The sequence below is a fragment of the Leptospira vanthielii serovar Holland str. Waz Holland = ATCC 700522 genome (assembly GCF_000332455.1).
Classification (GTDB): Bacteria; Spirochaetota; Leptospiria; order Leptospirales; family Leptospiraceae; genus Leptospira_A; species Leptospira_A vanthielii.
The window spans coordinates 1-57,671 of sequence record NZ_AOGY02000028.1 but is presented as its reverse complement, the minus strand read 5'-3'; the positions used below and the strand labels follow the sequence as shown (position 1 = coordinate 57,671).

Here is a 57,671-nt window from a genome sequence, read left to right as displayed (position 1 = left end):
CCAACTCCACATCATCCGAGCAATGGCTGGGTATTCATTTTTTGGATACGGAATTTCGCCAGATTCAAAACCAATACGCACCGTTTCTAAAAAGAAACGATAACTTTTTGGCAATTGTGGGAAGGCCTTTCTATGTACTCCGCCGTAGTCGGTCACAAACATTACTTTATGTAGTTCGCGGTTGTTGCTTGCAAAGTTAAAATAGGAACGGGCAATGGCAGCTAATTGTTGGAAGGCCGAACCGGTTTCCACATCGGCACTTCCTTTTTTCAACATAGAAAGAAGTTCATCTTCCCCCGATTTGATTAAATCTTGGACTAAGTCAATTTGGCTTTCGTAATAGGAATAGGGACTGGCAACGCTGCAACCGAGCCTGTTGGCTATCTTTCGCATAGATAGACCGTCCAATCCTTCTTCTTTTAAAATCAGGAGGGAAACGTTTCTAATTTCCTCACGAGAGAGGCTGTTGCGAATCCGTCTTTGTTTGTTTGAAGCTTCCAACATGGATTTGAATCAATCTGACCTCCATTGTATTCAAATCCATACAAAAATCGAACGTTTTTCTTAAAAAGCAGCGTTGATTTGGGCATAAGCCATATAAGCATCCCGAGCCAGTTGGTTTTTGCCTTGTAAGTAGTTTTGGTTCCATTCGAAGGATTGTGTGGTTGTGTTGTATTGGATTTTGTTATTTCGATAGTTGCGGATGGAGTCTCCTGCGTTCAAATACCCAAATCCCATCCATAGAGAAACAAAATCATTGATTTGTCCGTGCCAAGTTACATCCACTTCCGTATAAATCCGTTTTCCTAATGCATAGGGTGACGAATAAGAATTGTTGGAATAATTTTCTGTACTACCTTTGTCAGCCGATACGGGATAAGGATTTTTTTCACCGAGAGAACTTGTGGAATTGGCGACACCACTGATGGCATACCATGCGTCTTGTTTTTCTGCTTTATCGTTTTGAAAATAAGTAACTTGGAATTCACCAAAGGATTCCGTTTGGTAAGTGATACTTACCGATTTAGAATATAGGTTCTGTGCGTTGATATTTTCTGAAATTCCTGCCACACTATTAAAATAAGGAATCACTCCGAATCTTGGATTGGCTAAAGTTTGGAATGTGGATATAGATGCATCGGCCCTATTTTTATCGCCGGATGCGTACAACACTTGACCACCTAATCTTAGTTTTTTGAAAAAAGTATATCCCGTTTGGAACACATGCATTTGGCCTGTATACTTTTCTCTTTCGGTTCTTGTGTTGTCATATTCATTGGGAAGGTATTCTTTTAGATAAGGGTCTTGGATTCGTCGTCCGCTAGTTCCTGTTTGGAAAGCAGATTCCCATGTGAAATCCCAAGATTTTCCTTCGGGAAGGAAGTTTCCTTTAGTTCTGTTGGTAAGGCGAAATCCGGTGGTGATTAAGTTTTGGTTTTGTCTACTTCTGTTGGCTGCGAGTGGATCATCAATAGAAGATGTGGGCAGGCCTGTGATAGGATTGTATGAATTTTTTTTCCATTTCCGAACTACTCCCAAACTGTAAAGATCCAAGGTAACCCAGTCAGGAATGGTAAAACTATTGTAGGTTCCGATTAAGGTTGTGTCCGTTCCTGTGGCGGCGGAATTGAGTTTTGGATCATTGGCTGACACCACACCATTGGTTCCACTTTGGGTCCAGTAGGGTCTTGCCATTAAAAAGTGGATCTTAAAATTGTCATAGTTAAACATAAGCCTAATCCCATCAAAGGAAAGTCCATTGACAGTCCAGTTCCCACCACCTATCATTCGTTGGTCGCCGTAAGCCCAAATTTGTCGTCCTACTTGTAATTTAGAATGAAGGGGGAGTTGGTTTAGTGTTAAAAACGCTTCCCTTACGCCTGTTTGGTTTAGGGATACTGCATTCGTTTGGTTTTTAGAATAAATATCTGCGGTGTTGTTAAAGAAGTTGGCCCGGATATCGCCAGAGGAAGCGGGGGATTCCCCTCCCCAAACACGAGCATCTTGGAGAGTTACTTTTGCTTGTATATAGGGACTGGGATCAAAGATAAAATAAATCGATGATGTTTGAATGGTTCTGTCAATATAACCTTTGTCAGAGGCATTAAAATCTAGATTGTATCTGGATTCTTGTCTGGGTCGTAAATACAAACCAAACCGCAATACATCGTTTAACCAGAACTGCTGTGAGTTCGATGAATGTTTTGATAACTCGGGTTCTACAAACATGTGACGGTTGTATTCAGGATCAATTCCCTTCTCTTTCATGGAAGAAACATAGGGTTTGGAAACTGTTGTGGTTCCATCCGAGTTTTGTGTTTCTGCGGGAGTGGTTTTTATGATGATTGACTCTTCCGTTTTTGGCTCAGATGCTAAAGGTGGATTGAATAGAAATAAAAATTGCGATATCAAAACAATACTAAGGATCTTTTTGGTTTTGAATTTGCTCTTGTATTCTTGAAAAAAGAACGATTTTATATAAATATTTTTTTTAGGTTTATTCATGATAAGCTCCATTTGGTTCTCCTGAATTCGGAAGGGACAATTTCCATCTCTGAAATTAGACAAAAATATAGGAAGAATAATTTACGAAAAACATTTCGTATTATGAAAACTAGTTCCATTCACTGAACCCATTGGCAGTTTGGTATTAAGCAGCTTTCGGCTGGTAGCGAGGGATTATTATGGTTCCAAAAGATTGGTTACCCGGATTAAAGGAAAATTGGCGATCGGACATAGTGTCCGGTTTTATTGTGTTTCTGATTGCGTTGCCCCTTTGTTTGGGGATCTCACTCGCTTCTGGAGCGCCCCCTATGGCCGGAATTTTTTCCGGTATCGTTGGTGGAATCATAGCTTCTTTGTTAAGTGGATCTCATCTTACGATCAATGGTCCTGCGGCCGGCCTAATTGCTGTTGTTTTGAACTCGATCATGGTGTTAGGTGGTGGGGATGCAAAACTTGGTTTTGAACTTACACTTGCGGCTATTGTGATTGCAGGAGCCATTCAAGTGGTTTTGGGTTTGGTTAAAGCAGGAAATCTTACCGTTTATTTTCCCATATCTGTAGTCCATGGAATGATGGCGGCCATTGGGATTATCATTATTTCTAAACAGTTTTATGTAGCTCTTGGAATTACTCCCAAAGCCAAAACGATCGGGGGATTACTTTTAGAAATTCCTTTTAGTTTTTCTTTCGTGAATCCGGAAGTGGCAATCATTGGAATCTCAGCCATTGTGATCATTGCCGTTTTAGCTAAAATCAAAAATCCTATCGTGAAAAAACTACCGGCACCACTCGTTGCAGTGTTAGTTGGGATTGCCCTTGGTGTGGTATTTGATTTAGCAGATGAACATTCTTATACTTTGCTTGACCAAACTTATAAAATTGGACCGGAAAAGTTAGTAAACTTACCAGATCATATTTCTGACGGAATTACCTTTCCAGATTTTTCGAGATGGAAGGATGGAATCTTTTGGGTGATGGTAATTACGATTGCTCTTATTGCAAGCATTGAATCATTGTTAACTGCGACTGCCGTTGATAATACAGATCCGTATCGACGTCAATCAAATATGGATCGTGAGTTGCTCGCAAAAGGGGCAGGTAACTTCCTTTTAGGTTGGATTGGAGGATTGCCAATCATTGCCGAGGTGGTTCGGTCCTCAGCCAATATGGACAATGGTGCAAAAACACGTTGGTCCAATTTTTTCCATGGACTCTTTTTACTTTTTTTCATTTTGCTTTTACCAGGTCTGATCCATAAGATTCCTCTAGCATCGCTTGCAGGGATTTTGATTATGGTAGGATTCCGATTGGCTTCCCCTCATGTTTTCAAAGAAACTTACGAAAAGGGATGGGATCAAATTGTCATTTTTACAGTGACAGTAGTGCTTACCATAGTAGAGGATTTGTTAGTTGGTGTATTCTGTGGTATTATAACTGCTATTTTGATTCAAATATATTTCGGAGTCCCTCTTCGTTATATCTTTGTGGCTGACATCACTGTTAAATCAGAAAATAAGGTTCATGTATTGGATGTAAAACATGCGTTGTTATTTTCTAACATGATTTCGTTAAAACTTTTGTTTAGAAAAATTACACCTGGTGAACGAGTGGATCTTAAGTTTGATAAGAATGTAAAAATGATTGGTTTTTCGGCCATTGAATTTTTGCAAAGTTTCAAACGAGACTACGAACTTAGAGGTGGGCAAGTGAATTTGATTGGTTTTGAGGACCTAAAACCAATCTCTGCTTATTATGGAGCCACTCGAATCCATAAGTAGTCGATAAAAAATTCTTGTAACCGAATGTTTTAAAATCAATATCCTTGTATGCAGAGGATATTGTTTTTTTCCCTTCTTTTCGTTTTCCCCATTCTTGTCCAAGCAAAAGATGTTCCCACTTTAAAAACTAGAGTGATGGACGAAACTTGGACTTTAGATCCTGGGTTTGTATCTGCTTTAGAAAGACAACTCAAAGACCAAGAAAGTAAAACAAGTAATCAAATTGCCGTTCTTGTAATCCCTTCCCTAGATGGAGAGGTTTTAGAAGAATATTCAATCAAAGTTGCTGAAGAATGGAAACTCGGACAAAAGAAAAAGGACAATGGAGTTTTATTGTTAATCGCCCTAAATGACCGCAAATTAAGAATTGAAGTCGGATATGGATTGGAAGGAAGTTTAACGGATGTTTTATGTCATCAAATCATTGAAAAAGAGATTAAACCTTATTTTAAAAAGGGTGATTTTGAATCAGGAATTCAAAATGGTGTGAATGCGATTATTGACGCCATTGATGGTTCTTATACAGCTTCGTCTCCCGAAGATTATTCACATCTAGGTCCTCTATCTTTTTTGGGTAAACTATCGGAGGGACAAGATGAAATTCCTTATCAAGTAAAAATTTTTGTCTCCGTTTTTGTTTTGTTAATTTTAGGAATTTTTACTTATGTAGCAGCTAACGCACCCTATATTGGTTGGTTTATCTATTTCTTTTTATTTCCTTTTTGGAGTTTGTTTCCCACTGCCATTCATGGTGCCAATATTGGTGCTTCCGTATTTTTAACTTATGCCATTGGAATCGGTTTGTATAAACTCTATCATCTTTTGACTCCACACGGTCGTATGCGAATGAAAAAGGGAATCTTCGGTGGATCTTATCGCAGTTCAGGCAGTAGTGGCAGAGGTTGGTCAAGCAGTAGTGGGGGTAGCTCTAGGTCCGGCGGTTTTAGTGGTGGTGGTGGAAGTTTTGGAGGAGGAGGTAGTTCCGGAAGTTGGTAAATTTTTTTAAAATTTCAAATCTGCGGAACTTTTCCCATCAAACTTGGGTTTATTACATGGTGAAGTTGAGTCGATTTATATTTGTTATTTTGGGAGTACCTGGATTGGTCACTTTGTCTGCAAAACCGGTCCAGGTGAAAGAACTCTGGCAAACAGCCCTACAATCCAATCCAGAATTTTTATCTGCCAAGGCTGATTATGACAAAGCTTTTTTTGAAAACGAAAAAAGTTATGCTGCCTACTTACCAACAGTCAATGTATTGGCTTCCGCAAGACAATCTTCTGCAAACTTTAGTGGATCGGGTACTGTCAATGATCCTTTGATCAATGGGGCAAACACGGGTTCAAATACAACACAAACATCAAGTTCGGGGGAGTCCAGACCAACAGCAGTCAATCGGTATTCGGTGGGACTGAGTACAAACCAAAACCTGTTTGCTGGATTCCGAGATAAAAGTGGAATCGATAAAACAGAAGCATTACTTCAGGCAGCCAAACAAACATTACACGATTCAAGGCTAAAAATTTGTTTTGAATTGAAGTCGGGTTATGCACAAATGTTGTATGCAAAAGAACTTCATCAACTTTCTGAAAAAATTAGAGATAGACGCACAAAAAATCGAGATTTGGTAAAACTTCGTTATGAAGTGGGTCGGGAACACAAGGGAAGTTTTTTACTCAGCGAATCCTTTGTGAAACAATCCGAATTTGAAGTATCCTCAGCTTTCCGTTTATTTGAAAGTAATTTGAATGAAGTAGAGAGAGTGATTGCCAATCGATTGGATATTAATATCAATTCTGAATTTATTTATGAACCAATTTTTGAGAAAAAGTACTCAGAAAAAGATAAGGAATCATTATTAGAATCACATCCGTCCGTTATGGCTGAACAATCGAAAGTGCGAGCAGCTCAGGCCAATATTGGTGTTGCGGAAGCTGGTTTTTATCCTGATCTCAATTTAAGCGCCACAGTGACGAGGCAAGATGATGTTTGGTTACCCAAACCAAGAAACTATAGTTTTGGATTAAATTTAACCTATCCCTTGTTTAATGGTGGGAGGGATTATTATAATGTAAAAATTGCCAAAACGGAATATGAAAAATCCATTCATATAAGAGATTCGAAAAGGAATACACTTTCGTTTTCTTTGGAACAGTCCCACCTGAATTTTAAAAATACTTCGGAACAATTATTAGTGTTAACAGAATTTTATAAAGCATCCGAGATTCGTGCGATGATTGCTAGATCCCAATATTCCAATGGACTGATTAGTTTTGAAAATTGGGATATTATCGAAAACGATTTAATCAATCGTGAAAAAAACCTTTTGTTAGGGAAGAGGGATCTCAGTTTGGCTGAGGCTACTTACTTACGAAATTTAGGAAAATGTTTTGATGAAGATTAAATTTATATTCATTTCCATCGTTGTAATCATTATCACTGCGATAATTTATCTATTTGCTTTTGGCAAAGAAAAATCCAATACAAAATTAGAATCTTCGAAAGTGTTTCGAGGCGATTTGATTGTTACGGTTCGAGCCACAGGAACCGCCATTCCGAAAAACAGGTTAGAAATCAAACCACCCATTGCGGGACGAGTGGAATCTATTCTAGTCAATGAAGGAAACCATGTCGGCCGTGGCAAAATTATTGCTTGGATGAGCTCTACAGAAAGGGCAGCCCTTCTCGATGCGGCCAGAGCGAAAGGAGAAGAGGAGTTAAAAAAATGGGAAGATTTTTATAAACCAACTCCGGTGATATCACCTTTACGTGGTTTGGTGATTGCTTCTAATATTAGTCCAGGTCAAACCGTCACCCAACAAGATATACTTTATGTTCTTTCTGATAATTTAATGGTACAGGCAAAAGTGGACGAAACGGACCTATCAAAAATTAAAATTGATCAGACCGCCAATGTCACAGTAGATTCTTATTCCAATTCTTCTATCCAAGCTAAGGTAATCCATATTGGTTACGAAGCTGTGACGGAAAATAATGTCACAATGTACAATGTGGATTTGGAATTAAAAACCATTCCAGAATTTTTGAGAAGTGGGATGTCGATTACTATCGACTTTATCGTTTCAGAAGAGAGAGATGTATTACTGCTTCCAAATGAATTTGTAAAAGTTGGGTCCGGCAAAACGAAAGTCACCAAAAAGGTTGAGGGGGAACTTGTGGAAACAATGGTAACCATTGGAAATTCCGATGAACAAAATACCGCGATTCTTTCAGGCCTTACGGAGAACGAAATCGTATATCGAAAGAAAAAAATTCGAGAGAAAAAAAAGTCGAATTCTGGCGGCCCATTCTCTTCACCTAAATTGCCAAAGAGATAACATTTGTTAGCTATTGAAATCCATAATTTAAATAAATCCTATTCCATTGGAAATTCAAAATTCCCCGTTCTTTCCGGGATCAATTTAAAAATCTCCGAAGGTGAGTTTGTTGCCATTATGGGACCTTCTGGTTCTGGTAAATCTACATTATTGCAAGTGATGGGACTTTTGGATCATGTAGATTCGGGCACCTATACTTTGTTTGGTCGTAAAGTAGATGGCGAATCTTCAAATACATTGTCCGATATGCGAGGAAACCTGATTGGATTTGTATTCCAACAATTCCATTTATTATCCAAATCCAATGCAATACAAAATGTTAGTTTACCATCCTTATATACAGATGTGGATGATACCAATGAAAGAGCTGTTGAACAGTTACAGAAAGTTGGATTGGAAAATAGAATCCACCACACTCCTAATGAATTATCCGGAGGACAACAACAACGAGTGGCCATCGCTCGTGCGTTGCTTGTCGATCCACCGATCATCTTTGCGGATGAACCCACAGGGAACCTAGATTCCAAAAGTAAAATTGAAATCATGTTGGAATTACAACGCCTCCATAGAGAAGGAAAGACCATAGTCATGGTGACCCATGAGCCGGAGATGGCAGGATACTGTGATCGGATCATCCATGTGAGTGATGGAAAAATTGTATCGGATGAAGGAAAAAAGAAAAATTTTGGAAAGGTTCAAAATCTTTTTCCAAACACAAATCTAAAACGAAAATCAGGATGGCCTCTAGTCCAAGGTATCTTTTTACAATCTCTATTTTCCTTATCTTCTAATCGTTTGCGCACTTTTTTATCTGCACTTGGAATTCTTTTTGGTGTTGTTTGTGTCATCTCTGTGATGGCTCTCGGAGAAGGTGCTAAAAAATCAGTAGAAGAACAATTCTCTTCGTTAGGTGCCAACTTGGTCATTGTTCGTACAGGAGGAATGAGAAGTGGGGGAGTGTCCTTAGAGGCAGGAACCGTCAATCGGTTAGATGTTTTTGATGTCGTCGCTGTAGCCAAAAAATTTCCGGAAGTAAAACAAATCTCTGCTGTTGTGAATGGACGAGGCCAACTAGTTTATGGAAATCGAAATTGGAATAGTTATATCACGGGTGCGAGTCCCAACTATGAAACTCTTCGGAACTTAGAACCAATAGAAGGTAGGTTTTTTACAGAAGAAGAAAACCAAAAGAGAGCACTCGTATGTCTCGTGGGAAACACCGTTGTGAAAGAACTTTATGAAGGAAAAAATCCCGTTGGAACCTATTTAAAAGTAAATCGTATATTGTTTCGAGTCATTGGTCTTCTGCCCGAAAAAGGGAGCGGTGGATTTCGTGATCAGGACGATGTAGTTTTAATTCCACTAAACACTGCTATGCGGAGATTGTTAAATAAAGATGCAGTGGATAGTTTGGAAATGGAATTAGAAAAAATCGAATCTTCCGAAGAATTTACAACATCTTTGAAACGATATTTGCATGAAAGACATGGAACTAATGAATCGATGGGAAATCTCTATCAAGTAATGAATATGGCTGATATCCAATCCGCTGTCTCTGAAACTAACCAAACTATGACAACTCTTCTGATCGCTCTGGCAACAGTATCCCTTATGGTGGGTGGGATTGGAATTATGAATATTATGTTGGTCTCAGTAAAAGAAAGAACCAAAGAAATTGGACTTAGAAAAGCACTTGGAGCTCGTGAGTCAGACATTCGGATACAATTTTTAATTGAATCTACTTTGACAAGTTTGACTGGCGGGATTGTGGGACTTGTTTTTGGAATCCTATCCGTTTTATTTTTACAAGAATACTTTGGTTGGAGTATTGTTTTGTCCTTTCCTTCTATCGGATTTGCATTTCTATTTTCCATATCGATCGGAATTCTTTTTGGCTGGTGGCCTTCTGAGTATGCGGCCAAACTGAGTCCTATCGTGGCATTACGATCGGAATGAATATAAAACTAAATCCAAGAAAAATCCCCCAGCAAAAACGTTCTATAGAAAGGTATCAAAAAATTGTAAATACCGCAATTGAATTGTTAGGTGAGGTTGGATATGATGATTTAACGACAGATTTGATTGCCGAAAGGAGTGGAATCTCTGTTGGTTCTATTTATCAATTTTTTCCGAATAAGGAATCTATTATCTATTCCCATGCGGAATCGTGTTATTTTATCCTTCACGATCATTTTTTTAAACTTTTAGATGAAGAATTAAAAAAGAAAAAAAAGTTCTCTCCGGATTTCATTGAATTTACACTGCAATCGTTTGAGCGTGCACTAAATGAAGTTAAGGGATATCGTTTGATCAATTCGATACTCTATACGAACCAAGCATTGTTGCAATTGGATATTGAGAGTAATGAAAGATTTGCAAAGTCATTAGCAAAAAAAGTAATCTTACATTTGTTTCCTAAAGTAGATAAAAAACGCGCTTACTATAGTTCCTTAATGATTGTGGAAACGGTGGATGCTGTGTTCAAAATTGCCCAAAGAAAGGGAAAAGCGACCGAAAAAAAGGCAGTGATCGCGGAACTTAGGAATCTTTTGTTCGTATATTTTTCCTCCTTCCTTTGATTTAACATTGACAAAGTTTTAACACAGATGTAAAATTCTCAAAATGTGAGGGAGTCCTCATATTCTGGGAAAGACCGATGAAACAGACCAAAAAGATTTTATTAGGAATCTCAATTGCCGTATTCATAACACTTGGTATGAATCATTGCAGTTCAGAAGATCCTGCCAATTCGGCGTTTGTCCATGTTACGATGATGGACAATGCCTTTCACCCGCCAGTCATTCGAACTTTTAAAGGCGGAAAAATTCGATTTGTGAACGAAGGAAACAACCCTCACAATGCTATCTCTATTACCAAAGATTGGTCTACAGAGAAAACATTTGGTAATTTGGCTATGTTTCGTGGTGCACATACGGATGTGTTCTTTCCAGAAGAAGGTGTTTTTCCTTATTTCTGTTCCTTTCATGCCTCACCCGATGGTAAAATCGGAATGACCGGTGTTGCTGTAATTGGAGATACAACTTACAATCCGCAGACGAACATAACAAAATCAAAGATATCAAAAAAATGGTCAGGGGTCACTCGCAAGGTTCCTTCGCAGTACAAAACCATTCAGAATGCAGTGGATGCCGCCTTACCTGGTGACTTAGTCCTTGTTGCAAAAGGTGTCTATAAAGAAGAAGTGACTGTCACTACTCCTTCGATTGTGATTCGTGGAGAAGACCGCAATGAAACCATTATCGATGGTGAATTCCTTCGAGGGAACGGAATCATGGTTGTGGGAGCTGATGGTGTTGCGGTAGAAAACCTAACAACAAGAAACGCCACACTCAATGGTGTGTATTGGACGGGAGTAAAAGGATACCGCGGGTCGTATTTAACTGCTTATAATAACGGAGACTACGGAGTTTATGCATTTGATTCAGTTGATGGACTTATGGAACATTCTTATGCTTCTGGATCTCCTGACTCTGGTTTTTATATTGGGCAGTGTAATCCATGTAATGCGATTATCAATGATGTGATTTCTGAGAATAATGCCCTTGGATATTCTGGAACCAACTCAAGCGGAAACTTATATCTTTTATCTTCTATTTGGAGAAAAAACCAATTGGGTATCGGTCCAAATACTTTGGATAGGGAATTACTTCCTCCTCAGAAACAAATTGTTGTGAAGAAAAATATTGTTTATGATAATAATAATACCAATGCTCCTTCTAAAAAGTTAGAATATCCATCGATTGGAAACGGTATCGCTTTACTTGGGGCCTTAGAAAACGTTGTGGAAGACAATTTAGTTTTTAATCATAACAACTACGGAATTTTAGTTACTATGAATATCGACGAGAACATTTGGATCTCCAATAACAACGTCATAAAAAACAATAAGGTATACCATTCTGGTAGGGGAGATATTGCTCTCAGCGGACCTGTGAATGTGGGAAACTGCTTTGAAGGAAACTCTTATGGAGTGTCGAGCCCACCACTACTCGAAACCCTACAATCTTGTACAGGCATTCGTTATCCTCACACGGGAGATATGTCCTCTAGCATTGGATTGTTAGCTTTATTTGTTCAGGCAAATCTTAAGGAGTTTGTACTCGGTTCTTATCAAAACCAACCAATCCCACCTTCTCAGATGAATATGCCTAAAGAAAGTTTGGCAAATGTTTTACCTGCACATGATGTTTTTGAAACAAACAAAGGTTTGATAACAACTGCGGAACTACCGAAACTTAGCCAGACTGAGTTTGATTCTGCAACGAACAAAATGTACACATCGGGATGGAGAGTTCATTTCCCTGGCACTTTAAAAACATGGTATTTCCATCTTATGGGATATTTGTTGCCATTTGCTATTTTTGCAGCTTGGACTGGTCTTGCCATTTTGGATCGATTCTCTGCCAAAGGTTCCAAGTTAGATTATTACTTTTGGATAATTTTGCTGGTTCCGTTTATTGGATCTTTGATTTATTTATATTCCAAAGAATCAAAAATTTCGAAAGCCGTTCGAAACACAGTAGTTTTCGGTGGCATTTTTCTTTTCCTTACCATTCTGGCTTATGCCGGTTATGCGATGACGGCGGTAACAGAACCGTCTGTAACTTAATATTGGAGTTTATTTATGGAAACAACTTTTGCAAACCCAGGTTTTTGGACATACTTTATCGGATCTTACGCGTATTACCTTCCTTTTGTTCTAACAATGGTTTGGGCACCGCTGGCACTCTTTGGTTTATCCAAACAAAAAGGAATGGATACAACAAAACAAATCATTTGGTCTCTTGTGATTTTGGTGATTCCGGTCATTGGGCCTGCGGTTTATTTGTTAGTCGCTGATACCGAATACGAAAAAAAATTCAAACAAATCGCTGTCGGTGGCGGTCTTGGAGTTTTAGTTCTTGTTTGGGTTCTCAGTTTAATTTCTCACGTCTAAGATATAAGAGAGTTTTATTATGGATCGGAAGAGTTTTTTAACAACAATCGGATTTGGTGTTATGGGATTTGTGGGATCGCTTTTTGGGTCTATCAAATTCAATTCGCGAAACTCTGAGGAAATTTGTGGCCCTTCTGATCCTACAACTTCGGTAGCGGCTAACTTTGGAGTGGTGACCACTCCTACTGTTAGTGATAATTACCAAAACTCGATTGGAGCTGGTGGGAGTTTACGGGGGACAAACACTTATGGGAGTATGGCCCACCCACCTTTTTTTATTAAAGAGGAGTATACCGAAAGGTTTTACTACCCACCTAACTATAAAAATACGAATCAAAAGGTAAAAGATTTTAATTTAAATCTTTTTCCCTTGAGTATGAACATAGCGCATAATGTAAACTATCCAGCATGGACCTTTGATGGACTGGTTCCCGGCCCTGTTCTTCGTGCCAATTTGGGTGATACTCTTCGTATTCATGTCAAAAATTCTAGCCCGGATCCTCATTCTTTGCACTTTCACGGTACCCATGATCCTCTAGAGGATGGATGGGAGCCAATTCCGGCCTTCGGCGAGAGGACTTATCAGATTGAAGCAGGTCCTATTGGACTTCATCCTTACCATTGCCATGTTCCTCCACTTATGGTACATACCGCCAAAGGGTTGTATGGTGCATTACTTGTGGATCCACCCACCAAAAGGAAACCTGCCCATGAATTTGTTCTGACATTTTCTGGATGGGATACCAAAGGCAAAGGTAAAAACGATTATTATACTTGGAATGGAATAGCAGGGATATATGATCGTTATCCTATGAAAGTTCCCGTAGGGGAAAGGGTTCGATTCTACATTCAAAATATGATGGAAAGAGAACCCATCATTACCTTCCATTTACATGCTCAGACTTTTGATATCATACGAAGTTTAGGAAGTATTGTTCCCGATGGACATTCTGATGTTGTGACTATTGGGCAAACAGAACGAGTTGTGATTGAATTTGTACTGAAGAAAAAAGGTCGGTATATGTTTCATCCTCACCAAACTCATATGGCTGAAAATGGGGGAATGGGTTGGATCGTAGCCGTATAACATTAGTTTGTATTTTTTTGATGTTCGGTTTTTTGTCTTTTTGTAAATCGAAAGAAGATAAAATCAAAGAAGAGTGGAAACATCTATCTTTTGTGAATCCAGATGGAAGTTTATTAGAACCTAATTTTTGGTCTGAAAAAAAATCTGTTTTGTACTTTGGGTTCTCTCATTGTCCTGATATGTGCCCGTTAGCATTAACCAATTTTGGTCGGGCTTCGCTGATACTCGGTGAAAAATCGAATCGATTTCGATTTATTTTTGTAACGCTGGACCCAGAGAGGGATTCTCCTGCGACTTTGAAAAACTATGTTCAGAATTTTCCTGGAAAGAATTTAACAGCACTTTCTCCCAATGCAGAGTCTCTAATCAAACTCACTGACCTATTTGGAATTGTCAGAGAAAAAGTGGGCGAGGGAAATAATTATAGGATAAATCATTCCAATTTTATTTATGTATTGGATGAAAATCTGAATACACTTACAAGTTTTCCTGGTGGAGTTTCTGGTAATGCTCTAGCGACAAAACTTAGAGAACTTGCGGAACTCTAGATGTGAGGATGATTTCGATTTCAGTCCTTGCACCTTCTGGATAATTTCTAGTGACTTCGAAATTAAACTCTGAATAAAGGTTCTTCAATCGTTCTTTTATATTTCCTAAAGATCTTTCTAATAGTTTTCCTTTATCCGCAAGTAGTTCTTCTGGAATGCCAATCCCATTGTCGTAGACAACAAAACTAAAAACAGAATCACGAATCATTTTTGCATGAATGAACAACTGGAACTGTTCCTCCGCCGATCCACGAAATCCATGTTTAAAAGAATTTTCTATGATGGGTTGCAGGAGGAGTGGCGGAAGGATCACCGAAGAAAAGTCTCCAGATTTTTTGAAATCAATTTGGATTGTATCGTAAAATCTTAGTTTTTGTAAATGCAGGTAATCCTCTAAAAAATTCCATTCTTCTTCAAAGGGAATCCAATCTCTATCGGTTCTGTCTGAAATGAATCTATAATTATTGGCAAGACTGAGGATTGCGTCCCCAATTAACTCTGGTTTAATTTTATGAAGTGCATGAATCGTATTTAGAGAATTAAATAAATAATGTGGACTCATCTTTGTTTGTAGAGTTTTGAGTTGGCTTTCTTTTAGTGATTTTTCTGCTTTTAATAGATCTTCTTTGTACAATTGTGCTTTCTGTCTGTTGGCAAATATCGTACGTTCTAAAGCAAAACCTTGAGAAATAACACCAAATAAAACACCCCAAAGAACTACTTTATTTGTAGAGTTATCATTAGATTTGATTGCTAGGAAAATTTCTAAAATTACAAGGAAAAGTGTAACACTAAAACCTATAAAATGTCCAAAAGCCTCGGGATTTCCTTTTTTCCAAGCTTCAAAGGTAATGTATATTGGTCCAAGTATGTTGATGAGATTGAATAGAATAAAAAAACTTCTGCTACTAATAAGCAATGTATGGGAAACGTCAAAGAAAGGTAAGGAAAAAACTAAAATGGTAGTCAACGTACAAATTAATACATCTGTATAAATTAGTATATCGAGAACTCTATATCTTCCACTTCCGAAAAGGCGCCGCACTCCTGATAACATAGGAATAAAAACAAAATTGGAAGATATAGTAGTGAGTATAAATAATGTTTCTGAATTTGTAAAAAGGTATCGAATGAGTATATTGGAGGTTAGGCCGAGTAGTCCGAAACACAAAGAAAAAGCAGAAAAATCCAGAAGGATATTGTATTGTTTTTTAAATTCAATGAAATAGACTAGTGCGCATATAATTCCAATCATTAGGAAGAAGGAATGAAAGAAGATAGGCGTTAGATTTTTTAAAGCGACTTCGCGGTACAAGGCAGTTTGTTTCCCGACTAAATTTTCTACGATCGAGATTATAAAGAGAATTCCTTTTTTGTGATATAATCTCAAGTAGTAGTATTCTGAATCATCATTGGGAATTTTAATCCATGCAAATTTTGATTGGAATATATTGGGTAACTTCTCCTGTTCAAAAAAATCCCCAAACTTAAATATAGAATCACCATACCCATTAAATATTTCTAAATTCAGTCCACCGTGTTCTAATAAAAAAAATAAGTCCTCGTTTTCTTTGTGATTCGGAAATGCTTTGGATCGTAACCAGATAAATTCTGAATCGGTAATCCGTTGGAGTTCGGTATCATTGATCCAACCCGAAGTTGACTCCCAATATACTTTGTGCATTTTCTGAAAATCAATTTTGCCACTATCATCTGTCGGTATGTCGCCAACAAAGTATTCTGTATTCTCTGTTAGATAGTATTCGGATAAAGAACTGTCAGTTGGTTTTAGTATGGAATAGGCATACGAAGTTAATGAGACTGTGATGACTAGAGAGAGGAGGCAGATGGATAGAGTTGGTTTTTCTAAAAATCTGCTCCAATAGGTTTCCATTGAATTTATGTTAATCTTCGAGTGAAAACAAAATAGGTAATCGATGTGCCATTTTTTTCGGGTGTCCCTGCACATAACCTGGACTAAAGCGGACTCGTTTGATGAGTTTCATTGCAGCTTCTTCAAACCCGTATCCAGCTCTGCCAGAAACAATTTTTGCTGATTGTAAACTCCCATCTTCATTCACTTGTACAAGCAGTACAACTTGTTTTTCCACAATATTGGCAGCCTTTGCTTGCGGAGGAAAGTATTCTTTCAAATCAAAGTCAATGATGGCAGTTGGCATTTTGTCTCCGTTAAAAGAGAAAAGATATCCATCTTTGTCCGTTCCATTACCTGAAAGTTGGTTCGGATTGATGTCTGAGTTGTCAGGTTCATCGGCTTTGTCTTTGTTACTTCCTTCCACCCATTCTTGTTTTTCTATTGGTGCCGGAGAAGAAGTACCACCAATGAGTTCGGGAGGAATTTCTTCAAAACTGACATCCACATCTTCGAAGTTTGATTCTTCGATCACTTCATCACCGCGTAATTGGCTAATCTTATAACCAGCGTAAGTTGCGGTATGGACAAACAAACTTCCAATTAAACAAATGTGGAACAAACGTTCTTTGTTCTGTTTGATCGATTTTTTGAATGATTCCAATAATTCCGCAAAACGATTCATTTTTTTACACTGAGGGCAATTTTAGTGACACCCGCTTTTCGGATGATCCCCATCAGCTCCGTAATTTTTCCATAAGGAAGACTTTCGTCTGCAGATAACGTTAAACGCATATTAGGTCTAATTTTTGCTTCTCTTTCGAGATTTCGCACTAAACCAGAAACGTCTGTATCTTTCCCTTCCAAAAGAATGGCACCTGTTTTGGTGATTGCTACTTGCACTGATTCCGCAACGTTCGGATCAGCAGCCTGAACTTTTGGTAAATTGATATTCAAACTTTCTTTTTTGAGAAAGTTTGCTGTTACCATAAAAATTACTAGAAGAACTAAAATCACATCCACCATGGGAGTGATATTGATACTTCCAATTTCTTCGTCTTGAGAACCTGATGCTCCAGCCATAATTATACCTTTGTCTTATTCATTTGATAAGAGAGTAGTTCTTTTTTGAGGATTTCCATATTCTGTAAAATGACTTTAGATTTTCTAGAAAAATAATTGTTTGCCATAACCACAGGAATGGCAACTGCAAGACCTGCTGCCGTCGCAAGAAGAGCTGTTGAGATGGACCGCATGACTACTTCGGCACCCGAACTTCCCAATGTCCCTAAACCATAAAATGCTTTGATGACTCCGAGAACTGTTCCTAGTAGCCCAATAAACGGGGCATTATTACCCAATGTATTTAAGATAGGTAAACGTTTTTCTAGTTCCAATTTTTCTGATAGAATTTGGCCATCTAAACTTTCATCTAATCCTTTTCTTCCTAATTTTAATTGTTTAAGAGCAAATTGCACAAATCTAGTATAAATGGATTCTTCACCTGCATCTGTTTTCCAATGGATTTCAGGTTCTTCTTGTAAGGAAGTTCTAATTTCGCTTAAGTAATCTTCGTTTTTTTTACCTAATGTTTTTCTATAATAAATTAACCTTTCCGCAAAAACTGCCAATGCGATCACACTTGCAAATGCCATCGCAATAAAGATTAATTCTTCGCCTATTTCTACATACTCTTGCATACTATTCTCCCTTTTGAATGTTATTAAATAATAAATATAATGGAATCTGATCTGTACTTATTTGATTGTTAGTCGATGCAAAACAAGATCGCAAACATGAAATTGCAGTACTAGAAGTTAGACTAGATTCTATCAGTGCAGAGATTGTCGATTGAGAACAAATTCCAGAATTGGTTTTTGATTTCCAGTCAGTTACTTGACAATTGAATGCACATGTTTGTGCAATACCCGACATATCTTTATAAGCAGAATTTGAAATCAATCCTTGGCAAGTCAGTGTTTTTACATTTGATGTAGTTTCTGTAAAAGTTACCCCGACCGATTGAGCATAAGCTTTGAAACATAAATCTTTATTTGTAATCATTGACTCACATGTCTCTTGTGGAGCATTCTGCGTGAGAAGATATTGTAGTAAAATTGTCTCTTTATAGGAATCTTCAAATTTTTTAGATTCAGCACAAGAGAAGGTCACTGTAACACAAAGAAGAAAGATCCAATACTTCATTAGAAATGTACCTCCATACCAATATTGAAGAATGGAATTACTGTTCCACCTGGCAGTTCTAAGGTTCCAAAAGTATCGTTTTGTTTTGGGTTTGTTGCTGAAAATGGTCTTGAATTATCAAAGTCATATCCGTTTTTATTTTTTCTCATATAAACGTTTACGATTTCTAAATACCAGTTCATATATCCCCAAGAATAATTTTCAAAAATATCGAAACGAATGTCAAATCTGTGAAAATCGGTTCCGCGTTTCACGTAACCATATTCGGATGTGTAAGGATTATTCGAATACTGTGGGTTCCAGTAGGTGAGGCCATTGAGTGGATTTGAAAATTTACCGCCGTCATCACCAACAACTGGGCGTGATGGTACTGATGTTAAATAACTCCAACGACCACCGATTTGAAAACCTTCACTCATTCTCCAACCATAAATAAAGTTTGCGACATGGGTTCTGTCCCATGGTGCTAGTTGTTCTTTTGAATTTGGAAAATATGCTGCTAGGATTTTTCTTTCTATTCCACCAATTTGAGAATTATCTCCCTCGTATATTTGGTATAAATTTGTGTTTTGAAAAGACTGTGACCAGGTATAGGAAATCCAACCAAACCAATCCCTCGTTCCAGGACGTGCATTTTTACGAATTAGAAGTTCATATCCATGCGACCATCCAGTAGCACGATTTGAATAGTTTAACGGTCGATTGGCGACGATAGGTTGTGTTAACCATTGACCTTTGTCTGGATTTAAGCCAACAGGAGATGATACATAAGGATCATCAATGATGGTATCAGTGAACTGATTTTTAAACATTTCCACTTTTACTTGCCAAACTTGATCAATTTTTTGATCGATACCAGCACTGACTTTTCTTGCTCTTTCGAATCGTAAATCAGGGTTTCCTGTTTCTGAATTGAAGTTCGTAGTAAGTGGAAATCTAGAAACATCTCCGCCACTTCCATAAACAGTCATTCCCTTCCCAACTTCAGGGAATGTGTAGGATGCAGTAGCCCTTGGTGTTAAGGCACCATTACCTGTGACTTGAATATAATCATAACGAGCACCCGGTTCAAAAAGAAAGTTTCCGAACTTAAAGTGAAGTGTCGTATATGCATTGTAGTAAGGAGAATTTCCTTGGATACTAATAGGTCTGCCAACAAAATCTGGACTTGCCGAGTTGTATGGGTTAGGTGATGGATTGGTTGGATCACGTAATGCCACTTCAGTTCCATAATCTCTAAAAGAAAATTTTCTAACTTCAGTTCCAAAATCAACTTTTAAAAACCTTGCAGCTGTCCAATACGCATCTTGACGTACACCAACGTAACTGCCCCTTTGGTATTGTTTTCCTTGGATGGATCCAAAACCAACATTGTATTCACCAATTGGGTCAAAGTTAATTAATGTTATACGATTTTGAAACTTATCACCTGGAATCCAAGTATAGCGAAGGGCTGTAGTACGAAAACTTTGACCAAAACTTGCTTTTGCTCCACTTAGAAGGGCCAGTGCCGAAGATGTTGGGTCATTGGCTGGTTTGTTCGGCACATCAATGGCAAAGTTGTCTTGCGCAGTTAGGTTATAAAAAGAGATTTGGTGTTCCGGTGTAAAGTTATGAACGTATTTGATTTGAGAGTCGTTATAACGCGGAAGACGAATCCCTTCCGGTAGAAGTCCAGTCGCACCTAATGTTTTATCCAAATATCCAAGTTTGCCAGCAATTGCAAGATATCCTTTACCACCTGAAGTGGGTGTCGCCGCATACGCAGTTGTATTCCATAAAGAAACTTGAAAAGCACCTTTCGTTTTTTGAACAGAGTCAACAGTTTCAATTTCAATGATACCACCTGTCGCATTATTAAAGTTTGCTGGATAAGCACCTGAATATAAGTCGATAGATTTGATTAAATCGTTATGGATCACAGATGTTAGGCCATCTAAATGGAAGGGATACAAAATTGGAAGGTCATCATAAAGATATGTATTGGCATTGGGGTTGGCACCACGAACGATGATACCATTAGCACCACCACCAAAACCTATATTGGGAATGACACCAGGAAGGGTTTCTAAAGCACGAAGAGCTTCCCCAAAAGTTCCTGGCATCCGTTTGATTTCTTCATAACGAACCTTGGTACGAGAGGACACAGTTTTTTCTCGTTCTCCTTCAACTACGATTCCTGTTTTTGGAGCACTTGTTTTCTTTTCGGTGTAGATGGTTCTCGATTCATCTTCGGATCCCACAGAGATTTTTATTTCTTGTATCCCAGTGTCACGTAACAAACGCAAGGTGTAGTCACCTGCAGATGGAAAATCTAATGTAACATTTCCTTCTGCATCAGTTTGAGCAAATTTTTTCGTTTCAAAAATTAGAACCGATAAGTTCTTTTCTGCAATTTCCTTTTTCGGATTGATCAATTTAGCTCGGATACTCACTGCAAAGAGTGGGGATCCAAAACAAAAAAGAAAAATCCCAAATAAGATACGGTTATTTAATTTGAGTTTTGCTGATTTCATTGAAGTTTAAATACCAAGGGATATCTCCCGTTTCTTGTTCGAGATAAATGAGCGTACAGGGTAAAGGATATCCAAGAAAAGGACATTCTGTACGTGTAATCGCAATCGTACACAAATCCAAATTTCTTTGGATTGGTTTATTCAGGACTAACAAAGGTGGATTGGGAATGGGATTCCCACATTTTTCGGAAGCAAATTTCGCAGCAGCATACACTTGGCTTTGTGCATCGTTCGTATCTATTCGATCAATACCTGGTCCACAATTGATAGTAAGTGCGATGAAGAATAAACTGATACCTGTTAAGCGTTTCATTTCGTACCTTTGGTTCCAGGTGTTTCCGTCTCTTCTGGTTGGCCAACTACATCCGCAGTTACGTTTACCACGGTTACTAGTCCAAGCGGAAAATAAGCTTTATCTTCTCTCTGGATTTTTATATTGATTAAAGTTTTTCCAGTGGGATATTTCTCTAAAATTTGACTCATCGCCAATTCTACATTAGGTGCTTTTGTGACGGGAAACATTCCGAGTAAATAGAAAGCAGAGTCTTGTCCTTTACCTTTGCCGAGAATTTTATATTCTGTGGAACGGACAACTGTCGCCGAATCAAATAAATGAATTTCTTTAGGGACATGGGATCCGATACAGCCCACCGCCATGATTAAGGCCGACATGAAACTTATAAAGAATTTGAGAATAGAGGTTTTCATTCTTGATACTATTTTTTGCTTTTAATCGTTGATTGTGATGGAAAACGAACTAAGTCACCTTTGATAGTGAATCGATAACGTGTTAATGGACCAAAAATAGATTTGTCGTTCCAGTAACGAATGTTAACGAGTGCGTCTCCAGCATCCTCTTCCATAACTCTTTCGTATAAATCAGTAATAGGTGGCTCTGTGAATGGCAGACCAAAGATGATAAAGTCTAGCGCATACCATGTAAAGGTTTTCTCTACAGTTTTCACTGTTTCGTAAGGTGTGTTTGGGATCGGTTTGTTGCTTGTAGCGATTCCAACGGAAGAAGAGGCACAATTGACTAAACCTAAAAACAAAAGAAAGATACTGATAGTGGCAAAAAAATGTTTCATAAAAAGACTCCGTCTGTGTCCAAATCCCATTTTTATGGGTTTGGTCAACGGAATAATTATACTAACGATGATTAACTACTTAACTCGGAATGAACGCTACATATTCCGGAGTGAAATCTGAATTAATTACAATTTAAGTGCTTCTTTTAGATTTTGAGCAAAAGAACGGCCAACAGGGAGGGTGGTTTCATCCTCGTTTTTTAGTTGGATGGTATAGGATCCACCCTTGTCATAACGAAGACTTGTCACATAATCCAAATTAACTAAAAAACCTTTATGGATTCGAATGAATTGTGTGGATGGTAACTTTTCTTCAATTTCCTTAAGTAATTTTGCAGTTTCGTAGTCCTTTTGTGATGTATGGATCACGCAACTTTTGTTATTTGCAGAAATGAATTGGATGTCTTGAAAAGGCAAAAGAAACACAGCAGAATCTGACTGGATTTTGAGATTGGTTAACTTTTCCTTAGAAGAGTTTTTGATTTGTTTTGATTCCTGCAGAAAACGTAAGGCTTTATCAACAGACTTTCGAAATCTTTCAAAGGAAAAGGGTTTAAGTAAATAGTCGGTCGCATCTAAATCAAAGGCTTCGACAGCATGTTCGCTATAAGCAGTGGTGATTATAAAAAAAGTGGATTTGTTATGTTCTTTTCTTAAAATATCCATTCCATTGACAGCAGGAAGGTTGATGTCCATAAAAACTAAATCAAATTGTTTTTCTTGGAGAAGGTGCAGTGCTTTGTCACCGCTTTCCGCTATCCCTGCAAGTTTTAACTCGGAACAGTTCATAATGTAATCCATCATGAGCATCCTTGCAGGATATTCATCTTCGATGATCAGAACTGAATAGGTGGAGGAGTCCATGGGTTTAATTTATGTTACATCAATAAAGAAAAAAGTGACATCGTCTTTGAGTTCTTCTTCTGAAAATTTCGATATTTGAACAATGATATCTTGAGACAATGTTTTTATATCCTTGTCTTTTCCTCTCTCTAGTAGATCAAGTATTTTGCTTTCACCAAACAATTTATTTTCTGCACGAGCTTCTGTCACTCCATCTGTGAAAAAGAAATACCGATCACCGATTTCCATTTTATGAGTCCATTCTCCATAAGTAAAGGACTCTCGCCATCCAATGATTGGCCCTCTTATATGCATAAATTCGAATTTTCCTGCGACTCGATTGTAAATGAGGGGATTGGGATGTCCTGCCGACGAGAAAGTGATGGTTTTTTCATTTGTATCAATGAGTGCACAACAAGCCGTAATAAAATATCTACTGACAAGTGATGTCAAGGCTTGGTTCATGTGCTCTAAAACATCTTTGGGTGAGTTGATGTTTTTTGTTGATTCTCTAAATTGTACCTTTACCATGGAAGATACAAAGGCAGCGGGAACACCGTGTCCGGCTACGTCAGCAATTAACAAAAGCAGGCGATGGTCATCAAGTTCTACCCAGTCGTACAAATCCCCTCCCACTTGTTTCATAGGAAGGTAGGTGGTATGGATTCGAATCCCGATTGTATTGGGATGTTCTTTCGGTAAAAGATAACTTTGGAGTTGAGAAGCAAAGAATAAGTCTTGTTCTAAATCCTGATTTTTTTCTCTAAGTTCGATGGTTCTTTCGCGGACACGAATCTCCAAATCCTTTGTTAGTATCGAAAGTTCTTTTTCATTTTTTGCATGTCGGTAAGAGATGGCAACTCCTGAAAGAATCATCAGAATTAAAAAACCATATTGTGTTAAATAGATATTTTTTCCTGAAGTTACATCGATGATGATATCAATAGTGGCACCAATACAGATAGAAATAAATCCGACAGCTAAAAAGTAAGCTTCTGCTTTTTTTGCTTTCGCAGCTCGAATGACCCCTCGGATGATAAAGAAGACAACTAACAACAAAGAAAATTCCCAAATTCGGAGTAGTAAAATCCTCGTAGGAATTTGGATTTCCCAAGTTTGCACAAAGGCCAGACAGAGAAGGAAAAACACTAACAACCTTTCTTTTAGGTGGAATTTGGTTTGGAATAAAGAATAACTAAATAAAAAGATGGAAACAGGAAGTAAAGTTTGAGCTGTAAAAAAAACCTTTAACCAAAAGAAAAAAGAAAAATTTGTATATGTATAACTAATGTTTAATAAAGGAAGTCTCCACATAACAAATATTAGTGTAGACAATAAAAGGTAAAAATTGGCTTTTACCTGTCTTTTTAATACTATGGAGAAAATTTGGTAAGCTCCAATTCCAAAAAACAACATGATAAAACAAAAATCTCTCCCATCTTCTTTGATAATGAATTCTTGTAATTGTTCGTAGTTTCCCATAACGGGAATTTTTCGGAATAGTCCCCCTTGAAAGGTTTTGTTCCGAAAATGAATTTCTAGTTCTAGTTCGTTGACTTCGTTTACTTTAAGAACAGAACTAGGTATAAAATACAAACGTTTGTAATACCAGTTGGGAGAATACAATCCATCCGCAGAGACACTACCGGTTTCTCCTAACAAAACACCATTGACAAAAAGTTTGTCGACCTCTTGGACCCGGTCTAAGTAGATACCAAGTGGTTTGTTGTTTGGTTCGTAGTAAAAATTGGTTTTGTAAGACCCGTGAACTGGCGGGTTCATTCCTTGCAAAGAGAGACCTTTTCCGACTTGGATTGGTTTTGTTTCGCCTTGGGACGTAAATGTCCAGCCTTGCGACAGGGTCGTTAGGTAATCTGAACTTACTTTTAGTGGTTCCGAAGAAAGCGAAAAAACCGCGGTAAGCAAAATGGGGAAAATAAATGAGAGGGATCTCATCACTATCGGCTAAAGATAGTTGTATAAAGAGAGAATGCAAGTTGATTTTCAATCTCTCACATAGTTTAGTAAATTTTTTGGAGAGAAGCTAAATGACAATCACTCAACTTCGATACATCGTTGCTTTGGATCAGTTCAAAAGTTTTGCAAAAGCCGCCGAACATTGTTTAGTTGCACAACCTACGTTGAGTTTACAAATTCAAAAAGTGGAACAGGAACTTGGTTTTGAATTGTTCGATCGAAAGAAAAATCCAGTCATTACAACCAAATTAGGGAAAGCCGTTGTCGATCAGGCCAAAAATACTTTAAAAGAGGCTGACAAACTCTATGAAATTGCCGGTCAGTGGAAGGATGAACCAGCTGGAAGTATTTCTATTGGAATCATTCCAACTGTAAGTAATTATTTGATTCCGTCTATTTACCAGAGTTTACAGACCGAATTTTCTAAAGTAAACTTTCGAATTTCGGAATTACCTACTCTAACAATTCTTGAAAAATTGGAATCAGAGGAAATTGATTTAGGGATTCTCGCAACCCCACTTAAAATTCCAAATATCGTCGAACACCCGCTATATTATGAACCCTTTGTAGTATACTATCCAAAAAATACCAAAGAAAAATCTGCATCTGTTTCCATGAAACATATCGAAAAGTATCCTTTACTCGTGCTTGGAGAAGAGCATTGTTTTCGCCACCAGTCCCTAAAAATATGTAACCGTAACTCGCTTGCAAAAATTGAAAGTGGAAGCGTGGAAACCCTGAAACGTATGGTGGATATGGGGATAGGTGTTACCCTTTTGCCCAAACTCTCTGTCGAAAAAACCTCGGATCGGATTGTTCCTTTTGATTCCCCAGAGCCTGCGCGGGAGATCAGTTTGGTATATAAAAAGGGATTTTACAAAACCAAAATTTTAAAAAAACTAACAAGTCTTATTCTTGGTGTGATTCCCAAAGAATACTATTCTAGAGAAAAATTTAAAATCATCGGTGTGTCTTTAAACCAAGATTAGATTAAAATCTTTCGATAGCTTTTATAAATCTGATCATTTATAGTATTTATTTTACAAATGATCTATTTTCGAGTATATTCTTCTTAACAACAAAGGAGGATATTCAATGTCCAATATCAACACTCAAATTCCTGACTTTACCACGGAAGCTTTCCATAACGGTGCTTTCAAAAAAATTAGCAAAAAAGATGTCCTCGGAAAATGGTCCGTTTTTGTCTTTTACCCGGCGGATTTTACCTTCGTTTGTCCAACGGAACTTGGCGACGTAGCAGACTATTATGCTGAACTCCAAAAAATGGGAGTGGAAGTGTATTCCGTTTCTACTGACACACACTTTGTTCACAAAGCTTGGCACGAAGCAAGTGATACTATCAAAAAAATAAAATTCCCAATGTTAGGTGATGCTTCCGGAAAGATCACTAGAGGATTTGGAATTATGATTGAAGAAGATGGTCAAGCACTTCGAGGAACATTTGTGGTGAACCCAGAAGGTGTGATCAAAACTGCTGAGATCCATGATCTTGGGATTGGACGTTCCGCAGAAGAACTCGTTCGTAAGGTACAAGCAGCCCAGTACGTTGCAAACAATGACGGCGAAGTTTGTCCTGCAAAATGGAAACCAGGTAATTCCACTTTGAAACCAGGCCTTGACTTGGTAGGAAAAATCTAAACTAAGTTAGGCGGGATAAAACCCGCCTAAATCGGGAGGTTATTATGTTAGATGAATCAACAAAAGAACAAGTAAAACAATACTTCGAAAGAATAAAAAATCCAGTGAACATACGATTGTTTTCGGGAGATCATGAAAAACGAGAGGAGCTGATTGAGTTTTTAGATGATATCGTCTCTTTAAGTTCTCAGATTTCTTTAGAACATTCTGCGGATAAAAATGATGGTCTTCTTTTTTCCATTCTATCAGAAGGAAAACCAACAGGAATTGAATTTTCAGGAATTCCTATGGGCCATGAATTTACATCATTGATTTTAGCAATTCTTCAGTCCGGTGGAAACCCGATCAAATTGGAAGAAGGTATTCTTTCTGCTGTATCTAAACTAAAAGAAAACTTACACTTTGAAACTTTTATTTCTCTTGATTGTCATAACTGTCCCGAAGTGGTTCAAACACTTAATAGTTTTGCCCTCGTGAATCCTTTCATTTCGCATAACATGATCGACGGGGCCATGTATCCAGATCTTGTAAAAGAAAAAAATATCCAAGGAGTTCCCGCAGTTTTTCTAAATGGAAAACGATTCCTTTCAGGAAAAGCAGAAGCATCCGTTATCTTCGATAAACTTTTGGAATTGTATTCTGTTCCTGAAACAAAAGAAAAAAATTCCAATACCACCAATCCATCCGATATTTATGACGTAACGGTGATTGGTGGAGGTCCCTCTGGTGTAACAGCAGCAGTGTATTCTGCACGGAAAGGATTAAAAACCCTCGTCATTGCTGATAGGTTAGGTGGTCAAGTGAAGGACACTTTAGGGATAGAAAATATTATATCCATTCCTTATACAACAGGACCAGAACTCACCCATGTATTGTCAGAACAATTGGAGAAAAACCAAATTCGAAAAAAAGAAAATGTCCGCGTTTTAAAAATTGAATCTGGGGATTTAAAAACTATTCATTTGAATACCGGAGAACGTATTGTTACAAAAACAGTAATTCTATCTACCGGTGCAAAATGGCGTGAACTCAATGTTCCTGGTGAAAAAGATTTTATTGGGAAAGGGGTTGCCTATTGTCCACATTGTGATGGTCCGTTTTTTAAAGATAAGGATGTGGCAGTGGTTGGTGGAGGAAACTCCGGTGTAGAAGCAGCACTGGATCTCAGTGGAATCGTGAAATCAGTCACCTTGATTGAGTTTGGTGATAGGTTGAATGCCGACCAAGTGTTACTCGACAAAGTGGCTCAGTCTTCGAATATCAAAACTTTGGTCAAAGCACAAACTATGGAAATTCAAAACAATACAGAGAAGGTCACTGGGCTTACTTATAAAGATAGAAGTTCAGAAAAGTCAGAAACCATTCCCCTTGATGGAGTTTTTGTTCAGATCGGACTTGTACCAAACAGTAGTTTTGTGAAGGATTTAGTGGCTACCAATCGGTTTGGCGAAATACTCGTCGATGAAAAATGTAAAACTAATGTAGATGGAGTTTTTGCTTGTGGAGATGTGACAAACACTCCTTACAAACAAATTATCATCGCCATGGGTGAGGGAGCAAAAGCTGCCATCAGTGCTTTTGAGTATCTTTTACATGCGGCCTGAGGATAACCATTTTTCAATAGTAGAGTAAAGATCGGCGGCGGAAATTGGTTTGGTGAGAAAGTCATTCATTCCTGATTCCATCGCCGTATCTTTTACGGAAAAAAAAGCTCCAGCAGTTAGTGCGATGATTGGAGTTTTTTTGTTAGATCCTTTTTCAAGTTTTCTAATTTCTATCGTTGCCGTATAACCATCCATAATTGGCATTTGTAAGTCCATAAAAATCAAATCGGGTATCTTTTGTTGGAACTGATTAACTGCGTCTGCACCGTCGATTGCATATCTTAGTTTTATATTCGGATATCTTTTTAATAACATTTTAGATAATAGTTTTTTGTTTAAATCATTATCTTCCACAATCAAAATGTCGTTTTGAATTAGATTGTTTTCAACGATCACCGATTCATCAGGAGATGTTTGTTTTTCTTCGAATAAGTTGGATGATACTGATCCAGTTGCATTTACTTGTAATGACAAAACAAAACTAAATACACTCCCCTTCCCAAGTTCACTGTCGAAACGCAAGTGGGAATTCATTTTCTGGATAAGTTGACTTGTGATTGTGAGACCAAGTCCAGTACCACCATACTTCCTAGTAATCGATGTGTCTGCTTGTGAAAATGAATCAAATAATTTTGTTTGTGAATTTACATCGATTCCAATTCCAGTATCCGAAACTGAAAACTCGATATCAATGATGTCGTCAATTTGTTTGATTGTTTTTACCGAAACTTCTACTTTTCCCTCGTGAGTAAACTTGATTGCATTCCCAATCAAATTGGAGAGTACTTGCCGAACTCGTAATGGGTCCAAGGAAACAAATCGAGGTAAGTGCGAATCTAAATGGAGTTCTAAAGGGATTGCTTTGGATGCAGCAGAAATTTTGAAAAGATCTACAGTGGATTGGACTAAGTCTGTCAAATCTGTGCTTATCAATTCAAGTTCCATCTTTCCCGAATCAATTTTTGAAAAATCAAGAATTTGATTTACTAAAGATAATAAACTTTTTCCAGAAAGATGGATATTTCGTAAGGATTCTTTTTGTTCGTCACTTAACGAAGAGTGTAGTAGTAGTTCTGTGAATCCTATGATTCCGTTAAGTGGAGTTCTAATTTCGTGGCTCATGTTGGCTAAAAAATTACCTTTAGCCATGTTTGCTGCTTCTGCCATTTCTTTTGCTTTTCGCAAAGTATATTCTATTTTTTTGGTTTCTGTAAGATCGGAATTTGACCCAACCATTCTAATTCTATTTCCAGAAGAATCTCTTTGAATATAACATCGCGACAAAACATGAGCATAATTCCCTTTTCTTTTTTTCATTTGGAAACTGAATTCAAAAGTTTCTCTTTGTGAGAGTAGAATGTTCTCTAAAAATTCAGTTACCCAATCCACATCATCGGGATGGATCAAACTTTTCCAATAACTGATGGGTGTATTATCTGGTGATTCATCATTGCCAAATTCTAACCACCAGCGACGTGAGTAAATGACCGTATCATTAACTAAGTCCCAATCAAACCAACCATCGGAACTAACTTCTAAAATTAAAGCATAACGTTCATTAGATTCTTTTAAAGCATTTTCCGCACGTTTTTGTTCTGTAATGTCTTTACTGGCACCGACAATAAATTTGAATTTTCCATCCACTTCAATCGGAGTGAGAGCAGTAGTCCAAATTTTTGTACCTGCAGGCATGGGAATACTTTCTTCATAAGAGATTGTAGTTTTCGCTTTTAGTGCATTCCGGTAATTCCTGATTATCGGTGTACCTAAATTTTCACCTAACAAATCAATAGGAGTTTTTCCTTGTATGAACGATTGAGTAACCCCAGTGGATTTTTCGTATGCGGTATTAACTCGACGGATTACAAAATCTCCATCCTCCATTACTTCTACAAGGAACATAGAATCCTGGCTTCCATTAAAAAGAATGTTATTTTCGAGTAACAGTTCTTTGATTTCTACGGATTCGTTTTTAAAAACATCTTGTATAGATAATAACTCAGAAATATCTGAGATGATTCCATCAAAGCGAAGAATTTCTCCTGACTCGTTTCGAATTAATCTACCTTGGCATTGAACAAATTTAGTCTGTTTGTCTTTTGTATGGATGCGATAACGAACTCGAATTTTACCTTCAACATTTAGAGAGGTTAATGCAAGTTCTACGATCGATCGATCATCTAGATGGATTAAATCTCGCCAAACATCGCGTTCATTTGTGAAGTATTCAACCGGATACCCGGTGAGGGTTTCCGTAGAAGGGCTTATATAAAGAATTCGTAAATCAGGATAACTTGCTGAAAAGATTACCTCCTCCATTGCAGAGAGAATTTGCATTTCCAATGAAGGGGGAGGTGGGTGCATACCCTCCATTGGACGAATCTTTTTTATGGATCTAACAGGTTAGATTAGGATTTTCTAATGAGAAAAGGGAGCGCCAGTTGGGGTGTTAATTTGCTGTAGTTCATTCCGAGTAAATCCGTTTCATTCAAAACTCGAAATTCGTCAACGAAATAGGGCCAAGGAAATGGAGCATTTTTTGTGTATTCCAGAATTAGGCTTGGGTTACCGTCAAGCCGCGACTTCCCAATGGACAAATTCATGGGATGACGCATTTGGAATTCGGGATTTTGTGGTGGTAAAAATAAATTATAGGCGATGTCTGAACCATCAAAAGATTTTCCCCACCAATGACGAAAGGACATAAAATTCAAACTGAAACTAGCGCCGACCTGGAACCATTTGGGGCCAAGCCATTCAGCCTTGTAATTCCCGATGGGAAAAGAACTGGGTGCCTTTAATTCGAAAAACTGCTTTTTAATCTGAGACAGGGACATCGTCATTAATCAAATTTCAAAAAGATAAAAGCATAGCGAAAATTCTGATCCCATTAAAAAAAATATAGAAAGATTTCCTATTTCATTCAGGAAAGAGTTGGCAATAACTCGTGTCCATCGTAGAACAGGGAACATTCGAATTTCGGAGTTCTCATGCGTAAGTTGGTATTGGCTTTTGGTTTTCTTTTTTTCCTTGGATCTTGTAATTCTATCAGTGGTTTTTTTCGGTCCATCAAACGAACCATCTTTCCAAGTAGCTGCCGTATCGAAGTCAAACTAGACACTACAGACCTAAAATATTTAGAAGACCTTTGGGATTATCGCATCACAGTTACAGAAGATACCAATCTACAAGAGTTCGCATCCGCAGTTCAAATTTCTCCAAAACCATCCAACCCTCGCACTGAATTTTCTGACTACGTAAGTCGGGAATTTTCTCTTGATTCTTGGAATTTTGATCCAGGCATAGAATATGAAATCAAAATTGGAAAGTTTTATGCGGAGAACGACTGTTTTTTAGAAACACCTGTTAGTTTCAAACTTCCAGTGATGACAAATAAACCCTCGTTTTATTTATCTCGTGAGAATATCTTTGAATCCAACTTAAACAAAGTACTTCCTATTTCTATTTCGAATGTTCCTGAATTTCAAATCAGATCTGCAGAATTATCGATTCCGGTACTTGTGAATGCAATCGCAACATTGGGTGACAAGTATTATGAATATGAAAATCAATTGATTTGGAAAAAATCAGTATGGAAGTCTGGTCTGAAAATCAATTTTTTTGGTAATCAAGGGATGGACATTGACAATTATTTCGGAACCAAACCCAATACAAAGGCTTGGATCGCACTCCAGTTAGGTGCAAATGTCATTGGTGAAAATAACAAAGAAGAGTTTAAAAGAGAATCCGTTTTTTTACAATCCACAAACTTGGGAATCACAACCAAATTAGATCCAAATACACTCCATGTTTGGGTGCACAGTCTTTCCAAAGCAGAACCCGTTGCCAATACCAATATAAGTTTGTATGAAAAAGGAAACTTACGCGGAACTTGTAAAACCGATAAGGATGGACATTGTACTCTGCCGTCCCTCAGTGATACAAAGTCATTCGACAAATCTGTGTTAATTGCCGAGGATTTTTCTGGTGATAAAGCCTTCCTTCATTTTAATGAAACACATATTGAAGGTTATAGTGATTATTATACGGAAAATCATGTAAAAGGTAAAGTTTACTTTGATAGAAAGTTGTACAGACCCGGTGATCGAGTAGAGATCAAAGCAGTCCTTGCAGACAGAAAAAATGGAGTGTTGGTTCCTTATTCTTCTAAATCTGTAAACTTACAAATTCGAGATTCTCGTGGAAAGGATGTAACCAATACAAACCTCACTTCCACGGCACAAGGGGGAGTGGCCACAAGTTATATCGTTCCATCTGATGCACCCCTCGGACATTATTCCGTTTCAGTTTACCTACCTGGTAAAGATGGTTCGATCACCTATGATACCTTTCAAGTAGAAGAATTTCGTCCTGTAAACTTTATGGTGAATGTAAATTTAGCGAATGCGGTAAACAAAGATCAAAACGTGAAAGGAACTGTAGAAGGTAAATACATGTTTGGTGCTCCGATGGGAGGAGCTAAGGTTAGTTATTCGGTCTTAAAAAGAAAACGATACATAGCCTTCGATGTTTTTTCGAGTTATGACTTTTCCGATACTTGGTATGATTACGAAGACGAATATTCTGGTGGTAATTCGGATTATATAACTGGTTCCGAAGGTGTTTTGGATAGTAAAGGTCTTTTTCAATTGGACATACCGGTGCAAGAACTGACCCGCAAATTTGTTACCGATGGTGAAGATATTGAAATCGCGGATCCATTTAACTTAGTAGTTGAATCGTCTGTATTTGATGTAGATGGAAAGTCTGTTACAAAATCTTCCAGTATACCTTACAATCCTTCAGAAACGTATGTAGGACTAAAATGTAATGATAGATACCAGTCTTTGGACAAACCGTTTCAATTCGGGGCTATTGCTGTTAACTTACAAGGTAAAGCCGTCGCTGGTGCTGAGTTAAAGGCATATATCATTTATAATGATTGGACATCTGTGTTGTCACAGGGATTAGGAAAGTTCTTTTTTCGAAGCAACCAGCTAACAAAAAAAGTTGTTGAGACAAAAAAACTGATTTCTAAGGCCGAGGGAGTATCTTTTGACTATCGTGCTAAAAATCCTGGAAGTTATACGGTTTTAATTCTAAATCGAGACAAAGTTTTTTCTCGAGTGGATTTTTATGCTTACGAAAAGGAATCTTATTACACTTGGGACTTCCGTGGGGATGACTCCATCGAGTTACGTTCTGACAAACAAGAATATAAGATCGGCGACAAAGCAAAGATTTTAATTAAATCCCCTCTGCAAAATGCAAGAGTTATTGTCACTGTAGAAAGAGATTCAGTGTATTTTAAAAAATCTTTTTTGATGAAAGGAAACAGCGCTCCTTTAGAAATCCCGATTGAGGAGGCGTATCTTCCGAATGTGGATGTCAATGTAGTGATGTTATCGGGAAGATTGCCGGTGCCGGAGGGACTTCCCGCAGAAGATATTCAAGAATTCAACGAACGGGACTTAGGTGCTCCAAAAGCCAAAACGGGTTCAGTTACTTTAAAAGTAAATTTAGCATCCAGAACAGCGCCCGTTGTGATCAAAACTGACAAATCTGAATACCAACCCAGAGAACAAGTGAAATTGTCGATCCAATCGAGTCCTGGTGCGGAACTCACTGTCTCTGTGGCAGATCGCGGAGTACTCGACTTAGTTGGTTATTCCTTTCAAAGCCCAGTTCAAATGTTTTATCAGTATTGGTATAGTATTGTTAAAACTTTTGAACTCCGTAGTATGATCATCAAACATTATATATACGAAAACAAAGGGGATAGTCCAGGAGGGGATTACGGAGAAGATTCCGGAGGTGGATTTTCTGCGGAATCAGATTCTGGTGCGAGAAAAGACTTTCGACACACGGCTTATTGGAATCCGGTAGTCGTTGCAGATAGTAGTGGAAATGCAGACTTAAGTTTTACCTTACCTGATAATTTAACAACATTCAGGGTTATGGTTGCCTCTTCCGCCAATGGAAAGTTTGGTGCTTCTAATTCGGAATTTATAGTCAAAAAGAATTTGGTTTTACAAAAGACTGTTGTCAGATTCATTCGAGTTGGCGACAGTTTAGAGTTAGGTGGTAGTATCACCAATAATACGAAGAAAAAAGGTAAGTTTAAATATAAAATTGATTCTAAGTTCCTTTCAGAAGATAAAGGTTGGTCATCGATTGAACTTTCTGCAGGCCAAACCAAAGAAGTCCTTAAAACATTCCAAATCTCAGAATCACAGTACATCAAACTAAAACTTGACCATCCCAAGGATGAAATCCAATTGTCTTATCAAATCTCGGTAGAACCTGAAAACGTTTCTGAATTTGTCGGTTTGAAAAAATCGGATCTTTCTGATGCATTAGCGGTAACAATCCCTATCAAAGAATTTGATCCAGTAACATCAGTTCAATTTTCAGGATATACAGATTCGGAACACAAAACTATAATTGCCGTTCCTAAAAAAGAATCTATTTTACTCAATAAAGGTTCATTAGACATTCGTATGTCGGGAACTGCACTTACGGCTTTGAAATCTGCGTTCGACTTTTATGAATCTAATCCTTATTTTTGTATGGAACAAAGAACTTCGGCATATCTGCTTTCTTTGAGTGCAGGAGAGTTGTTAAAAGAATTCCAATACAAAGCTCCGGCAAAAGACTCTTATGATTTTACTCAAATCGAAAAATTGTTTTTAGATGAGATGTCTGACTTCCAAGCATCTGATGGAAGTTTTAAAGTTTGGAAAGGTCATGGTAGAACTGGGTATCCATATTTGACTGCTTACATCGCCTCGGTAATGCAGATTGCAAAAGACAAAGGAAAACGATCAAACCCGCAAGCATACCAATCGGCAATTCAATACTTACAAAATTATGTAAAAAATCCCACTGAAACTTCGATCAATTCTTACCAAACTCTAAGTTTAATTTATTCCGTACTTTCGAAAGACAAAAAGGACATTCATTCCTTAGAGAAAACTTTGATAGACCACTTTGAAGAACTGAATCTAAAATCTCGTGGTATCTTTCTTGCTGCCTATGCCGAGACACATAAACTTGAATCTTATGAATCGGATACTGTGTTTAAAAAATTATTCGCAGAATATACAAAATACATTTCCTATGAAAAGGAATTATTCACCCTTAAACCTTTAAAAGAGAATTCGGATGAATATTATTATTATTCTTATTACAGTTCCTCAACGGTTCTTGGAAATTATTTACGATTGTTACTTAAGGTAGATTCTAAAAATCCGCGTATTGTAGATTTAGTAAAATCGATTATGATGGATCGGCAAAATCAATATTGGTCAGATAGTCATAGTGTCGGCACCATAGCACTTGCGTTAGCCGAATATAGAAATCGTTTTGAGTCGACCTCCGTTGACACTGAAGGACAAGTTATCTTTGGTGAAAAAACTTTAATTGATGAGTCCTTTTCTGCCTCATCCGACTCCATCTTTAAAGAAGAAATTACCTTTGATCGGCTTTTTGAAGGAAAAGATCCATCAAGTAGGCAATTACTTTTCAAACGCACTAGTGCTGAAGGTAGATTGTATTTTCAATCTAGATTGATGTATGTTCCCGTAAAAGATACCACCACACAAAAGTTTAATGGTCTGGAAATCCGTAAAACCTTATTTCGAATTGATGGAAGGGATTCCAACGGTAATCCAATTTTGAAAGAAGTGACTAACCTCCAACGCGGATCAACCTATCTTGTCAAAGTGAAAATACTCAGTAATACCGAACAGGCATTTGGTATGATTGTAGATCCAATTCCAAGTAATACTGAAATTGTGAACACATCATTTTTGACGGAAAAATCTTCTGATGCTGAGGAAACAGAGGTCACTGAAAATTACTACGGTGGATATAAAGAATATAGGGATGATCGTGTAATCTTTTCCGAAGACAGACTTGGGCGAGGGGAAACAGAATTTAATTATATATTGAGACCAGTGGCAAAAGGAAATTCGATTCTGCCAGCCTCGAAAACGTTTTTGATGTATCATCCGCAGTTTTATGGAAATACCAACACAATTCGAGTGAAAGTGGAGTGATTTCTAAAAAAACAGTTGCTATCTATATTCTGTTAGGTGGAAGCCTTGTATTCCCCTTAGCAGGATTTTTATTAAGGCCCATTTATTTTGAGTCTCTTCGAAATCATTCAACAGTTCGAATTCTGACGAAGGAAGGGACTCTCATAGGAAGAGGAAAAAACTTAAACCAAACTAAACAGGATTGGGAAAGTATTCAGGAGTATCCAAACTTCGTTCCAGAAATCATCAAAATTGCAGAAGACAAACGATTTGATTCCCATCATGGAGTTGACCTTTTTGCAGGTTCCAATTCACTTCGTTCGTATTTTTTTTCAAAAGGGAAACGAGGAGGTGCTTCCACGATTACGATGCAACTAGTTCGGATACAAAATCCCGAGATTCGTTCGTATCCATTTTTTCTGCGAAAAGTTTTTGAAATGGTAGAAGCACTTCGGTATGAAGTCTGGCTGACAAAGGCAGAAATTTTAGAAGCCTATTTAAATTCAGTATCCATTCATTCCAATATTGTTGGGTTTCCATCCGCATCACTTACGTTATTTGGAAAACACATTCGTTTTTTATCGATTGAAGAGACGGTTTATCTTTCTGTTTTGATACGAAAAAACAAACCTACGTTGGAAGAACTTTCGATTCGTTATAAAAATTTATGCGAACGAATTCCTTACGAAATTCCAATTTTAAAAGATCCAAACGAACTGACGGTCGATCCCAATTTCAGAAGTAAGTATGATTTCACAGAACATTGGAAAGGCGAAAACCATCACTTTCTCAATTGGATCCGAAAGTTGATCTCTGTCCCTTCAGAAGAGTTTGTATCTTCCTTATCTTCAGAATTGAATTCAGATTTACATTCGATTGTGAATTCTGAATTAGCAGGATTAGCAAGATGGAATGTATCCAATGCATCTGCAATTGTACTGGAACGTGTCCCTGGTAAAGAGGATGAGTTAGAACTCAAAGCCATGATCGGATCCAAAAATTTCTTTGAAGATGGGGATGGAATGGTAAATGGTAGTTTGGCATATAGAGATGCAGGAAGTACGCTAAAACCTCTGTTATATGCAGTTGCTATAGAAAAAGGGTATTACAATATAAATTCAATTTTCTCTGACGAAAAATATTCCTTTTCTTTGGGCCAGGGAGGGAACTATCTTCCAAGAAATGCAGACCTTCGGTATTGGGGAGATTTGACCTTAGCAGAAGCACTTGGTAACTCACGGAATATTCCTGCGGTCACAGCAATCAACCAAATGAGTGTCACGACCTTTTATCGGTTTTTGTTGGCGGCAGGATTTTCGCACTTAAAAGAATCTCCTCAGTTTTATGGACCAGGTCTTGCATTAGGGGCAGGTGGAACAAGCCTTCTCCAGTTAGTGCGCGCTTATGGATCATTTCCTTTGAATGGAATACTCCCCAAAATTCGCCTTGGAAAAATTGATAAAAAACCATTATATTACGGTTCTTCTACACGATTGTTCTCTGGTGAAACTGCTGAAGAGATAAAGTTTGTTTTGAAAGATCCTAAACTTCGGCAGCGAGCTTTTGGCAGAAGGAGTTATTTGGATTTTCCTTTTCCTGTATCAATCAAAACAGGCACTTCTAAAGATTACCGTAATTCGTGGACAGTTGCGTTTAATGAGAATTATGTGGTTGGAGCTTGGGTTGGAAACTTTTCAGGCGAACGAACAATGGATGTTTCTGGATCATTTGGTGCAGGACGGATTGTGCAAAACATATTTCGTAGTTTGATGAAAGACAAACCTAAACAAGATTATACGTCGAATTTTACAGAAACTAAAAGTTTTTGTCGTTTGACCGGAAAGTTAGCTTTGGAAAAATGTCCATCCATTGTTTTGAGAGTTAGAAAAAAAATCATTCATTCTGAGTTTTGCGATAAACATAAAGAAGGAGCCAAGTCTTCTGTGTTAGGTGTTGGTTTTGTATATCCGTCTATGGGGCAGGTATACTTGTATCATCCTTCTTATGAAAGAGAAACACAAAGTATTCCTATTAGAATTCGTGAAATCAAAACTTTAAAGGATCCAAAACTTGTCTGGAATGGAGAAAAAGAATTTACACCTTCCACCAATGGAGACTTACGATTGCCAATTATTCGTGGAAAACAATCCTTAGTATTGTATGATGGGGAACAGCAGAAGGCGTTTGTAGATTTTGAAGTTAAATAAGTTAAGTCTTTTTCAAAATTGGCTTTCTTTTGAAAAGTCACCAATGTTTTTTTTGTATTTATTTTTATATTGTTTTTATGAATCCTTTTCCTTTTCGACTGGAGTTTGGAATTATTTTCATGGAATTTTGATTACTACGTTCACAATTTTTGTTTTGGTTTTAGAATTATTTTTGAAACACAAACAAAAGAAAAATGATTATATTAATACTAGTTTTCGTTTGGCGTTATGGACTCTATATATAATTGTTATAGGATACCAAGAGGTTTACCAAACAGCTCTTACTTTTGATATTGTAATTTATTTTTTTAAACATCTCTCTCTTTTATACGCTGACTTCTTTAGTTTTATATATCAATGGAAATTAAAGCAGTGGGTTGTTTTAGGATTTGGATTCTATTTGGTTTTCTGTAACACTCGAAAACAAATTTTAATCTCTTTATTGTTTGGAATATTGTTAATTCTTTCTATCAGTTTTTATTCTGAATGGAAGGTTTCGAATGCCCACCAATACAAAATGGTCTCTCATCAGGTGAAGAGAGGAAAAACAGTTTTGGAATCTGTATCTGGAAAACCAAATTTTGTTTTTGTATTATTGGAAGGTGTCTCAAGAAAACAATTGTCTTCCCTACAATCACGTTATATTGATTTTTCCATCTTGGGAGGATCGCATTTTTGGATTCCAATGCCACATACTTCCAAAAGCCTATTTACTTGGATGACTGGAGAATCGCAACTGAATCATTCTAGATTGCAATTGGATGATTCGCTAATGAACTTGAGTCTTCCCATTCAGTTACAAAAGAGACACAACTACCGAACTTTTATGATTTACACACAATCCATTTACTTTGAAGGAATGGATCGGTTTTTTCCGAATATCTTTCAATCAGTATTCGATAAAACATATTTAGAAAAACAATTTGGATCTTTGTATTCCTCTTTTAGTTGGGGGATGGATGACCATGTGGTTCTTTCTGCTTTGAAACAAATTAACGATACAAATAACCTTCCTTTATTTGTTTTGATTGGACTTAGCCAAACACATAGTCCCTATTTTGTTTCTAACGAAAGTAATAACCATCAGTGGAAATCTCCTTTATTACGTTATGAGGCATCATTGAAAGAAGAGATTGAAGTTTTAGATTCGATTATAACTTATTGGAAGGAAAACTCCAATCGTGAAACTGTTTTGATTCTTTCTGCAGATCATGGAGAATCTTTCGGTGAAGAAGGTGCCCATGCTCACAACTATTCGTTATACAATCAGGAAACAGATGTTCCTTTCCTTTTGTATTTTATAAAATCAGGTCAAGTTTACCAGCCAAAACAGGGAACGTCTGTAGATTTTAAGGAAACAATGCTAAGTTTATTGGATACCAATAATATCCAAAAAGAATATCATCAAAAATCAAACTTCTTTCGTTCTAATTATGAACCAAATTTAGTTTTAAAAACTTGGAATTCGGAAATCCAAAAATCTTTGATTACTAAGGACAAAAAATACATTTATCATAGTGATCGGGACCAATTACTTCAGATGGATCTGATGGATGGAAATAGAAATTCCATTACCGATGTTCGTGTAAAACAAAAAATAATGAATCAAATCTATTCAGGAATTCGTTAGGTATTTTTATTTCCATTCAATAGTGTAAGAATGGATGTTCGAAGAAAACTTTTATAGTCTAAAACAAACATATCCAATCCATCTTCTTTGACTGCCTCTTTCACTTGGTTAGATGGAAATCCATGGGACCAAGAACCTACAGCCAAAGCATGACACTGCATCAGAAATAAGAATCCTGATTTTTCATTTAGAAATGGAAACGTTTGGATGAGAAGTGGTAGTATTCTAAAAATTTGTTCTTTCAAACTACGTTTAAATTCACGAATGGTTTCTACACTTGCATTTTTTTCTAAAATTGTGGGAACAATCGGAAGTAGTTTTAAAAATCGAACATGTCTATCCATTGATTCAACAAACCATTTGGAAAAAATGTCAGCATCTATAATCTTTGTCTCTGTTAAAAATGCTTCCATATCCAGAAACCAAGCTTCATAATCTGCGCTATGTACTCGAAGGCAAAGATCTTCTTTCGTTGGAAAATATAAGTACAAAGTGCCTTTTGCGATTTTTGCTCGTTTGGCAACTTCATCCATAGAAAGCTCTGCCCAATCTTTTTTTGCAAAAGGAAGGCCGCAGATTGGAGAATTGTAGTACGTTTGGAAAGTTTATCTTTTTCCAATACGGCTCTTTTTTTTGGGGAACGTTCTACAATCGGCACGCGGCTCATACCTCCAGCTTAGGAAAAACCAAAAAAATATGCTAGAAGAAAATGGTTATTGACTACAGGTCAATTTAGAGTAACCCGAAGTCATTTACTTCTGACTTATAGTCAGTATATTTGTTTTTTTCGTTATTTGATTTCAATTCTTTCTTGCATAAAAATGATCTGGGTTGTTATTTTTCGATCATTATCTTTGTTAGATCTACCTTGTTGGGATCAATAGAAAAAAAGGATGTATTTATGAAAGTTCGTTGTTTCTTTTGGTTTGTTTCGATCATTATTTTTTTATTTGTTATTGAGATTCCAATTCTTTATGGAAAAACAAATTCGTGTGTGCCTCTCAAGGAAGAACAAAAAATTGAAAAACTTTTAAAAAGCGTGGGAAAAATCCAAGGAAGTTTTATTCGTAATGGTGAAACTCATACACCGGAAGAAGCAGAGAAACACCTTCGTTATAAATTAGAAGAAGCAAAAAACTCCTTCTTTGCACCAAATCCCAAAGAATGGACCGCAAAACTTTTTATAGAAAAAGTGGCATCAAAATCGTTTCTAACGGGAACTCCTTACAGAATCAAACCAGCCAATGGTAAGGAAATACCATCGGCAGATTGGTTATTTGCGGAATTAAATAAAATAGAATCCTGTTTATAAAATAATGATAAACAATAGTTGTAAAAAAATGGAACTCTTGTAGTTTATTCCACCATGCCAAAACGGTAGGAGCCTATTATGATTCGATTCTTGTTTTTTTATCTTCCAATCCTCCTTTTCAGTTTTTCCTTATCTGCACAGAAAGTAGAATCAGAGTTTTCTTTTGCGACGGACTTCAATGTGCGACCTACATTTGTGGAAGGCAATCAGCCCTTCTTTGTCAACGGTGGTAAGTGGCTCTATTTAGGAAGGACTGCTGATTTTGATGAACCTGGATTGTATTTTTATGATACTGAGTCAAAAACGCGAATCTATCGCTCTGTCCCCTTAGAGTCCTATTACAATACCCACGTAGCCGAGTTCGTAGGACAAATCGAGACAAAAGGCAAACGATTACCTCTAACCATATACGAGTTTTTGTTTTATGATGAAACAACAGGGCGTGCTGGATTTGTAATCGAAAACAAACATAAGTCTTTAGATTCCAAACGGTATTTTTTTATGGGAATGAACTTGTCCTCAAACGCCATCGATGTGGTTGAACCAATTTTTGAAATTACAGAAGATGATAAAAAATCTTTCGCTATCAGTTCGGCCATTGGATATTCACAAGAAGACAATACTGGTTACTTCAGTTTTGCTGTGGATGCCGATCTAAAAGACGATGAATCAGAGGACGTTACTGCTTTTATATACAAAATCCAAAACCAAAATTTGACAAAATTAAAAGAATACAAATCAAAATTTTATCCTTACACACCAGAATTCCATCCGGAATCAAAACAAATACTAATTGCTTGTTATACGGAAGCCTTTCAGAAAAGAAATCCAATGGGATATTTGTATAAAGTAGAAACAAACTCATTCCAAGAGTTCTCCATCCCATCAACTCCTTATGGAATTAGTTTTTCGAAAAATGGAAAGTATTTGTATATGGCAGCAGCTGATACTGGCGAAGTTCGTATGTACAATACAGACAATCTTTCCGATGTGAAAAAAGCAAAATGGGGAACTCACGGTCATAAATTGGGATTTTGGAAAGAGGGGGAACTTGTTTGGGTAAGAAACTCTGGGTTACATATTTATGATCCGCTAACTTTGAAACAGAAAAAAGTCATCCCAACAAAAAAATTCTATAAGAATCATGTGAATGTCAGTGGGTCGGTATTTTTACCATTCCGTAAATTGCTTTTAAGAAATATATTAGAAGACCCGACTGGCGGTGCTGCCAACCGGGTTTTACTTGCGGATTAAAAATCAATTTTCTCCGAATGGAAGATGAATCTAATGTTGATGTTTGGAACTATTTCCAAGCATTCGCATTGTCTTTAGCATACTGACTAAAAGAGATCGGTTCTTTTCCAGTCAGAGTTTTTACTGTATCTAGAATAGGAGATGCAAATCCATCTTTTAAGGCACCAGCGATCATCACAAGAAAAGCCGCATAGTCTTTTGTGAGTCCGGCCGATACGAGAGACGATTCAAATACTTTTGGATCCACATCCACATACCCAATTGTTTTTCCACTTACCTTGGTTAAATGGTCGGCCACTTCGTTGTGATCAATAGATTCTGGCCCAGTCAAAGCAAAAGCTTGATTGTCATTTTTCGAAGAAGTTAGAAGGACTGCAGCAACGGAAGCAATGTCTCTTGCATCAATGAAACTTGTTTTTGCATTTCCACCTGGGAAATAAATTTTGCCGTCTTGTTTGATTCCTGCGATCCAAAAGGTATGGAAGTTTTGCATAAACCAATTCGGACGAATGATATTCCAAGGAATCCCCGCCCCTTCTAACAAAATCTCTGTTTTGCGGAATGGTGCTTCTGGTGGTGCGTGTTCCACACCCATAGCCGTCATTAACACTAATTTTTTTAAGCCAACTTGTTTTGCTTTTTCAATCCATGGGGAAAGAATTTCATATTGGTTGGTTTGGCCAGGAGGGCTTAAAAAATAAGCGGCATCCACTTTTTCCAAAACTTCCAATCCTTTGGTAAGTTCGCTAGAATCGGCGAACACCCAATGAACGTTTGGGGCACTCTTTTGAGTTTCCGGTTTTCTTGATCCAACAAAGACTTCGTGCCCCTGTTTTAATAATTCCGTGACCAGGTGGCCGCCTACGAGTCCTGAGCCGCCATATACAAATACTTTCATAGTTAATCCTTGAATTCGGAACTGAATCCGTTAATGATTATCTATAATACTCCTAAAAAACTATACTGTCTATGTCGTAAAATATTAAAAATATATCCAATCGTATAAATCGATGGACATTCGGTGGTTCTTTTCCGAAAAAGACCTATGGATCTACTTTCCGATATTCTTTCTTCCGCCGGTTGGAAAAATGACCTACTTTCCAAAGGGCAAATTTTTGATAGTTTTGGGTTCCACTTTCCTTGTGAAAAGAGTGGTGGTTTCCATGTCGTAACACAAGGCAGCTGTTATGCGAGGCTTGCTGGAACTACCATTCCTCTTCATAAGGGTGATCTTATCTTTATCACCAGAGGAATCAATCATGAGCTTTTATCGGATCCAAAAGTAAAAGTAGTAACCATCGAACGTTTTTTAGGTGATAAGGAAATTCGAATCAAAAAAGAAAATCCTGTCACCACCTTTGTTTCTGTTCGTTACGAGGTTCCGCCCGGTCCTATCCATCCACTTTTTTTGGAATTACCCGATTATATACATATTCCTTACGAAACCATCCAAGCCCACCATGCCCTCGGAGATATCATTCAAATCCTTTCTCGTGAATTAGAATTGAATCTGGGAACAGACTTAATTGTCCAAAGACTAACGGACATTTTGTTATACTATATGTTACGCATGTGGCTGGGTCAACATGTGGATTCGAAAGCCGGATGGGTGAAAGCCTTCCATGATACGTTAGTCTTGTACGCCTTGGAAAAATTACACAATGGATATAGTAAGGAATGGACCATCGAATCTTTGGCAAAAGAAACAGGAGTCTCTCGAGCAAACCTGGCGAACCGTTTTCGTGATGTTTTGGGAATCCCGCCGATGGAATACTTGGCAAAACTCAGAATGGAAAAAGCCAAACAAATGTTTCAAAAAGGGAACATGGGGTTGGAAGAAATTGCACAAAATGTTGGTTATGCGTCAGCTTTTTCTTTTTCAAAAGCTTATAAACGTATTTTTGGAAATTCACCGAGTCGTGAGTGGAAACGAGTTGTGTAAAAGCGTTCGAATGTTTTCCAGTTGGTTTTTTTTCGGTAAGTATTCGGGATGATTACGAAATACTTCAGCAGCTTTTCGAATTTTCGATGTATTCACCATCATCGGTTTTATTTCTTTCCACCTTCCATCTGATTTCATTTGTTCTGAAAGTTTGAGATAGGATTTGATCCTTCCTGCCCTTGTGGCATAAGTGATTCGGTTTGTACATTGGCATGGGTTGTCTGCTTTTGTTAAAGAACATTCTTTTCCAAGAAAGGCCTCCATTTGTTTTCTAGATCTAGACAATCTTTGGCGAAAAGTCTCTGGGCGAACACCCATCACAGAGGCACCTTCTTCACTCGAAGTTTGAAACACTTCTCCCAAAAGATAAGCCATCCGATAGGGTCTTGTAAGACCTTGTAACATGGCATAGGTGCAAGCCACTTGGACATGTAAAACCAATTCAGAAACTTTGGGTGAAGTATCTTCTTCCAAAGTTTGTGTTGGAAAATAGGAAGAAGGATTGAAAGGGACCTGAGTTCGGTGTAATTCTTCGCGCACAGCTCGTAAATGAACTTTGCGTCGTTCCATTTTTGATTTTTGTACATTGATCAAATGGTTACTGGCAATCCGGTAGATCCAAGTTGATAGTTTACTTTCTTTTCGAAAACTACCTAAGTTGGTAATCACTTTAACCAAAATTTCTTGGGTGGCGTCTTCCGCATCTTCCGGGTTCCATAAAAATTTCAATGCCAGAGAAAAAACTTTTGGTTGGAAGATTTGAATCAATTCTTCCAATGCATTTGTTTTTCCAGCAAGGGAACTTTCTAGTAGAAGAAGATGCGGATCGTCTATCATCGATTTTTGTTTGTTAGATAGTGAACAATGAGTGCAAGTAATGCCGGTAGACCTTGCGAAAATAAAATGGAAAACTTAGCGGTTGCTGAACCATAAATTCCTGCTACCACAACACAGATGAGAAAAAACAAAATGGTTTGGAATTGTTGTTTTTGGTCTTTGATAAAAATCAGTGCCCAAAAAAGTCCCGCTGCTAAAAATCCATTATAAAGACCTTGGTTTTTTGCTAATTTTGCAGTGATCTCCGCAGTTTCAGGTGTTAGCTGGAATACTTTCATTCCAAACTCTGTTTTCCAAAGAAACATCTCTAATACTAGAATGAACACATGTTCGACGGCAACAAAGCCAGTCAGGATGAGAGAAGTGAGTTTCATAAAATTCTCCTAAAGAATTGTTTTCTTCTTGGGACAATTGATTTTACCGTTTGTGACAGAATTACGAGAAAAAAATAGAAAAAGTTAGCAAATAAACAACCTCTGAAACCAATTCCATCGAAGTTGGTCCGAATCATCCTAGACTAAACTTTATGGTTCTTCGATCGCAGGTTTTGTAGAGACCTCCAAAAACCCATTGTTCGCAGGAAAATTTAAATACCTGCGAAGTGAAACCATTCGCCCATTACAAGCATCATGAATGTTTACGTTCAAACCCACTAATCCAGAGACCGGGTTAGTAACAAAGATGTTAGTTTCATATCGAATGGATTGGTAACGACCAGACCTACCATTCATCCGTAAGGTAATATCCTGGTAGGGATTAATTCCTGAGCCATAACTAATCGTTTCGAGACCCGTCATCTGAGTGCCGTTTTCAGTTCCCAAAAGTTTCACTCGAATTTCGTCGTCATAGGAAATGTAAGCCAAGGCTGGAACTTGATCGATAACATTTGTTGTAGAAGAACCTAAAAATTGATTCCAAAGTAAATTTCCATTCAGATCAAATTTAACAAATGAGTAGTTTCTGAAATTCCCTGCTGAATAGTATTGGTAATCATGAATGGGAGAACCGTAAGATCCAGCAACCACACCAGTTCCATAAAACCCGTCGTTTGCCACTTTGATCGCTTCTAGTTTTCCCACATTAAAGGATGTATTGTTTGATCCAAGATAAGTGATTTTTGATACTTCTTGCGTATTCGCTTTTAATTGTGCGGAAAATCCTCTTGTGAAACCGACGGCCGGATGACCTGAAAAATTTTCGATAAAATTTAATGCAGAGCCACCTAACAGTATGTTCCCATCTTTTGAATATGCTGCGGATATAACTTCAAAATCTCCCGAACCACGTAAAAATCTTTGGCGTAATGGTGTTCCGTTTCCGTTTAAAATGGCCCAACCAATTTCTTTTTGTCCCGCAAATATTCCGTTGGAAGCGACTGTTGGAGCAGGAAATTCTGTGAGACCAACTGTGTTAGGCGTGTTTACTGCGGTTCCTATTGAAGTATAAAAAAGATGCATTTGGTCAGACGAATCGACAACATGGGATATTTTATCGATACTAAATGTTCCTGCTGCCATATCTAAATAAGTGAACCATACTCTAGAACCGGATGGGGAATATCGGGCCGCCATAAAAGATTGCGAAAATAGTTTTGGTGAGATGGCGCCTAATTGTTCTGTTCCTATGACTTGGGTAAAAACTCCGATCTCTCCATTGGAAAACTCAGAGAGACTGGAAAAGCTGCTATTCGCAGTAGTTGTTGCTGCGACACCTAAATAATCTAACCACTCGATTTCAAATGTTCTTCCATTTACTAGAAAAATGACAATGGCAGGGTCGGTTCCTATTGCTCCCGTGTAACTATAGTTAACGCCGCTACTTCGACCAGACCAGGAAATGGGTTCCGAAACACTAGCAGTGACCACATAATTTCCGTTTTTTAAAGGAAGGAGTGAATGGGGTAATGCTAGATAATTTCCACTCCCAATCCTTACATTCCCCCTGATATGAGCACTGCAAACGGATCGTAAGTAAAGATTCATAATCGCAGTCTCAAAATAACTTTTGGATTTTGGATCACTCGGATTGTTTAAATCTAATTTGCAATGACTGAAGGAGAAACTGAGGCAGAGAAGATAGATAAACGAGATAAAAAATTTATGAATTCTAAAACTAAAAAACATGGTTCTTCCAATTCTATAGATAGAAGGGATGGATGGAAATTAATTATTGAATTTAAAATCTAAAAAAGAACAGAAACAGTTAGTTTTCAGAAGCCATTTGTGGGAATGGGGGAGAAAATTCTTTGGGGAATTTACGAGTGGGGCCTGGGAAGAGTGGGAATGGGGATTTAGATAAAAACCATTCCACACGTTAGAGAATGATTGACTATAGAAATTTTTCAAAAATACAATTCGAATGTTTTCATTATACAAATTACTTTGTAAAGATGTCAAATTTGCTTTTATATTTCAATCATACCAAAAAAGGCCTATTCAACGTTTGGGACAATGCAGATGGGACGCTAGCAGGAGCGAGTAGTGGAGTACAACAGGCAGCCGACGTAACAACGAATGGTGCCGCCAACTTTGGGTTAAATTACAACCCGACAGGCGAAGGCCCGCGTAAGGACTGGAACTTCTCACTTATGTACGACACAGCGGGGCCCGGGCTATCCGCAAGCGTAGGTTACACGGATCCAGGGTCCAATCTTGGAATGACGTCCACAGTAAACAGGGATGGCCTATCTACATCTCTCGAACATAATGGCATAAGTATAGGAACCAATGGCCCGAATGGTTTCCAGATGGACGAAATCAACTTCGCAGAACAGAACATCAATGCTGCACAGGATCAGTCGCAGGACAACCAATCAAACAGAGATACGACTGATGCTGACCCGACTCGCAACCAAGATAGTGACAATGATTTCTTTGCGGACATGGGAGAGGCGGCAGGCGTTGCCATTGCTGGCCTTCTTGCAGGTGGTGCAGGACTTGTGACAGGGTTGTTTGGTGGTGGAACGGGAGGAGCGACAACTGGGGGAAATGCGAGTCCGGTGCCGACTAATACAGGAGTTGTGGCCACTGATGAGCCTGTGAGGAGGAGAGAGGATGAGGAAGGTGGGGATGATGTTGCCGAGGGGGATACTGATAATTCTATCTTACTAGCCGATGCCACAAAAAAGAATCCCTATGCGCTGGATTTTCTTTCTCAATCGTTAAGAGATCAAATGGGATATTATGATCCACGGATGGATCCTGACAATCTCCGACCTTCCGACGATGTTCGATCACGAGAAACTATAATCGATATAATAGATAGACCTGCTAGGGAGAGTTTAAAGCTAACACAACCTCAATTGGAAACTTACAGAGAGAAAATAAGTAAATTTGAGAAAAACGTTAAAGATTCGGAGCCTCCTGTTGTCAAAACAGACAATCTGCTTGTCTCAGAAGAAAACGATTTAAAAAATCTTAGGGAAAAGCGGACTGAGTTAATTAAATCGTTTCAACAAAAGATTTTAGATGATATAAGAAAAAGTCCAACAGATGCTCCATATAAGGAAAGCGCGGATTTGGCAAAGTTGCGAAAAGTTTTTGAGACCGAACTTGCAAAAGTGGATAAAGGAATCAAAAGATTAAATGCCAAGGCAGACATTCCTTTTAAGACACCAGTTAAATCAAAAGATATTGTGGCTGAAGCAACAAGTCGAACAAACTTTGAAAAGATCATGAATCTCTCAAAAGATGAGGCTAGCCAAAGAAACCGAGAACTGACGATAGAACAAGATAAAAAAAGTAAAGTAGACAAAGATCTCGAAGAACAAAGGTCAAAGATAGTCGAATTAGACAAAGCGTTCGATTCCCTAGAAAAAATGAAATCGAAACTACCGGAGTCTGAGGTAATCGCTGCGAAAAAGCTACTCCAAGAGTATATGACAAGTGCAAAACAGGATTATGCTGTCAAACTAGAAAAACAGGAGTCCGTCTATAAGGAGGCATTTGAAAGGAAAACAAAAGAGTCCACAGCAATACTCAATAAAATCTATGGTGATCAAAAGAAAACACTAGAAACTGAGTTGGAATCAATTAAGGATAGTAAGCTAAAAACAGACATCGATAACGTTAAAAAGATAAAGGCAGACATAGCCCAACTGGAAACGAATAAAAATGCTGCTATTGATTCAATTGACAATAAGTATAAATCTAGCACGGTAATCGTTTTGGATCGCTCTCAGGATGCGAAGGCGGACAAGGATGCAAAGTTCCACAATCCAAAAGTTTTGATTGATCAGTATACCCAATCCAATCTAAAATTCATCAATGAATCGTTGTATCCTAGCGGTGCACCAGAATTCTCTACTAAAGAATTACCTGGAAATCCGACGAGACAACAGTTGGTTTTAAAAGATAGTGCTGGCGTTGATAGCGGAGTCATCATCTTAGGAACACAGGGAGTGAACCAACACTCCGATTACGGTGAAAAAGTAATTGTAGTTTCTGACCAAAAAGAAGATATTCCAGCGGGTAGTTGGGATTCCGATCTTGGAAAGTATATCTATATCCAAGCAGGAGGTAATACGTGCCAATCGTATACACTGTTAGGTCAGATGGTCCAAGAGGGTGTTAAATTTCGCGACAATTCGGAAGTGGGCCGGAAGCTTATCCATGAATTGACAAGGCTCCAATACCAGAAGGGAGAAACTGGGAATATGTCTACAGATACAATAAACGCATACAATAGAATCTTGGATCAATTTGGTTTGAAAGCGAAGGAATTTACTTCCCAATTAGGTGACAACACTGCGAAACACAATGCGATCAAAGAACAACTTCGAAATGGAAAAATTGTGAATTCAGGAATGTATTTGGATGCACCGCCAGCAGCGCCTAAATATAATGAAAAAGGTGAGATAAAAGAACCTTCTCAAGGTCATAGAGTGAACATTGTAGGATTTGATGATGTAAAAGGAGAATGGATAGTAAACGATTCGAACCAAAAAGGAGAGCTGACTCGTTACAAGTATAGCGATTTTGAACTTGGAAATCGTTGGTCCACAGTTTTGGAAAAAAAATAAATGAAACGATTCATTCTATTATTTTTAATTATCCGATCATCTGTATTCGCCAGTGATGGCGTGGACTTAGCAAATGTTCGGAAAAAAATAGAAAAGCAGAATAATGGTTTTATGACTGGAACATTGATAACTTCAATGGAAGACAACTGGTTCTATGGTGTAAATTATTATAAAAAAGATGGTTCGTTTAAGAAGCTAATAACGCTAAAAGAAAGAGAAGAAATTATCGAAAAATTTGGCGATCGTCGGAGATGGTTTGTGACCAAATGGCAAGGCAAGCAACCTGCAATCTATGTGTCAGCTTCGTATAATGGGAATTATGATTTAGAAAACAATCTTCAAGCAAAAGACTTAAAAGATGATTATCTATTCTACTTCAAGAACTACTGCGAATTTGATGGCATTGTTGATACTCGTTATGCGAGGATCAAAAAAATGCGAATTACTTATTACGATACACCGTATACCGCTGTGAACAATATGATGAATATAAAAATCTCTAGTAATTTCAAAAAAATTGTCAGTTACGATATTGATCTCAAAGAGGATGATAAGATCATAAATGCCATGCAATCTTTTAAGCCTGTAAAATCTTCAACATGGTACGGGAATATTTTCGCTATCCAAATGAAAGTGTTAGAGGTGTATCCTGGTGAGAAAGATATGCCGCTCTGCACATCCGATTATTACATGGGGTATAAAGGCTGGGGTAGTTATGAGGATGTTTTAAAGCAGATAGATGAGTTGCCTGAGCTGAAAGGGAAGAGGAATCCGTATTAGTAAAAACTCGACCCCTCGCGCCATTCACGCTTGCGTCTATCGAAGTGCCGATCGAAGCGAAGAGCGGGATCGGTTAATCGAAAGAAGCAGGCTACATCTAACACATCCGAGGCGCCAAATCCTTTTACCATCTAAGGCAAACTTACATTCTCTATGCCCATTTGGGTGGCTTCAATAGGTGGTATGGTGGTAAATCTAGTATAATTCAATCGAACCATTTTTCCAGAACAAACTTCTCGTGTAACTTCTGTTTGTTCCATCGCAGGTAGTGCTAAGTTGGTAGAATAATGAAACCGATTGAAGGTGCCCGTGGCGGGGTTTACAAAAACATCTGCCAGTGTATAGGGACCAGATCCGGTGCCTGTGGTAGAATCTGCTGTAGAGGTGAACCGACCTGTCGTGGCGGTTGTTTGCATTCTTACGAAAAGTTGGGAAGAAGAAAGAAATGTTGGTTCAGATTCTGTTGTATCCATTACACTTTCTGTAGCACTCCCCAAAAAAGAATTCCATAGGACAGCTCCACTGGTATTTAATTTAGTAATGATAAAATGTTTGTTGGTTCCGTCGGCTGCGACGATGGGTTCGGAGGGACTTCCATAAGTATGCCGACCTGCCCCAATTGTATAAATGAAATCATCTTTCACTAAAAAACGCGAGGCACCATAGTCCAATTCCGCACTTGTTCCTAAATATTGATACCAAATGGTAGTTCCATCGTTCTCATTTAATTTCATGACAAATGGCATTTGATACGTTGGGTTAGGGTGGATGGTTCCATTGGCACCTTGGCTTGCGGTTCCAGTAATAAAAAGTCCAGAGGCATTGGCTTCGGCCCCAAAAATATAATCTCCTCCAGAACTTGTAAAGTAACGTTGGAAGATCATGGAACCACTTTCATTCACTATTAAGTGGATCATATCGGAGTCGGATCCCGGATCAAGCGATGTATTGCTAATGGCTTGACCGTCAACAAACGGTGAGTTTGCAGGTGTACCACCAAAATTTTCGATAAACACATGCAAACGGTTGGATGTATCGATTGCAGAAACTACATACTCACCAATACTTACGGAATCTAAGTAGGTAAACCAAACACGCGTTCCATCTTCTCTGATCCTTCCTACAAAAAGTGCTGAGGCAGTTCCTATTCCCGATTTTGCGTTGATGGTTCCGGGCTGTTCGGCTCCCTTCACAATAAAAGCAACGGAGATGTCACCGTTGGAATACTTTCTTAATTTAGGTTTATAGGTTACCTCGCTACTAGCTTCGCCAAGATAGTCCACCCAAAGGATCTCTCCGTTTGTGCGTGAGACTCGCATTAGGAATGTATTCAAATTGACACCGGCACTTCCCGCAAAACCATTCGTAACTCCAGAAGACGAACCAGGAATCAGATACTCTCTTGTAATGCCCGAAACCAAATAGTCTCCGTTGGACAAGGTGATTAAATCGGATCCGGTAGTTTTATAGGTTCCTGTTCCATAAGTTTTTTTCCAGGATTGAAAGTTAAAACAAGGATCGGAGAGAAGGAATGCCTTTAGTAAATTTGTTAGGAAAAAATCTTTGGATCTTGGGTCACTGGGGTTGTTGAGATTTAATTTGCAGGAGGATGTGAATAGAACAAAAACAAATACAGAAAAAGAAAAAAACTTCATATACTAATGATAACAATCGAAACCAAACCCCTTCTAAATGAACAGTAGAAATTGACTAAATTTGTAATTCAATAGACCTAAAGTAGACTGATTGGTATTCTATTTTCCTTTTTTCCCAACTCCAATCCAAATTCATAATGTTTTTCACTACAACGTCTCTTTCTTTTGATCGGAACAAATCATTGGCTCTTTCTAAGGCATACCCCAGCGAACCCGTGTCATTCGGTTCAAAGACAATTCCTGTTTTGTATTCTAAGAAACTGGATTCTTCTACCGTATCACGCAATCCCCCCACACGAGAGACAATGGGGATGGTTCCGTAAACATGACTGTACATTTGGTTCAGACCACAAGGTTCAAAGAGAGATGGCATGAGAAAAAAATCACTGGCGGCTTCTATTTTGTGAGCCAAACTTTCGTTGTATCCTTTATAAAAATAAAATAGTTCGGGTATGGTTTCCGAAAGGTGAAAAAAAGCATTTTCTGTTTCTGGATCACCCGAACCAAGAACCACATAACGGTGCGGTAGGTGGCGTCTTTCTAAAAATGCTTTTAAGAATGTGGGAAATCCTTTTTGGTAGGTAAGTCTGCCAATCAGACCCACCAAGGGAGCATCCAAAGGCAAAAATGGTCTCCCAATTTCTTTATACAGTTCCGTTTTATTTTTTAATTTTCCTTCTTTCCAATTCGAATCGGTGAAGGTTTTATAAATTCGTTTGTCTGTCTTCGCATTCCATTCGTCCGAATCGATTCCATTCAAAATTCCAGAGTAGTCAGAGGCTCTTTGATTCAAAGAGTAACTCAGTCCAAATCCATTGGGTTCGATGAGTGTTTCTTCTCTGTATCCGGGGCTTACCGTGGTGATTTGCCCAGCAGAGAGAATCCCGGCCTTCATATAATTACATTTCCCATTATGGTCAAAGGGGCTTGTGACTAAACGAAAGGGTTCTTCTTTTAAAAATCCCGTCATCCAAAAGGGATGATCCCCCTGGTAAGCCAAATTGTGGATGGTGAAGACAGTAGGGATGGGGAAAGCGGAGTCCTTTTGTAGAGCGACCGAAAGGGCTGTATGCCAATCATGTGCGTGAAAGATATCTACTTTCAATATTTGACTTAACGCATAACAAGCGTAAGAGAACATGGAAAAGCGAAAGTGTTCTTCTGCGTGTCCGTAGATGGAATCTAAAGATTGGAAGAGGTCTGATTGGAAAAAGTACAACTTGACCCCTGATTCTTCGGCTTCCATAAACCGAGAGGTTTTGAGTACGGAAACAATCAGTGAATCTGTTTTGGCATCTTTCGGAAGGAGAGCCGGATACTCTTGGCCTGTCCACCGAGGCTCTTTCCCCAAACCACCAATGTATGGTAATGCGACATAAACTTCTTCTGTCTTGGACTGTTCTTTGGTGAGGGAGGCAAGCATGTCGGCAAGTCCACCCATCTTGATGTAAGGAAAATATTCTGCGGATGCGTGGAGAATCTTCATTTTCTGTTATTGACACCGACTCGCAAAGTAAGAAGCTAGAAAAACACAAAGTGAAATCGAGGAGAGATCCATGCCAGTATCTATTAATCTGCGCGGCCTTGCTGAATTAGGCCTTAAACCGTCCGAAGTCTTCCATAACTTATCTTACGAAGAAATTTACCAGCACGAATTGAACAACAAAGAAGGCGTAACTTCTGATAACGGAACCATGATGGTAGATACCGGGATTTTTACGGGTCGCTCCCCTAAAGACAAATACTTTGTCGATGAACCTTCTTCCACAAACAACATTTGGTGGGGTCCGGTCAACACAAAGGTTTCCGAAGCGATCTTCAATGAATTATACGCAGAAGTAACCAAATTCCTCGATAGCAAAAAACTCTATGTTTTTGATGGTCACGCAGGAACAAATGATGACACACGAATCTCTCTCCGTGTGGTCACAGAAAGAGCTTGGCAACACCATTTTTGTACAAACATGTTCCTTCGCCCCACGAAGGAAGAATTAGAAAAACTAAATCCAGAATTTACCATCATCAACGCTTCTGGTTACAAAAACGCAAAATACAAAGAACACGGCCTAAACTCCGAAGTATTTGTGATCTTCCACTTAGCAAAAAAAATCTGTATCATCGGTGGAACCGAATACGGTGGAGAGATGAAAAAAGGAATTTTCTCCGTAATGAACTACTACTTACCATTGAAAAACGTGCTTACTATGCATTGTTCGGCAAACGTAGGTAAGGATGGAGATAGCGCACTTTTTTTTGGTCTATCGGGAACAGGAAAAACCACTCTTTCCACTGACCCACACCGCCGCCTCATTGGTGATGATGAACATGGTTGGGACAACAACGGTATCTTCAATATTGAAGGTGGATGTTACGCAAAAACCATCAACCTAGATCCAAAAACAGAACCAGAAATCTATGCAGCCATCCGCCGTGATGCTCTTCTCGAAAACGTAGTCTTCGATGCAACAACTAAGAAAGTAGATTATTCTTCTGCGGCAAAAACAGAAAACACTCGAGTTTCTTATCCAATTTTCCACATCGACAACATCCAACCAGGATCCAAAGCAGGACACCCGAACACTGTGATTTTCCTTACTTACGATGCTTACGGTGTTCTTCCTGCAGTTTCTAAACTTTCTATCGAACAAGCAATGTATCACTTCCTTTCTGGTTACACAGCTAAGGTTGCGGGAACAGAGCGTGGCGTGAAAGAACCACAAGCCACTTTCTCTGCATGTTTTGGTCAGGCGTTTATGACTCTTCACCCGACATACTACGCAAAGTTACTTGGTGAAAAAATGAAAACTCACAAAGTAAATGCATACCTCATCAACACTGGACTTGTGGGTGGAAAGTATGGTGTAGGAAAACGTATGAACCTTCCTGCCACTCGCCAAATCATCAATGAAATCCTAAACGGGAACATTGAAAAATCCGAGTTCGAAAAACACCCGGTATTCCAAGTGTCTTTCCCAAAAACCGTAGAAGGTGTGGATTCTCATATCCTAAACCCACGTAACGCTTGGGAAAACAAAGAAGAGTATGATAAAACGGCACAGGACCTTGCAAAACAATTCATTGAGAACTACAAAAAATACCTCACTGGTTCCAAAGAATTTGACTACAGCCAATACGGCCCAGTAGCGTAGGGAAACTTGAATAAAAAAGAAGTCGTCGCCTGATTTGTATTAGGCGGCCCTTGAAAACCTTTTACAATAAAAGGTGTTAACAAAAAAAAACCATCCTTGGATCACCTCGGATGGTTTTTTAATTTTTTGGTATCTTTAGATGTTTTGAACTAAAATCAATGCAACGAGATTGATCCCCACAAAATGGTAAACACTCGAAATCGCACCATAGAGAATTGGTTTTGGAATATTCGGATTGATGGCAATATTCAACGTATTGGCAGATAAATACCCAATTCCAAGGAAACTTCCCCAAACCAGAGCATCCATCGTTTGTTGGATTTCTAATCTAGAAAATAAGATCGCTGTGGTGATTGTGATCACAAGTGTACAAACCGCAGGACCAATTATAAATATCATGGCTAACGGTTGTTCTTTGTCGTTTTCTTTTCCAAGGGAAACTAAATACAGTTTTTTAAACAAAATGGTAAACCAAAGGTAACCTAGAAAAAAATATACTAGGAACGCCAAAAACACATTAATCCAGTGCAAACTTAAAAAAATCTCTAACATAAACAATTCCTTTGATAGATAATTATTCTCTTTATAGCGGATTTTTTTAAGGACCGATTGTAAAAAATCAGGGTGGTTGATTTTTTTTATGCCAAAAATTGTGTTGGTGTTTTGCCTGTGAATGATTTGAATTCTTTAATAAAATGTGATTGGTCGAAATATCCAAAATCGTAAGCAAGCCTTGTAAAAGAAGTATACTTAGGTATCTCTCGAATCGCAGAACTCATGCGAATGATCGATGATATTCTTTTGGGAGTGGCTCCCGTAATCTCTCTAAATTTCTTTTCAAAAGTATCGATACTTAAATTCACAAGGGATGCTATCTCCTGGATTCTGATTTTCCCTTGGGTTTGGTTCATTTGCGAAATCGCCTCAATGATCCTTTTGTCCATCGTTTGAATTTTCATTGCTTTCCATAAAAAGATTTCAAGTTGTTCTATCTTGGAACGATTGTCATTTGTTTCTTGCAACCTTGAATGTATCTCATCTAAATCTGTTTTGTCAAATAATTCATATCCAGAAATGCCGATTTCATTCAATTCATACATGGGCCTATTGAGAAAAGAAAAAGCACCCCATGGTTGGAACTTCACAATCAGAATTTCCGTCCCTTTCGAAAGTGTATTGTGTTTTACTGTCTTACGAAGTCCCGATAAAGAAATAGATGGCAACTGATTCCGATCGGAATGGATACGATAATCATGATTGCCTTTGAGTTTGATCGTCAAAACAAACGAATGATGTGGAATGATCGACTTATTAAAACTCTCATCACATTGGATGAGAAGATAACTCTCCACATAACTTCTCAATGGCGGCTGAGGTTTGTATTCTGTGACAATCGGTTCCATAGGAATTGATTCCAATGGAACTTATTTGGATACTTTGTAAAGGATTTTCCCACGAATGGATTCGAAGTACGATGGCCTGGATGATTCAGAATATGGGCGCCTCGAATTGGTTAGGTGATTTTTACTTTATCGAATACCGACCGGGCTCCTCCGGGGTGCGCTTGCGCTCCCGTCCCCCGCCATCTAACGATGGCAGGTGACCAGGCCCTTCGGATCCTATATGTGAGAAGATTCTACTAAAATAAACCTGTTAAAAAACAGAACGTAGGATAGAACAATGATGGCCAGGACTCCAGGAAGAATTCTGCAGATCTGTCCCGACGAGGACTTGCTAGGGCTTTGATTCTCCTGGAGTTCTTGACCCTGCCATCACCATTCATAGTAAGTTAGTCTTATGACGAAGACTACATAATAGGATTCATGGGATGACAGGGTTTGGCAACTTTTTTTCAGGAGAAAATTGTATG

The 57,671-nt window shown here is 38.1% G+C and carries 46 protein-coding genes (1 of these 46 running past the window's edge); 22 read left to right on the top strand and 24 right to left on the bottom strand.

Annotation, left to right across the window (positions count from 1 at the left end; translation table 11 throughout):
• Both LEP1GSC199_RS06400 and LEP1GSC199_RS06395 read right to left on the bottom strand, forming a co-directional pair.
• Positions 1-504, bottom strand: partial view of a TetR/AcrR family transcriptional regulator gene (locus LEP1GSC199_RS06400; protein WP_002979203.1) — the 5' portion only. 114 nt of this gene lie to the left of the window's left edge; the window shows 504 of its 618 coding nt (coding positions 1-504); its start codon is at positions 502-504; its stop codon lies off the left edge, out of view.
• Between the two features lie 60 nt (positions 505-564).
• A complete protein-coding gene (locus LEP1GSC199_RS06395) occupies positions 565-2,505 on the bottom strand; it encodes an alginate export family protein (RefSeq protein ID WP_232420682.1) in 1,941 nt (646 codons plus the stop codon).
• 179 nt (positions 2,506-2,684) lie between these two features.
• Here LEP1GSC199_RS06395 and LEP1GSC199_RS06390 point away from each other — a divergent pair, with 179 nt between their 5' ends.
• The 10 genes from LEP1GSC199_RS06390 to LEP1GSC199_RS06345 all read left to right on the top strand — a co-directional run bounded on the left by LEP1GSC199_RS06390 (position 2,685) and on the right by LEP1GSC199_RS06345 (position 14,211).
• Entirely contained in the window at positions 2,685-4,283 is a 1,599-nt protein-coding gene (locus LEP1GSC199_RS06390; protein ID WP_002979186.1) for a SulP family inorganic anion transporter, read from the top strand.
• Between the two features lie 60 nt (positions 4,284-4,343).
• Positions 4,344-5,279, top strand: coding sequence for a TPM domain-containing protein (locus tag LEP1GSC199_RS06385; protein ID WP_232420680.1), 936 nt, complete (start codon positions 4,344-4,346; stop codon positions 5,277-5,279).
• A gap of 56 nt (positions 5,280-5,335) precedes the next feature.
• A complete protein-coding gene (locus tag LEP1GSC199_RS06380) occupies positions 5,336-6,685 on the top strand; it encodes a TolC family protein (protein ID WP_039926239.1) in 1,350 nt (449 codons plus the stop codon).
• Positions 6,675-7,619 (top strand): efflux RND transporter periplasmic adaptor subunit, encoded by a 945-nt coding sequence (locus LEP1GSC199_RS06375; RefSeq protein WP_002979145.1) that lies wholly within the window; start codon positions 6,675-6,677, stop codon positions 7,617-7,619. The genes LEP1GSC199_RS06380 and LEP1GSC199_RS06375 overlap by 11 nt, the downstream gene beginning before the upstream one ends.
• Before the next feature lie 3 nt (positions 7,620-7,622).
• Positions 7,623-9,575 (top strand): MacB family efflux pump subunit, encoded by a 1,953-nt coding sequence (locus LEP1GSC199_RS06370; protein WP_002979111.1) that lies wholly within the window; start codon positions 7,623-7,625, stop codon positions 9,573-9,575.
• Positions 9,572-10,198, top strand: coding sequence for a TetR/AcrR family transcriptional regulator (locus LEP1GSC199_RS06365; protein ID WP_002979174.1), 627 nt, complete (start codon positions 9,572-9,574; stop codon positions 10,196-10,198). Before LEP1GSC199_RS06370 ends, LEP1GSC199_RS06365 begins: the two co-directional genes overlap by 4 nt.
• 77 nt (positions 10,199-10,275) lie before the next feature.
• On the top strand, positions 10,276-12,249 hold the full coding sequence (locus LEP1GSC199_RS06360) for a right-handed parallel beta-helix repeat-containing protein (RefSeq protein WP_002979127.1): 1,974 nt from the start codon (positions 10,276-10,278) through the stop codon (positions 12,247-12,249).
• Between the two features lie 15 nt (positions 12,250-12,264).
• A complete protein-coding gene (locus LEP1GSC199_RS06355) occupies positions 12,265-12,576 on the top strand; it encodes a PLDc N-terminal domain-containing protein (RefSeq protein WP_002979183.1) in 312 nt (103 codons plus the stop codon).
• Positions 12,577-12,595: 19 nt separating this feature from the next.
• A complete protein-coding gene (locus LEP1GSC199_RS06350) occupies positions 12,596-13,663 on the top strand; it encodes a multicopper oxidase domain-containing protein (RefSeq protein ID WP_002979147.1) in 1,068 nt (355 codons plus the stop codon).
• Positions 13,645-14,211, top strand: coding sequence for an SCO family protein (locus LEP1GSC199_RS06345; RefSeq protein WP_039926221.1), 567 nt, complete (start codon positions 13,645-13,647; stop codon positions 14,209-14,211). Before LEP1GSC199_RS06350 ends, LEP1GSC199_RS06345 begins: the two co-directional genes overlap by 19 nt.
• Here LEP1GSC199_RS06345 and LEP1GSC199_RS06340 read toward each other — a convergent pair.
• The 11 genes from LEP1GSC199_RS06340 to LEP1GSC199_RS06290 form a co-directional block, all read right to left on the bottom strand.
• On the bottom strand, positions 14,189-16,105 hold the full coding sequence (locus tag LEP1GSC199_RS06340) for a sensor histidine kinase (protein ID WP_002979169.1): 1,917 nt from the start codon (positions 16,103-16,105) through the stop codon (positions 14,189-14,191). The two genes, LEP1GSC199_RS06345 and LEP1GSC199_RS06340, sit on opposite strands and share 23 nt — an antisense overlap.
• A 10-nt stretch (positions 16,106-16,115) precedes the next feature.
• Entirely contained in the window at positions 16,116-16,769 is a 654-nt protein-coding gene (locus LEP1GSC199_RS06335) for an energy transducer TonB (protein ID WP_002979263.1), read from the bottom strand.
• On the bottom strand, positions 16,766-17,167 hold the full coding sequence (locus LEP1GSC199_RS06330) for an ExbD/TolR family protein (protein ID WP_002979115.1): 402 nt from the start codon (positions 17,165-17,167) through the stop codon (positions 16,766-16,768). The genes LEP1GSC199_RS06335 and LEP1GSC199_RS06330 overlap by 4 nt, the downstream gene beginning before the upstream one ends.
• Before the next feature lie 2 nt (positions 17,168-17,169).
• The gene (locus tag LEP1GSC199_RS06325; RefSeq protein WP_002979201.1) at positions 17,170-17,784 is read right to left on the bottom strand and encodes a MotA/TolQ/ExbB proton channel family protein; all 615 of its coding nucleotides are present in this window, start codon (positions 17,782-17,784) and stop codon (positions 17,170-17,172) included.
• 1 nt (position 17,785) lies between these two features.
• Positions 17,786-18,289, bottom strand: coding sequence for a hypothetical protein (locus tag LEP1GSC199_RS06320; RefSeq protein ID WP_002979153.1), 504 nt, complete (start codon positions 18,287-18,289; stop codon positions 17,786-17,788).
• Positions 18,289-20,805 (bottom strand): TonB-dependent receptor plug domain-containing protein, encoded by a 2,517-nt coding sequence (locus LEP1GSC199_RS06315; RefSeq protein ID WP_002979199.1) that lies wholly within the window; start codon positions 20,803-20,805, stop codon positions 18,289-18,291. The genes LEP1GSC199_RS06320 and LEP1GSC199_RS06315 overlap by 1 nt, the downstream gene beginning before the upstream one ends.
• A complete protein-coding gene (locus LEP1GSC199_RS06310) occupies positions 20,777-21,118 on the bottom strand; it encodes a hypothetical protein (protein WP_002979133.1) in 342 nt (113 codons plus the stop codon). Before LEP1GSC199_RS06310 ends, LEP1GSC199_RS06315 begins: the two co-directional genes overlap by 29 nt.
• Positions 21,115-21,462: a hypothetical protein gene (locus LEP1GSC199_RS06305; protein ID WP_002979191.1), complete on the bottom strand. Its 348-nt coding sequence runs from the start codon at positions 21,460-21,462 to the stop codon at positions 21,115-21,117. The genes LEP1GSC199_RS06310 and LEP1GSC199_RS06305 overlap by 4 nt, the downstream gene beginning before the upstream one ends.
• A gap of 59 nt (positions 21,463-21,521) precedes the next feature.
• Entirely contained in the window at positions 21,522-21,893 is a 372-nt protein-coding gene (locus tag LEP1GSC199_RS06300) for an LIC20211 family lipoprotein (protein WP_002979216.1), read from the bottom strand.
• Positions 21,894-22,019: 126 nt separating this feature from the next.
• Positions 22,020-22,757 carry a LytR/AlgR family response regulator transcription factor gene (locus tag LEP1GSC199_RS06295; protein WP_083901923.1) on the bottom strand — a complete coding sequence of 246 codons (738 nt, stop codon included), beginning with the start codon at positions 22,755-22,757 and terminating at the stop codon, positions 22,020-22,022.
• A 9-nt stretch (positions 22,758-22,766) separates the two neighbouring features.
• Entirely contained in the window at positions 22,767-24,692 is a 1,926-nt protein-coding gene (locus tag LEP1GSC199_RS06290; RefSeq protein WP_002979245.1) for a PP2C family protein-serine/threonine phosphatase, read from the bottom strand.
• A 92-nt stretch (positions 24,693-24,784) separates the two neighbouring features.
• Here LEP1GSC199_RS06290 and LEP1GSC199_RS06285 point away from each other — a divergent pair, with 92 nt between their 5' ends.
• The 3 genes from LEP1GSC199_RS06285 (at position 24,785) to ahpF (ending at position 27,976) form a co-directional block, all read left to right on the top strand.
• Positions 24,785-25,702, top strand: a complete 918-nt coding sequence (locus tag LEP1GSC199_RS06285; protein ID WP_002979197.1) for a hydrogen peroxide-inducible genes activator — start codon at positions 24,785-24,787, stop codon at positions 25,700-25,702.
• A 106-nt stretch (positions 25,703-25,808) separates the two neighbouring features.
• Positions 25,809-26,372 (top strand): alkyl hydroperoxide reductase subunit C, encoded by a 564-nt coding sequence (gene ahpC / locus LEP1GSC199_RS06280; RefSeq protein WP_002979255.1) that lies wholly within the window; start codon positions 25,809-25,811, stop codon positions 26,370-26,372.
• A 44-nt stretch (positions 26,373-26,416) separates the two neighbouring features.
• Positions 26,417-27,976, top strand: coding sequence for an alkyl hydroperoxide reductase subunit F (gene ahpF, locus LEP1GSC199_RS06275; protein ID WP_002979222.1), 1,560 nt, complete (start codon positions 26,417-26,419; stop codon positions 27,974-27,976).
• Here ahpF and LEP1GSC199_RS06270 read toward each other — a convergent pair.
• Together LEP1GSC199_RS06270 and LEP1GSC199_RS06265 are read right to left on the bottom strand one after the other, a co-directional pair.
• Positions 27,962-30,340 (bottom strand): PAS domain-containing protein, encoded by a 2,379-nt coding sequence (locus tag LEP1GSC199_RS06270; RefSeq protein ID WP_002979189.1) that lies wholly within the window; start codon positions 30,338-30,340, stop codon positions 27,962-27,964. The two genes, ahpF and LEP1GSC199_RS06270, sit on opposite strands and share 15 nt — an antisense overlap.
• Positions 30,341-30,384: 44 nt before the next feature.
• Positions 30,385-30,819: a hypothetical protein gene (locus LEP1GSC199_RS06265; protein WP_002979123.1), complete on the bottom strand. Its 435-nt coding sequence runs from the start codon at positions 30,817-30,819 to the stop codon at positions 30,385-30,387.
• 147 nt (positions 30,820-30,966) lie between these two features.
• Between LEP1GSC199_RS06265 and LEP1GSC199_RS06260 the strand changes: the two genes are divergently transcribed.
• The 3 genes from LEP1GSC199_RS06260 to LEP1GSC199_RS06250 are packed head-to-tail and all read left to right on the top strand — an operon-like array spanning position 30,967 to position 39,852.
• A complete protein-coding gene (locus LEP1GSC199_RS06260; RefSeq protein WP_002979226.1) occupies positions 30,967-36,036 on the top strand; it encodes an alpha-2-macroglobulin family protein in 5,070 nt (1,689 codons plus the stop codon).
• Positions 36,033-38,222, top strand: coding sequence for a transglycosylase domain-containing protein (locus tag LEP1GSC199_RS06255; RefSeq protein WP_002979117.1), 2,190 nt, complete (start codon positions 36,033-36,035; stop codon positions 38,220-38,222). Before LEP1GSC199_RS06260 ends, LEP1GSC199_RS06255 begins: the two co-directional genes overlap by 4 nt.
• A complete protein-coding gene (locus LEP1GSC199_RS06250; protein WP_232420678.1) occupies positions 38,209-39,852 on the top strand; it encodes a sulfatase-like hydrolase/transferase in 1,644 nt (547 codons plus the stop codon). The genes LEP1GSC199_RS06255 and LEP1GSC199_RS06250 overlap by 14 nt, the downstream gene beginning before the upstream one ends.
• Here the strand turns inward: LEP1GSC199_RS06250 and LEP1GSC199_RS06245 are convergent.
• A complete protein-coding gene (locus tag LEP1GSC199_RS06245; protein ID WP_002979232.1) occupies positions 39,849-40,385 on the bottom strand; it encodes a TetR family transcriptional regulator in 537 nt (178 codons plus the stop codon). The two genes, LEP1GSC199_RS06250 and LEP1GSC199_RS06245, sit on opposite strands and share 4 nt — an antisense overlap.
• A gap of 368 nt (positions 40,386-40,753) precedes the next feature.
• Here LEP1GSC199_RS06245 and LEP1GSC199_RS06240 point away from each other — a divergent pair, with 368 nt between their 5' ends.
• Both LEP1GSC199_RS06240 and LEP1GSC199_RS06235 read left to right on the top strand, forming a co-directional pair.
• Positions 40,754-41,164 carry a DUF5329 family protein gene (locus tag LEP1GSC199_RS06240; RefSeq protein WP_002979159.1) on the top strand — a complete coding sequence of 137 codons (411 nt, stop codon included), beginning with the start codon at positions 40,754-40,756 and terminating at the stop codon, positions 41,162-41,164.
• A 78-nt stretch (positions 41,165-41,242) separates the two neighbouring features.
• Positions 41,243-42,418: a YncE family protein gene (locus tag LEP1GSC199_RS06235; protein WP_002979213.1), complete on the top strand. Its 1,176-nt coding sequence runs from the start codon at positions 41,243-41,245 to the stop codon at positions 42,416-42,418.
• Positions 42,419-42,467: 49 nt separating this feature from the next.
• Here LEP1GSC199_RS06235 and LEP1GSC199_RS06230 read toward each other — a convergent pair whose 3' ends face one another.
• Entirely contained in the window at positions 42,468-43,316 is an 849-nt protein-coding gene (locus tag LEP1GSC199_RS06230) for an NmrA family NAD(P)-binding protein (protein WP_002979119.1), read from the bottom strand.
• Positions 43,317-43,463: 147 nt separating this feature from the next.
• Here LEP1GSC199_RS06230 and LEP1GSC199_RS06225 point away from each other — a divergent pair, with 147 nt between their 5' ends.
• The gene (locus tag LEP1GSC199_RS06225) at positions 43,464-44,360 is read left to right on the top strand and encodes an AraC family transcriptional regulator (protein WP_039926219.1); all 897 of its coding nucleotides are present in this window, start codon (positions 43,464-43,466) and stop codon (positions 44,358-44,360) included.
• Here the strand turns inward: LEP1GSC199_RS06225 and LEP1GSC199_RS06220 are convergent.
• From LEP1GSC199_RS06220 to LEP1GSC199_RS06210, 3 genes are all read right to left on the bottom strand, one after another.
• Positions 44,328-45,197 carry an RNA polymerase sigma factor gene (locus LEP1GSC199_RS06220; protein WP_002979114.1) on the bottom strand — a complete coding sequence of 290 codons (870 nt, stop codon included), beginning with the start codon at positions 45,195-45,197 and terminating at the stop codon, positions 44,328-44,330. The two genes, LEP1GSC199_RS06225 and LEP1GSC199_RS06220, sit on opposite strands and share 33 nt — an antisense overlap.
• Entirely contained in the window at positions 45,194-45,571 is a 378-nt protein-coding gene (locus tag LEP1GSC199_RS06215; RefSeq protein WP_002979218.1) for a DUF1304 domain-containing protein, read from the bottom strand. Before LEP1GSC199_RS06215 ends, LEP1GSC199_RS06220 begins: the two co-directional genes overlap by 4 nt.
• 150 nt (positions 45,572-45,721) lie before the next feature.
• Positions 45,722-47,320: a hypothetical protein gene (locus LEP1GSC199_RS06210; protein WP_002979249.1), complete on the bottom strand. Its 1,599-nt coding sequence runs from the start codon at positions 47,318-47,320 to the stop codon at positions 45,722-45,724.
• A gap of 197 nt (positions 47,321-47,517) precedes the next feature.
• Between LEP1GSC199_RS06210 and LEP1GSC199_RS21705 the strand changes: the two genes are divergently transcribed.
• Together LEP1GSC199_RS21705 and LEP1GSC199_RS06200 are read left to right on the top strand one after the other, a co-directional pair.
• Positions 47,518-50,217 (top strand): coiled-coil domain-containing protein, encoded by a 2,700-nt coding sequence (locus LEP1GSC199_RS21705; protein ID WP_002979241.1) that lies wholly within the window; start codon positions 47,518-47,520, stop codon positions 50,215-50,217.
• Positions 50,218-50,997 carry a hypothetical protein gene (locus LEP1GSC199_RS06200; protein ID WP_002979229.1) on the top strand — a complete coding sequence of 260 codons (780 nt, stop codon included), beginning with the start codon at positions 50,218-50,220 and terminating at the stop codon, positions 50,995-50,997. It abuts the gene before it with no gap.
• Between the two features lie 131 nt (positions 50,998-51,128).
• Here the strand turns inward: LEP1GSC199_RS06200 and LEP1GSC199_RS06195 are convergent, their stop codons facing one another.
• Positions 51,129-52,652, bottom strand: a complete 1,524-nt coding sequence (locus tag LEP1GSC199_RS06195; protein ID WP_002979167.1) for a hypothetical protein — start codon at positions 52,650-52,652, stop codon at positions 51,129-51,131.
• A 55-nt stretch (positions 52,653-52,707) separates the two neighbouring features.
• Complete coding sequence (locus LEP1GSC199_RS06190; RefSeq protein WP_002979139.1) at positions 52,708-54,138, bottom strand: glycogen/starch synthase; 1,431 nt, start codon at positions 54,136-54,138, stop codon at positions 52,708-52,710.
• Between the two features lie 70 nt (positions 54,139-54,208).
• Between LEP1GSC199_RS06190 and pckA the strand changes: the two genes are divergently transcribed.
• Complete coding sequence (gene pckA / locus LEP1GSC199_RS06185; RefSeq protein ID WP_002979257.1) at positions 54,209-55,801, top strand: phosphoenolpyruvate carboxykinase (ATP); 1,593 nt, start codon at positions 54,209-54,211, stop codon at positions 55,799-55,801.
• A gap of 135 nt (positions 55,802-55,936) precedes the next feature.
• Here pckA and LEP1GSC199_RS06180 read toward each other — a convergent pair whose 3' ends face one another.
• On the bottom strand, positions 55,937-56,353 hold the full coding sequence (locus LEP1GSC199_RS06180) for a DUF1761 domain-containing protein (protein WP_002979247.1): 417 nt from the start codon (positions 56,351-56,353) through the stop codon (positions 55,937-55,939).
• An 86-nt stretch (positions 56,354-56,439) separates the two neighbouring features.
• The gene (locus LEP1GSC199_RS06175) at positions 56,440-57,204 is read right to left on the bottom strand and encodes a helix-turn-helix domain-containing protein (protein ID WP_002979214.1); all 765 of its coding nucleotides are present in this window, start codon (positions 57,202-57,204) and stop codon (positions 56,440-56,442) included.
• Positions 57,205-57,671 lie beyond the last annotated feature (467 nt).

What these genes read in the sequence shown, in the direction of transcription:
- LEP1GSC199_RS06395 (WP_232420682.1), bottom strand. Translation starts at nt 2,505, where the DNA reads ATGAATAAACCTAAAAAAAATATTTATATAAAATCGTTCTTTTTTCAA.
- LEP1GSC199_RS06390 (WP_002979186.1), top strand. Translation starts at nt 2,685, where the DNA reads ATGGTTCCAAAAGATTGGTTACCCGGATTAAAGGAAAATTGGCGATCG.
- LEP1GSC199_RS06380 (WP_039926239.1), top strand. Translation starts at nt 5,336, where the DNA reads ATGGTGAAGTTGAGTCGATTTATATTTGTTATTTTGGGAGTACCTGGA.
- LEP1GSC199_RS06375 (WP_002979145.1), top strand. Translation starts at nt 6,675, where the DNA reads ATGAAGATTAAATTTATATTCATTTCCATCGTTGTAATCATTATCACT.
- LEP1GSC199_RS06365 (WP_002979174.1), top strand. Translation starts at nt 9,572, where the DNA reads ATGAATATAAAACTAAATCCAAGAAAAATCCCCCAGCAAAAACGTTCT.
- LEP1GSC199_RS06360 (WP_002979127.1), top strand. Translation starts at nt 10,276, where the DNA reads ATGAAACAGACCAAAAAGATTTTATTAGGAATCTCAATTGCCGTATTC.
- LEP1GSC199_RS06355 (WP_002979183.1), top strand. Translation starts at nt 12,265, where the DNA reads ATGGAAACAACTTTTGCAAACCCAGGTTTTTGGACATACTTTATCGGA.
- LEP1GSC199_RS06350 (WP_002979147.1), top strand. Translation starts at nt 12,596, where the DNA reads ATGGATCGGAAGAGTTTTTTAACAACAATCGGATTTGGTGTTATGGGA.
- LEP1GSC199_RS06340 (WP_002979169.1), bottom strand. Translation starts at nt 16,105, where the DNA reads ATGGAAACCTATTGGAGCAGATTTTTAGAAAAACCAACTCTATCCATC.
- LEP1GSC199_RS06335 (WP_002979263.1), bottom strand. Translation starts at nt 16,769, where the DNA reads ATGAATCGTTTTGCGGAATTATTGGAATCATTCAAAAAATCGATCAAA.
- LEP1GSC199_RS06330 (WP_002979115.1), bottom strand. Translation starts at nt 17,167, where the DNA reads ATGGCTGGAGCATCAGGTTCTCAAGACGAAGAAATTGGAAGTATCAAT.
- LEP1GSC199_RS06325 (WP_002979201.1), bottom strand. Translation starts at nt 17,784, where the DNA reads ATGCAAGAGTATGTAGAAATAGGCGAAGAATTAATCTTTATTGCGATG.
- LEP1GSC199_RS06320 (WP_002979153.1), bottom strand. Translation starts at nt 18,289, where the DNA reads ATGAAGTATTGGATCTTTCTTCTTTGTGTTACAGTGACCTTCTCTTGT.
- LEP1GSC199_RS06315 (WP_002979199.1), bottom strand. Translation starts at nt 20,805, where the DNA reads ATGAAATCAGCAAAACTCAAATTAAATAACCGTATCTTATTTGGGATT.
- LEP1GSC199_RS06310 (WP_002979133.1), bottom strand. Translation starts at nt 21,118, where the DNA reads ATGAAACGCTTAACAGGTATCAGTTTATTCTTCATCGCACTTACTATC.
- LEP1GSC199_RS06305 (WP_002979191.1), bottom strand. Translation starts at nt 21,462, where the DNA reads ATGGCGGTGGGCTGTATCGGATCCCATGTCCCTAAAGAAATTCATTTA.
- LEP1GSC199_RS06300 (WP_002979216.1), bottom strand. Translation starts at nt 21,893, where the DNA reads ATGAAACATTTTTTTGCCACTATCAGTATCTTTCTTTTGTTTTTAGGT.
- LEP1GSC199_RS06295 (WP_083901923.1), bottom strand. Translation starts at nt 22,757, where the DNA reads ATGGACTCCTCCACCTATTCAGTTCTGATCATCGAAGATGAATATCCT.
- LEP1GSC199_RS06290 (WP_002979245.1), bottom strand. Translation starts at nt 24,692, where the DNA reads ATGAGATCCCTCTCATTTATTTTCCCCATTTTGCTTACCGCGGTTTTT.
- LEP1GSC199_RS06285 (WP_002979197.1), top strand. Translation starts at nt 24,785, where the DNA reads ATGACAATCACTCAACTTCGATACATCGTTGCTTTGGATCAGTTCAAA.
- ahpC (WP_002979255.1), top strand. Translation starts at nt 25,809, where the DNA reads ATGTCCAATATCAACACTCAAATTCCTGACTTTACCACGGAAGCTTTC.
- ahpF (WP_002979222.1), top strand. Translation starts at nt 26,417, where the DNA reads ATGTTAGATGAATCAACAAAAGAACAAGTAAAACAATACTTCGAAAGA.
- LEP1GSC199_RS06270 (WP_002979189.1), bottom strand. Translation starts at nt 30,340, where the DNA reads ATGCACCCACCTCCCCCTTCATTGGAAATGCAAATTCTCTCTGCAATG.
- LEP1GSC199_RS06265 (WP_002979123.1), bottom strand. Translation starts at nt 30,819, where the DNA reads ATGACGATGTCCCTGTCTCAGATTAAAAAGCAGTTTTTCGAATTAAAG.
- LEP1GSC199_RS06260 (WP_002979226.1), top strand. Translation starts at nt 30,967, where the DNA reads ATGCGTAAGTTGGTATTGGCTTTTGGTTTTCTTTTTTTCCTTGGATCT.
- LEP1GSC199_RS06245 (WP_002979232.1), bottom strand. Translation starts at nt 40,385, where the DNA reads ATGGATGAAGTTGCCAAACGAGCAAAAATCGCAAAAGGCACTTTGTAC.
- LEP1GSC199_RS06240 (WP_002979159.1), top strand. Translation starts at nt 40,754, where the DNA reads ATGAAAGTTCGTTGTTTCTTTTGGTTTGTTTCGATCATTATTTTTTTA.
- LEP1GSC199_RS06235 (WP_002979213.1), top strand. Translation starts at nt 41,243, where the DNA reads ATGATTCGATTCTTGTTTTTTTATCTTCCAATCCTCCTTTTCAGTTTT.
- LEP1GSC199_RS06230 (WP_002979119.1), bottom strand. Translation starts at nt 43,316, where the DNA reads ATGAAAGTATTTGTATATGGCGGCTCAGGACTCGTAGGCGGCCACCTG.
- LEP1GSC199_RS06225 (WP_039926219.1), top strand. Translation starts at nt 43,464, where the DNA reads ATGGATCTACTTTCCGATATTCTTTCTTCCGCCGGTTGGAAAAATGAC.
- LEP1GSC199_RS06220 (WP_002979114.1), bottom strand. Translation starts at nt 45,197, where the DNA reads ATGATAGACGATCCGCATCTTCTTCTACTAGAAAGTTCCCTTGCTGGA.
- LEP1GSC199_RS06215 (WP_002979218.1), bottom strand. Translation starts at nt 45,571, where the DNA reads ATGAAACTCACTTCTCTCATCCTGACTGGCTTTGTTGCCGTCGAACAT.
- LEP1GSC199_RS06210 (WP_002979249.1), bottom strand. Translation starts at nt 47,320, where the DNA reads ATGTTTTTTAGTTTTAGAATTCATAAATTTTTTATCTCGTTTATCTAT.
- LEP1GSC199_RS21705 (WP_002979241.1), top strand. Translation starts at nt 47,518, where the DNA reads ATGATTGACTATAGAAATTTTTCAAAAATACAATTCGAATGTTTTCAT.
- LEP1GSC199_RS06200 (WP_002979229.1), top strand. Translation starts at nt 50,218, where the DNA reads ATGAAACGATTCATTCTATTATTTTTAATTATCCGATCATCTGTATTC.
- LEP1GSC199_RS06195 (WP_002979167.1), bottom strand. Translation starts at nt 52,652, where the DNA reads ATGAAGTTTTTTTCTTTTTCTGTATTTGTTTTTGTTCTATTCACATCC.
- LEP1GSC199_RS06190 (WP_002979139.1), bottom strand. Translation starts at nt 54,138, where the DNA reads ATGAAGATTCTCCACGCATCCGCAGAATATTTTCCTTACATCAAGATG.
- pckA (WP_002979257.1), top strand. Translation starts at nt 54,209, where the DNA reads ATGCCAGTATCTATTAATCTGCGCGGCCTTGCTGAATTAGGCCTTAAA.
- LEP1GSC199_RS06180 (WP_002979247.1), bottom strand. Translation starts at nt 56,353, where the DNA reads ATGTTAGAGATTTTTTTAAGTTTGCACTGGATTAATGTGTTTTTGGCG.
- LEP1GSC199_RS06175 (WP_002979214.1), bottom strand. Translation starts at nt 57,204, where the DNA reads ATGGAACCGATTGTCACAGAATACAAACCTCAGCCGCCATTGAGAAGT.